The sequence below is a fragment of the Frigoriflavimonas asaccharolytica genome (genome assembly GCF_013294015.1).
Lineage (GTDB): Bacteria > Bacteroidota > Bacteroidia > Flavobacteriales > Weeksellaceae > Frigoriflavimonas > Frigoriflavimonas asaccharolytica.
Genome location: NZ_JABSNO010000001.1, coordinates 115,343 through 173,013, shown reverse-complemented (window position 1 = coordinate 173,013; position 57,671 = coordinate 115,343). Strand labels below are relative to the sequence as shown.

General features: G+C 32.6%; 58 protein-coding genes, 1 tRNA gene and 1 pseudogene (2 of these 60 running past the window's edge). 17 read left to right on the top strand and 43 right to left on the bottom strand.

Features of this window, described 5'->3' with window-relative positions; translation table 11 throughout:
• Positions 1–971, top strand: the 3' portion of a protein-coding gene (gene pepT / locus HNQ03_RS00780) for a peptidase T (protein ID WP_173777724.1). 280 nt of this gene lie to the left of the window's left edge; only the last 971 of its 1,251 coding nucleotides appear in the window; the start codon falls outside the window, past its left edge; it ends in the stop codon at positions 969–971.
• Positions 972–1,046: 75 nt separating this feature from the next.
• Here pepT and HNQ03_RS00775 read toward each other — a convergent pair whose 3' ends face one another.
• From HNQ03_RS00775 to HNQ03_RS00755, 5 genes are all read right to left on the bottom strand, one after another.
• The gene (locus HNQ03_RS00775) at positions 1,047–1,253 is read right to left on the bottom strand and encodes a hypothetical protein (protein ID WP_173777723.1); all 207 of its coding nucleotides are present in this window, start codon (positions 1,251–1,253) and stop codon (positions 1,047–1,049) included.
• Between the two features lie 184 nt (positions 1,254–1,437).
• Positions 1,438–2,034 (bottom strand): SUR7/PalI family protein, encoded by a 597-nt coding sequence (locus tag HNQ03_RS00770; protein ID WP_226927401.1) that lies wholly within the window; start codon positions 2,032–2,034, stop codon positions 1,438–1,440.
• Positions 2,035–2,122: 88 nt separating this feature from the next.
• Positions 2,123–3,175, bottom strand: a complete 1,053-nt coding sequence (gene thiL, locus HNQ03_RS00765; protein ID WP_173777722.1) for a thiamine-phosphate kinase — start codon at positions 3,173–3,175, stop codon at positions 2,123–2,125.
• 168 nt (positions 3,176–3,343) lie between these two features.
• The gene (locus HNQ03_RS00760) at positions 3,344–3,883 is read right to left on the bottom strand and encodes an acyl-CoA thioesterase (protein WP_173777721.1); all 540 of its coding nucleotides are present in this window, start codon (positions 3,881–3,883) and stop codon (positions 3,344–3,346) included.
• A 267-nt stretch (positions 3,884–4,150) separates the two neighbouring features.
• Positions 4,151–6,676: an ATP-dependent Clp protease ATP-binding subunit gene (locus HNQ03_RS00755; RefSeq protein WP_173777720.1), complete on the bottom strand. Its 2,526-nt coding sequence runs from the start codon at positions 6,674–6,676 to the stop codon at positions 4,151–4,153.
• A 158-nt stretch (positions 6,677–6,834) separates the two neighbouring features.
• Here HNQ03_RS00755 and HNQ03_RS00750 point away from each other — a divergent pair, with 158 nt between their 5' ends.
• From HNQ03_RS00750 to HNQ03_RS00740, 3 genes are read left to right on the top strand one after another with little or no spacing between them, the layout of a single operon-like run.
• The gene (locus HNQ03_RS00750; RefSeq protein WP_173777719.1) at positions 6,835–7,932 is read left to right on the top strand and encodes a glycosyltransferase; all 1,098 of its coding nucleotides are present in this window, start codon (positions 6,835–6,837) and stop codon (positions 7,930–7,932) included.
• Between the two features lie 24 nt (positions 7,933–7,956).
• Entirely contained in the window at positions 7,957–8,376 is a 420-nt protein-coding gene (locus tag HNQ03_RS00745) for a SufE family protein (RefSeq protein ID WP_173777718.1), read from the top strand.
• The gene (locus HNQ03_RS00740) at positions 8,376–9,353 is read left to right on the top strand and encodes a glycosyltransferase family 9 protein (protein WP_173777853.1); all 978 of its coding nucleotides are present in this window, start codon (positions 8,376–8,378) and stop codon (positions 9,351–9,353) included. Before HNQ03_RS00745 ends, HNQ03_RS00740 begins: the two co-directional genes overlap by 1 nt.
• Positions 9,354–9,738: 385 nt before the next feature.
• Here HNQ03_RS00740 and HNQ03_RS00735 read toward each other — a convergent pair.
• Positions 9,739–9,816: transfer RNA gene (locus HNQ03_RS00735), tRNA-Val, on the bottom strand.
• A 32-nt stretch (positions 9,817–9,848) separates the two neighbouring features.
• Positions 9,849–11,087, bottom strand: a complete 1,239-nt coding sequence (locus HNQ03_RS00730; RefSeq protein WP_173777717.1) for a bifunctional folylpolyglutamate synthase/dihydrofolate synthase — start codon at positions 11,085–11,087, stop codon at positions 9,849–9,851.
• 98 nt (positions 11,088–11,185) lie between these two features.
• On the opposite strand from HNQ03_RS00730, the gene HNQ03_RS00725 reads away from it, so the two are divergent.
• The 4 genes from HNQ03_RS00725 to HNQ03_RS00710 all read left to right on the top strand — a co-directional run bounded on the left by HNQ03_RS00725 (position 11,186) and on the right by HNQ03_RS00710 (position 15,198).
• A complete protein-coding gene (locus HNQ03_RS00725; protein WP_173777716.1) occupies positions 11,186–12,535 on the top strand; it encodes a TolC family protein in 1,350 nt (449 codons plus the stop codon).
• Positions 12,535–13,335, top strand: coding sequence for a SprT-like domain-containing protein (locus tag HNQ03_RS00720; RefSeq protein WP_173777715.1), 801 nt, complete (start codon positions 12,535–12,537; stop codon positions 13,333–13,335). Before HNQ03_RS00725 ends, HNQ03_RS00720 begins: the two co-directional genes overlap by 1 nt.
• Positions 13,335–14,420: a mannose-1-phosphate guanylyltransferase gene (locus tag HNQ03_RS00715; RefSeq protein WP_226927400.1), complete on the top strand. Its 1,086-nt coding sequence runs from the start codon at positions 13,335–13,337 to the stop codon at positions 14,418–14,420. Before HNQ03_RS00720 ends, HNQ03_RS00715 begins: the two co-directional genes overlap by 1 nt.
• A 70-nt stretch (positions 14,421–14,490) precedes the next feature.
• Positions 14,491–15,198: a hypothetical protein gene (locus tag HNQ03_RS00710; RefSeq protein WP_173777714.1), complete on the top strand. Its 708-nt coding sequence runs from the start codon at positions 14,491–14,493 to the stop codon at positions 15,196–15,198.
• Positions 15,199–15,208: 10 nt separating this feature from the next.
• On the opposite strand, the gene bcp is transcribed toward HNQ03_RS00710, so the two are convergent.
• Positions 15,209–15,655: a thioredoxin-dependent thiol peroxidase gene (gene bcp, locus HNQ03_RS00705; RefSeq protein ID WP_173777713.1), complete on the bottom strand. Its 447-nt coding sequence runs from the start codon at positions 15,653–15,655 to the stop codon at positions 15,209–15,211.
• A gap of 32 nt (positions 15,656–15,687) precedes the next feature.
• Between bcp and nth the strand changes: the two genes are divergently transcribed.
• On the top strand, positions 15,688–16,305 hold the full coding sequence (gene nth, locus HNQ03_RS00700; RefSeq protein WP_173777712.1) for an endonuclease III: 618 nt from the start codon (positions 15,688–15,690) through the stop codon (positions 16,303–16,305).
• A 34-nt stretch (positions 16,306–16,339) separates the two neighbouring features.
• Here the strand turns inward: nth and HNQ03_RS00695 are convergent, their stop codons facing one another.
• From HNQ03_RS00695 to HNQ03_RS00655, 10 genes are all read right to left on the bottom strand, one after another.
• Positions 16,340–16,900: a Crp/Fnr family transcriptional regulator gene (locus HNQ03_RS00695; protein WP_173777711.1), complete on the bottom strand. Its 561-nt coding sequence runs from the start codon at positions 16,898–16,900 to the stop codon at positions 16,340–16,342.
• Between the two features lie 228 nt (positions 16,901–17,128).
• A complete protein-coding gene (locus tag HNQ03_RS00690) occupies positions 17,129–18,346 on the bottom strand; it encodes an ABC transporter permease (protein ID WP_173777710.1) in 1,218 nt (405 codons plus the stop codon).
• A 27-nt stretch (positions 18,347–18,373) separates the two neighbouring features.
• A complete protein-coding gene (locus HNQ03_RS00685; protein WP_173777709.1) occupies positions 18,374–19,333 on the bottom strand; it encodes an HlyD family secretion protein in 960 nt (319 codons plus the stop codon).
• 87 nt (positions 19,334–19,420) lie between these two features.
• Positions 19,421–20,827: a TolC family protein gene (locus HNQ03_RS00680; protein WP_173777708.1), complete on the bottom strand. Its 1,407-nt coding sequence runs from the start codon at positions 20,825–20,827 to the stop codon at positions 19,421–19,423.
• A 236-nt stretch (positions 20,828–21,063) separates the two neighbouring features.
• Entirely contained in the window at positions 21,064–21,219 is a 156-nt protein-coding gene (locus HNQ03_RS16065; protein WP_226927399.1) for a hypothetical protein, read from the bottom strand.
• An 11-nt stretch (positions 21,220–21,230) separates the two neighbouring features.
• A complete protein-coding gene (locus tag HNQ03_RS00675; RefSeq protein WP_173777707.1) occupies positions 21,231–21,506 on the bottom strand; it encodes a hypothetical protein in 276 nt (91 codons plus the stop codon).
• Positions 21,507–21,625: 119 nt separating this feature from the next.
• Entirely contained in the window at positions 21,626–22,159 is a 534-nt protein-coding gene (locus HNQ03_RS00670) for a hypothetical protein (RefSeq protein WP_173777706.1), read from the bottom strand.
• Between the two features lie 74 nt (positions 22,160–22,233).
• Complete coding sequence (locus HNQ03_RS00665) at positions 22,234–22,530, bottom strand: type II toxin-antitoxin system RelE/ParE family toxin (protein WP_173777705.1); 297 nt, start codon at positions 22,528–22,530, stop codon at positions 22,234–22,236.
• Entirely contained in the window at positions 22,520–22,735 is a 216-nt protein-coding gene (locus tag HNQ03_RS00660) for a hypothetical protein (RefSeq protein WP_173777704.1), read from the bottom strand. The genes HNQ03_RS00665 and HNQ03_RS00660 overlap by 11 nt, the downstream gene beginning before the upstream one ends.
• A gap of 98 nt (positions 22,736–22,833) precedes the next feature.
• Positions 22,834–24,636, bottom strand: coding sequence for a DUF885 domain-containing protein (locus tag HNQ03_RS00655; protein ID WP_173777703.1), 1,803 nt, complete (start codon positions 24,634–24,636; stop codon positions 22,834–22,836).
• A 251-nt stretch (positions 24,637–24,887) separates the two neighbouring features.
• Between HNQ03_RS00655 and HNQ03_RS00650 the strand changes: the two genes are divergently transcribed.
• The 5 genes from HNQ03_RS00650 (at position 24,888) to HNQ03_RS00630 (ending at position 28,080) form a co-directional block, all read left to right on the top strand.
• Positions 24,888–25,349 carry a hypothetical protein gene (locus tag HNQ03_RS00650; protein WP_173777702.1) on the top strand — a complete coding sequence of 154 codons (462 nt, stop codon included), beginning with the start codon at positions 24,888–24,890 and terminating at the stop codon, positions 25,347–25,349.
• Positions 25,350–25,432: 83 nt separating this feature from the next.
• Positions 25,433–26,128, top strand: a complete 696-nt coding sequence (locus HNQ03_RS00645) for a MotA/TolQ/ExbB proton channel family protein (protein WP_173777701.1) — start codon at positions 25,433–25,435, stop codon at positions 26,126–26,128.
• A gap of 4 nt (positions 26,129–26,132) precedes the next feature.
• Positions 26,133–26,816, top strand: a complete 684-nt coding sequence (locus HNQ03_RS00640; protein WP_173777700.1) for a hypothetical protein — start codon at positions 26,133–26,135, stop codon at positions 26,814–26,816.
• A 44-nt stretch (positions 26,817–26,860) separates the two neighbouring features.
• Positions 26,861–27,259 carry an ExbD/TolR family protein gene (locus tag HNQ03_RS00635; RefSeq protein ID WP_173777699.1) on the top strand — a complete coding sequence of 133 codons (399 nt, stop codon included), beginning with the start codon at positions 26,861–26,863 and terminating at the stop codon, positions 27,257–27,259.
• Positions 27,259–28,080: a ferric siderophore ABC transporter substrate-binding protein gene (locus tag HNQ03_RS00630; protein ID WP_173777698.1), complete on the top strand. Its 822-nt coding sequence runs from the start codon at positions 27,259–27,261 to the stop codon at positions 28,078–28,080. The genes HNQ03_RS00635 and HNQ03_RS00630 overlap by 1 nt, the downstream gene beginning before the upstream one ends.
• A 268-nt stretch (positions 28,081–28,348) precedes the next feature.
• On the opposite strand, the gene HNQ03_RS00625 is transcribed toward HNQ03_RS00630, so the two are convergent.
• From HNQ03_RS00625 to HNQ03_RS00580, 10 genes are all read right to left on the bottom strand, one after another.
• Positions 28,349–28,741, bottom strand: coding sequence for a hypothetical protein (locus HNQ03_RS00625; protein WP_173777697.1), 393 nt, complete (start codon positions 28,739–28,741; stop codon positions 28,349–28,351).
• A 402-nt stretch (positions 28,742–29,143) separates the two neighbouring features.
• Positions 29,144–30,547, bottom strand: a complete 1,404-nt coding sequence (locus HNQ03_RS00620; RefSeq protein ID WP_173777696.1) for a nucleoside recognition domain-containing protein — start codon at positions 30,545–30,547, stop codon at positions 29,144–29,146.
• A gap of 61 nt (positions 30,548–30,608) precedes the next feature.
• Entirely contained in the window at positions 30,609–31,118 is a 510-nt protein-coding gene (locus HNQ03_RS00615) for a DUF6973 domain-containing protein (protein WP_173777695.1), read from the bottom strand.
• Between the two features lie 75 nt (positions 31,119–31,193).
• Positions 31,194–32,042 carry an acetyl-CoA carboxylase, carboxyltransferase subunit beta gene (gene accD / locus HNQ03_RS00610; protein WP_173777694.1) on the bottom strand — a complete coding sequence of 283 codons (849 nt, stop codon included), beginning with the start codon at positions 32,040–32,042 and terminating at the stop codon, positions 31,194–31,196.
• 76 nt (positions 32,043–32,118) lie between these two features.
• Positions 32,119–33,186, bottom strand: a complete 1,068-nt coding sequence (gene fbaA / locus HNQ03_RS00605) for a class II fructose-bisphosphate aldolase (RefSeq protein WP_173777693.1) — start codon at positions 33,184–33,186, stop codon at positions 32,119–32,121.
• A 133-nt stretch (positions 33,187–33,319) separates the two neighbouring features.
• Positions 33,320–33,580: a DUF3781 domain-containing protein gene (locus HNQ03_RS16240; RefSeq protein WP_382404963.1), complete on the bottom strand. Its 261-nt coding sequence runs from the start codon at positions 33,578–33,580 to the stop codon at positions 33,320–33,322.
• A 35-nt stretch (positions 33,581–33,615) separates the two neighbouring features.
• Positions 33,616–34,482 carry an NAD kinase gene (locus tag HNQ03_RS00595; RefSeq protein WP_173777850.1) on the bottom strand — a complete coding sequence of 289 codons (867 nt, stop codon included), beginning with the start codon at positions 34,480–34,482 and terminating at the stop codon, positions 33,616–33,618.
• 3 nt (positions 34,483–34,485) lie between these two features.
• On the bottom strand, positions 34,486–35,139 hold the full coding sequence (locus HNQ03_RS00590) for a CBS domain-containing protein (RefSeq protein ID WP_173777692.1): 654 nt from the start codon (positions 35,137–35,139) through the stop codon (positions 34,486–34,488).
• 70 nt (positions 35,140–35,209) lie between these two features.
• The gene (locus tag HNQ03_RS00585) at positions 35,210–35,740 is read right to left on the bottom strand and encodes an RNA methyltransferase (RefSeq protein ID WP_173777849.1); all 531 of its coding nucleotides are present in this window, start codon (positions 35,738–35,740) and stop codon (positions 35,210–35,212) included.
• Between the two features lie 4 nt (positions 35,741–35,744).
• Positions 35,745–36,626, bottom strand: a complete 882-nt coding sequence (locus HNQ03_RS00580) for a bestrophin family protein (protein ID WP_173777691.1) — start codon at positions 36,624–36,626, stop codon at positions 35,745–35,747.
• A gap of 152 nt (positions 36,627–36,778) precedes the next feature.
• Between HNQ03_RS00580 and mutS the strand changes: the two genes are divergently transcribed.
• Complete coding sequence (gene mutS / locus HNQ03_RS00575; protein ID WP_173777690.1) at positions 36,779–39,364, top strand: DNA mismatch repair protein MutS; 2,586 nt, start codon at positions 36,779–36,781, stop codon at positions 39,362–39,364.
• A 9-nt stretch (positions 39,365–39,373) separates the two neighbouring features.
• Here mutS and HNQ03_RS00570 read toward each other — a convergent pair whose 3' ends face one another.
• The 4 genes and pseudogenes from HNQ03_RS00570 to HNQ03_RS00555 form a co-directional block, all read right to left on the bottom strand.
• The gene (locus HNQ03_RS00570) at positions 39,374–39,628 is read right to left on the bottom strand and encodes a hypothetical protein (protein WP_173777689.1); all 255 of its coding nucleotides are present in this window, start codon (positions 39,626–39,628) and stop codon (positions 39,374–39,376) included.
• A gap of 131 nt (positions 39,629–39,759) precedes the next feature.
• A pseudogene (locus HNQ03_RS00565) lies at positions 39,760–39,975 on the bottom strand (Txe/YoeB family addiction module toxin); the annotation flags it as partial.
• 55 nt (positions 39,976–40,030) lie between these two features.
• Positions 40,031–40,264 carry a DUF2683 family protein gene (locus HNQ03_RS00560; RefSeq protein ID WP_173777688.1) on the bottom strand — a complete coding sequence of 78 codons (234 nt, stop codon included), beginning with the start codon at positions 40,262–40,264 and terminating at the stop codon, positions 40,031–40,033.
• 77 nt (positions 40,265–40,341) lie between these two features.
• Positions 40,342–40,680, bottom strand: a complete 339-nt coding sequence (locus HNQ03_RS00555; RefSeq protein ID WP_173777687.1) for a hypothetical protein — start codon at positions 40,678–40,680, stop codon at positions 40,342–40,344.
• Positions 40,681–40,718: 38 nt separating this feature from the next.
• Here HNQ03_RS00555 and HNQ03_RS00550 point away from each other — a divergent pair, with 38 nt between their 5' ends.
• Entirely contained in the window at positions 40,719–41,096 is a 378-nt protein-coding gene (locus tag HNQ03_RS00550; RefSeq protein ID WP_173777686.1) for a ribosomal maturation YjgA family protein, read from the top strand.
• A 23-nt stretch (positions 41,097–41,119) separates the two neighbouring features.
• The gene (locus HNQ03_RS00545) at positions 41,120–41,968 is read left to right on the top strand and encodes a GLPGLI family protein (protein ID WP_173777685.1); all 849 of its coding nucleotides are present in this window, start codon (positions 41,120–41,122) and stop codon (positions 41,966–41,968) included.
• A 55-nt stretch (positions 41,969–42,023) separates the two neighbouring features.
• Here the strand turns inward: HNQ03_RS00545 and HNQ03_RS00540 are convergent, their stop codons facing one another.
• The 11 genes from HNQ03_RS00540 to HNQ03_RS00490 form a co-directional block, all read right to left on the bottom strand.
• The gene (locus tag HNQ03_RS00540; RefSeq protein WP_173777684.1) at positions 42,024–42,458 is read right to left on the bottom strand and encodes an energy transducer TonB; all 435 of its coding nucleotides are present in this window, start codon (positions 42,456–42,458) and stop codon (positions 42,024–42,026) included.
• 67 nt (positions 42,459–42,525) lie between these two features.
• Positions 42,526–43,734, bottom strand: a complete 1,209-nt coding sequence (locus HNQ03_RS00535) for a BaiN/RdsA family NAD(P)/FAD-dependent oxidoreductase (protein ID WP_173777848.1) — start codon at positions 43,732–43,734, stop codon at positions 42,526–42,528.
• Positions 43,725–44,699: a YihY/virulence factor BrkB family protein gene (locus HNQ03_RS00530; RefSeq protein WP_173777683.1), complete on the bottom strand. Its 975-nt coding sequence runs from the start codon at positions 44,697–44,699 to the stop codon at positions 43,725–43,727. The genes HNQ03_RS00535 and HNQ03_RS00530 overlap by 10 nt, the downstream gene beginning before the upstream one ends.
• Positions 44,700–45,099: 400 nt before the next feature.
• Positions 45,100–47,430 carry a translocation and assembly module lipoprotein TamL gene (gene tamL, locus HNQ03_RS00525; RefSeq protein ID WP_173777682.1) on the bottom strand — a complete coding sequence of 777 codons (2,331 nt, stop codon included), beginning with the start codon at positions 47,428–47,430 and terminating at the stop codon, positions 45,100–45,102.
• A 14-nt stretch (positions 47,431–47,444) separates the two neighbouring features.
• The gene (locus HNQ03_RS00520) at positions 47,445–52,460 is read right to left on the bottom strand and encodes a translocation/assembly module TamB domain-containing protein (RefSeq protein ID WP_317170333.1); all 5,016 of its coding nucleotides are present in this window, start codon (positions 52,458–52,460) and stop codon (positions 47,445–47,447) included.
• A 138-nt stretch (positions 52,461–52,598) separates the two neighbouring features.
• The gene (ypfJ, locus tag HNQ03_RS00515; RefSeq protein WP_173777681.1) at positions 52,599–53,456 is read right to left on the bottom strand and encodes a KPN_02809 family neutral zinc metallopeptidase; all 858 of its coding nucleotides are present in this window, start codon (positions 53,454–53,456) and stop codon (positions 52,599–52,601) included.
• A gap of 94 nt (positions 53,457–53,550) precedes the next feature.
• Positions 53,551–55,644, bottom strand: a complete 2,094-nt coding sequence (locus HNQ03_RS00510) for an LTA synthase family protein (protein WP_173777846.1) — start codon at positions 55,642–55,644, stop codon at positions 53,551–53,553.
• Positions 55,645–55,715: 71 nt separating this feature from the next.
• Positions 55,716–56,204 (bottom strand): 6,7-dimethyl-8-ribityllumazine synthase, encoded by a 489-nt coding sequence (gene ribH, locus HNQ03_RS00505; protein WP_173777680.1) that lies wholly within the window; start codon positions 56,202–56,204, stop codon positions 55,716–55,718.
• Between the two features lie 11 nt (positions 56,205–56,215).
• Entirely contained in the window at positions 56,216–56,911 is a 696-nt protein-coding gene (locus HNQ03_RS00500) for a YfgM family protein (protein WP_173777679.1), read from the bottom strand.
• Between the two features lie 137 nt (positions 56,912–57,048).
• A complete protein-coding gene (locus HNQ03_RS00495; RefSeq protein ID WP_173777845.1) occupies positions 57,049–57,585 on the bottom strand; it encodes an adenine phosphoribosyltransferase in 537 nt (178 codons plus the stop codon).
• 2 nt (positions 57,586–57,587) lie between these two features.
• Positions 57,588–57,671, bottom strand: the end of a protein-coding gene (locus tag HNQ03_RS00490) for a hypothetical protein (RefSeq protein WP_173777678.1). Its footprint extends 1,092 nt past the window's final position; 84 of the gene's 1,176 nt are visible here — the last part of the coding sequence; its start codon lies beyond the right edge, outside the window; it ends in the stop codon at positions 57,588–57,590.

Here is a 57,671-nt window from a genome sequence, read left to right as displayed (position 1 = left end):
ATTTCTCGGGTGAAAATGTGAAACCACAAATTTGGGAAAATTATGATGGTAAAGATTTATTATTGAATAAAGAAACCGGTTTCATACTTTCTCCCAATAAATTTGAAAGTCTAAAAAATTATATCGGACAAACATTGATAACAACCGATGGAACTACGCTTCTTGGTGCAGATGATAAAGCAGGTTGTGCAGAAATTGTAACCGCAATGGAGTTTCTAATAGCACATCCAGAAATTAATCACTCTAAAATAGCCGTAGGATTTCCACCAGATGAAGAAATTGGACGTGGTGCGCATCTTTTTGATGTAAAAAAATTCGGTGCAGAATGGGCTTACACAATGGATGGCGGAACTGTAGGAGAATTGGAATATGAAAATTTCAATGCTTCTGGAGCAGTGGTACAAATTCATGGATTGAGCGTTCATCCTGGTTACGCTTTTGGGAAAATGCGTAATGCAAGTCTTTTGGCTGCAGAATTTATCCAAATGATGCCTGCAAATGAAACACCTGCAACTACAAAAGGTTTTGAAGGATTCTATCATTTAGCAGATTTGAAATCTGATGTTTCCGAAGCTAGAATTCAATACATTATCCGAGATCACGATGCAGAAAAATTCTCCAAAAGAGAAGATGTAATGCGAGAAACGGTTGCAAAATTCAATCAAAAATATGGAGAAGGCGTTGCAGAAGTAGAAATAAAGGAGCAATACAGAAACATGAAACAGCAGTTTGAAGGCAAAATGCACATTGCAGACATTGCAGAACAAGCGATGAAAGATGCGAATATAGAACCAGACATCAAAGCAATTCGTGGTGGAACAGATGGCGCACAACTTTCTTACATGGGTTTACCTTGTCCAAATATTTTCGCTGGAGGTTTAAATTTCCACGGACCTTATGAATATGTACCTTTGGAAAGTATGGTGAAAGCGATGCATGTGATTGTGAATATTGCACAGGCGAAGAAGTAGGATTTATAAAGAATCGAGAGACAAATATCAAGATTTAAAAAAAACCGTTGCGAAACTTAATTTGCAGCGGTTTTTTTATTTTAAAATAGAATCTAAAACTTCTTTTGAAGTATAAATTTTCACTCCACCAGATTTTATTTTGGAAATTCTCTCAAAAATTTCTTTCCGATATTTGTCTGCAAAAATTGACGTTTTATCAATCTTAAATCCAATAATTTCAGCTGAAACGCTTTCATCAAAAAGTTGTAAGGTTTTCACTTTCTTCAAAAGAGATTTATTCATTTAAGAATTTTCTGTATTTAAAGTTATGATGCTCATGTAATTTTTCAGCTTGGCTATGAGACTGCTAAAGAAGCCACAAACTTTCTACTACATCTGAATTTCAAAGACAGCAAAATCCTGATAGCTATCGGTATGATTTAGTACTAAACCCGGCATATTGCCAAACGATGTTAGCGATTGTTTTTTACAAGTCATATTCAAAATAATAGGCTTTTTCATTTTTTTCGTCAAACCAAAAAAGTTTGTGCAAATTTTTTCTTTCATAATCTGAATCCCAAGAATAACTTTGAAGTTTATTTATTCGTTTTTTGTCCCACCAAAAAAAATCGTGTTGCATATTATCAGGATTATTTCCAATTACACTATCTTTTTTTAATTCGTGTCTTTCAATAATTTTATTAGCTGTTAAAGAATCGCAACTAAATGCAAACATATAATCAGCATCTTGTCCAATTGCATCATCAAAACAATAAATATTTTTCACATCTGATGTAATATCTACTTTAATGAAATCCCTAAAATTCTTTTTATTTGCTTCTGTGTCTGGAGTACCACTGTCAAAAGGTGGAAAAATATTTTTTGCAATTTGAATTGTTTTTTCCTTTCCTTTTTGCAAACCAAGATATAACGTGTAAATTCCAGTTGAAAGTAAAATTACAAATGAAATAATAGAAAGTATAAATAATCTTTTAGTTTTTTTTATAAAAGCAAAAATTACAATTGTTACAAAAAGTAAAAATAGTATAATGAAAGCTATTATTAAGACAATTAATTTTATCATTTTAGCTTTAATTAATTAGTTTACTTTTGATTACGAACGATTCTTGAAAATTACCGCTAAAATTATTATATACTCAAAGATAAGAATTTTATCTATTCAAAAAAGCATCCCAACCTTGCGCTCGCAAAGTGATCAATTCTCCGCTTCCTCTTGCAACCATCATATTTCCCTGGTCCAAATCTGTTGCATGACCGATGATCGTGAAATCTGGATGGTTTTTTATTTTTTCAAAATCTTCTGGAGCAATAGTGAAAAGCAATTCGTAATCTTCGCCACCGTTTAATGCACACATTACAGGATTTAAGTTCAATTCTTCGGCTGTAGAAATCGTCAAAGAATCCATCGGTATTTTTTCTTCATACAATCTAAATCCACATTTGGATTGATCTGAAAGATGCAAAATTTCCGAAGCCAAACCATCGGAAACATCAATCATAGATGTTGGTTTTATGGCCAATTCTTCCAAAATTGCTTTGATGTCTGTTCTTGCTTCTGGTTTTAATTGACGTTCCAAAATATAATCATAACCTTCCATTTCTGGTTGCATATTTGGGTCTGCCAAAAATACGGTATGTTCTCTTTCCAAAATTTGCAAACCTGCATAAGCTCCACCCAAATCTCCGGTAACTACCAGTAAATCATTCGGTTTTGCAGTGCTTCTTTTTACTAAATTTTCAGAATTTTCTATTCCAATCGCCGTGATGGAAATCAACAAGCCACTTTGCGAACTGGTGGTATCTCCACCTACCAAATCTACTTTATATTTATCGCAAGCAAGAGCAATTCCATCATAAATTTCTTCAAAAGCTTCCACCGGAAATCTGTTGGATGCCGCAATAGAAACCAAAATTTGCGTTGGTGTTGCGTTCATGGCGGCAATATCGCTTAAATTCACGGTTACTGCTTTATATCCAAGATGTTTTAGCGGAACATAGCCCAAATTAAAATGCACACCTTCTGCTAGAATATCTGTAGAAATGACTACTTTTTTATTTTCTGGATTAATGATGGTGGCATCATCGCCAATTCCTAATTCTGTGGTAGAATTTTTAATTCCAAAATTTTGAGTGATGTGTTTTATCAAGCCAAATTCGCCAAGTTGTTCTACGGATGTTAGTTTTTGAGATTTATCTTCGAGCATTTTTTATTAAAATTTAAGATTGTTTAAAATTGAATTGTGAATTTTCAATAGTAAGGTTTTTAAGTAATTAAGGTCATTGAGCGTTTTATTAAAAATAAATTTAAATAAACTCAACCTTTTGAAAGTGAATGTTTTATTAGTTTTAATAAAATAGGGAATAAACAAAGTTTATTCTCCTTTATTCTCGTCTTTATCTTTTTTCCAGGTAAAAGTGTTTCTTTTGTGAAAGGCTTCTACATTTTCTGGTTTAAAAGGTAAATCTTTTAAATCTTGGCGCGTTAAAATTTTGGTATTTTCGTTTGAAAACTCTTGCATTACCTCCAAAATGTCATCTGGTGGAGTGGTAGATTTTCGCAGCATCATATCTATCCAAACTCCCGTAGCTTCAGCAGTAGCGCAATGAGTGCCATCTGGAAAATAAAATTTATGAATAAAGCTGTATATGCTTGCATCTTCGGACATTCCTGCGATTTCTGCCGTTACAAAAACCGTTTGATCTGCCAAAATTTCTTTAAAAAACGAATAACTCTCGTGCAAAATTACAGGGCCAATTCCCCATCTGTTTAATTCTCTTAAACCCATATGATTTTCATTCATGAAGGCCATTCTAGTTTGGGCGCAATATTCTACATAAGAGGAGTTTGCCAAATGTTTGTTGGCGTCTATATCGCTCCAACGAACATGAAATTTATAATGAAAAATAGACATAAATAATTATTTTTAGCAAAGATAAGGTTTTATAAAAGTTTTTTTTGTGCAAATATTTTCAATTTTAATTAAAATTTTTAGATTCATTATAAACTTGCGAACATTTGGAAATTTGCGAGAATTTGCGCTCTGGCTTGAGTGGAACTCTTTTTTCTTGTAAAGAAAAAAAGTGGGAACGGAAGACAGATACAAGCGCCCAAATAATTTAAAAAAAACCCTTTGCGATTGGATCGAAAGGGTTGATTTATTTCTGTTAAATTCTGAAAATTATTCTGCTTTTTCTTTTGGTTTCGTTTTTTCTACTTCACCAATCAAACCAGTTTTTTCTTCGTTCATTTTTAAAAGGATGGTTTCTCCTTCTTCAAATTCTTTATTTACGAGCATTTCTGCCAGCAAATCTTCTATATATTTTTGAATTGCACGCTTCAATGGTCTGGCTCCAAAATCTTTGTCCCAACCTTTTTCTGCGATGAAATCTTTGGCTTCATCTGTTAATTCTACAGTGTAACCTAATTTATTGAGTCTTCCGTATAATTTTGCTAGCTCTAGATCGATGATTTTCGAGATATGTTCTTTTTCTAGATTATTAAATATTACGATATCATCAATTCTGTTCAAAAATTCTGGTGCAAAAGCTTTTTTCAAGGCATTTTCTATCGTGCTTCTCGCTCTTATATCAGTATTTGTTTTCTTCGTTGCAGTTCCGAAACCTACACCGTCGCCGAAATCTTTTAAATCTCTGGTTCCAATATTGGAAGTAAGGATTATGATTGTATTTCTAAAATCTATTTTTCTGCCTAAAGAATCAGTTACAAAACCTTCGTCTAAAATCTGCAACAAAATATTGTAAACATCTGGATGCGCTTTTTCAATTTCGTCTAAAAGTACAACGGCATAAGGTTTTCTACGAACAGCTTCTGTCAATTGTCCACCTTCTTCATAGCCTACATATCCTGGAGGAGCACCAACTAACCTAGAAATTGCAAATTTTTCCATGTATTCACTCATATCAATTCTGATGAGCGATTCGTCGGAATCAAAAAGTTGTTTTGCCATTACTTTTGCAAGCTCTGTTTTTCCAACTCCGGTAGTTCCTAAGAAAATAAATGTTCCAATTGGTCTGTTTGGATCTTTCAATCCGGCACGATTTCTTTGGATGGCTTTCACCACTTTTTTCACAGCTTCTTCTTGTCCGATCACTTTTCCGTTTAGTTTCTCGTCCATGTGTGCGAGCTTATCCAATTCGTTTTTACCAACTTTGGTTACAGGAATTCCGCTCATCATAGATACTACTTCGGCAACGCTTTCTTCCGTTACTACTTCTTTTTTCTCTTTCACATCTTTGTCCCAAGTTTCTTGGTAAGAAGACAATTCTTTTTGAAAACGTTCTTCCTCATCTTTCAACTTTCTCGCTTCTAGATAATCTTGTGCTTTTACAGCTTTCTGTTTTAGAGATTTTATTTCTTCAATTTTATTTTCATAATCGATGATTTCCGTCGGAACTTTCATGTTTTTGATGTACACTCTTGCTCCAGATTCGTCCATTGCATCAATTGCTTTGTCTGGTAAAAATCGATCTGTAATGTATCTTGCTGTAAGATTTACACAAGCTAAAAGTGCTTCGTCTGTATATGTTACGTTGTGATGATCTTCGTATTTATCTTTTATTTGTTGTAGAATTTGCACTGTTTCTTCAATAGAAGTTGGTTCTACCATCACCTTTTGGAAACGTCTTTCTAGCGCGCCATCTTTTTCTATGTATTGTCTGTATTCATCCAAAGTTGTAGCACCAATACATTGTATTTCTCCACGTGCCAAAGCTGGTTTGAACATATTGGAAGCATCTAAACTTCCTGTAGAACTTCCTGCACCAACAATGGTGTGCAATTCATCTATAAATAAAATTACATCTCGGCTTTTTTCTAGTTCTGTCATGATGGCTTTCATGCGCTCTTCAAACTGTCCACGGTATTTTGTACCCGCAACCAAACTTGCAAGGTCTAGCGTTATTACTCTTTTGCCGAATAAAACTCTAGAAACTTTTTTCTGATGAATTCTTAAAGCCAAACCTTCCGCAATTGCAGATTTACCAACTCCTGGTTCTCCAATTAATAGCGGATTGTTCTTTTTTCTACGAGATAAAATTTGAGAAACTCTTTCAATTTCTTTTTCTCGTCCTATTACAGGATCTAGTTTTCCATCTTTTGCAAGAAGCGTTAAATCTCTTCCGAAATTATCTAAAGTTGGCGTTTTGCTTTTGCCACTTCCAACGTTGGATGGCGGTTTTTTCATCTGTCCAAAATCTTCTCTTTCCTCATCGTCTTCGTAGGCACTCATTGTTGGTAGTTGCCCAGAATTTTTCAGCATATTTTGGTATTCTCTAGAAATTCTTTCATAATCTACTTCGTAAGCACCTAAAATATTGGATGTAGGATCTTCGTATTTATAAAGAATTCCTAAAAGTAAATGGACAGTGTTTATTTCTGTGCCTTTGTATTGTCTGCATTCCAATTCAGAACGTTTCACTGCTTGATCTGCCATTTTTGTGAAAGAAATGCTCAATGCTTTATCATTAAATATATTTAAATTTACAGCACTAAGAGTTTCTATCTTTCTACGAATTTGTGTAAGGTCCACTTGTAAATTGACCAACATGTCTTTTGCAGAATTTTGTGTTTTTATAATGCCTAAAAGCAAATGCTCTGTATTCAGAAATTCGCTGTTTAGTTTTTTTGCTTCGCTTTTACTTTGTTTAAAAACATCGTCCAAGCCTTTTGAAAATTTATAATCCATATTAAAAAAGTCTCGTTATTAAGATAAAGGTAAGTTTTTTATCCTTATCTACAGATAATTTAACAAATACTTTACCAAAAAAGAAATAATGACGTTCTGGCAGAAAACTTTAATTGTAAATTTGTGAACAATTAAAATAATATTTTTAAATTTTATTTATGAAAGTTTTAGTAAGTGTTTTTAATAATCTATCTACGGATCAGCGTGTAGAAAAGGTTTGCAAAACATTAATGGATCATGGTTATCAAGTAGAATTGGTTGGCAACAATTGGAATGGATTGCCGTTTTTGAAGAGAGATTATCCTACGAAAAGGCTTTCCTTAAAATCTACATCTTTAAAAACAGCTTACTTAGAATTTAACGTAAAACTTTACAAATATTTATTAAAATCTGCTGATAAAAAAACGATTCTTCTGGCGAATGATCTAGATATATTAGTTCCAAATTTCCTCGTTTCCAAAAAATTAAATATTCCTTTAGTATTTGATAGCCACGAAATTTTTACGGAAATGCCAGCAATACAGGGAAGATTTACACAAAAAATTTGGCGTTTATTAGAAAGAAAATATTTGCCGAAAATTAAATATATGATGACGGAAAGCGAAAGTTATTCCGAATGGTTTCAAGAAAAGTATCAAATAAAACCAATTGTTGTTAGAAATATTCCAAAAAGAATTATTGATGATATAGTATTTCCAGAAAATAGGCCTAAAGTTATTCTTTATCAAGGTGTTATTAATCAATCACGTGGTTTGCCACAAGCTATAGAAGCGATGAAATATTTGGAGAATGTTGTTTTCAAAATAATAGGAGACGGCCCAAAACGCAAGGAATTTGAGGGTTTGGTCTTGAGTAAAAATCTAGAAAAAAAAGTTCAGTTTCTGGGGCAAATGTTACCCGAAGATATGCGAAAAGTGACTAAAACCGCAGATGTTGGTTTAAGTCTGGAAGAAAATGGAGGAGTAAGTTATCTTTATTCTCTTCCCAATAAGGTATCGGATTATATTCAGGCAAAAGTTCCTTTGGTGATGATTAATTTCCCCGAAATGATGCGCATCAAAAATGAATTTAATGTTGGAGAAATTGTAGAAAATCACGAACCAAAAAATATTGCGGAAAAAATAGAAACGGTATTGAAAAATGGCAGAAAATACTACAAACTGGATTTAGAAAATGCGGGAAAGAAATTGTGCTGGGAAGAAGAAGAATTAAAAATAAAAGAACTTTTTGAAAAAGTTGTAAAAGAAAATTCTTAGTCGGAAAATTCTTAACTTTGTGCTATGACGATTAAAGAAAAACAAGACGAAATAGTAAGCGAATTTGCATTTTTGGAAGATTGGGAGCAAAAATATGAGTACATCATAGATCTCGGCAAACAATTACCACCACTTTCTGAAGAAGTGAAAACCGATGCAAATCTTATAAAAGGTTGCCAATCTAAAGTTTGGATTGACTCTGAATTTAAAGATGGAAAACTATTTTTTGTCGCAGATTCTGATGGTATTTTACCAAAGGGCATCGTTTCGCTTCTTGTTTCTATATATAGCGGACATTCTACAGACGAAATTTTAAAATCTGATTTTGATTTTATTTCAGAAATTGGTTTGCAAGAATTTCTTTCGCCTTCTAGAGCCAATGGTTTGATGGCAATGACGAAACAAATAAAATTTTATGCTGTTGCTTATCAACTAAAATCTTGATGACCATACTTGCATATCGATTTTCGGCTTTTGGAGATGTCGCAATGTTGGCGCCCGTCTTCAGAGAGTTTCTGGAGCAGAATCCTGAGGTGAAAATTATCATCGTTTCTCGCGAGAATTTTTCAGACCTGTTTTCAGATATTGAAAATGTAGATTTCGTTGGTGTAGATTTAGATCAGTACAAAGGGTTTTTCGGGATGAGGAAGTTAGCAAATCAACTCATTGCAAAGTACCAACCGACGCATATTGCAGATTTTCATGATGTAATTCGAACTAAAATTTTGAATAAAATCTTCAAATCAAAAGGTTATTCTGTTTTTAAGATTGATAAAGATAAAGAAGAAAAGGCTGTACTTACTGATGTTTGGAATTTAGATAAAAAACAGTTAAAACGTACTGTAGAAAGATATGCAGATGTTTTTCGGAGCATGGGCCTTAATCTTGAGTTATCGCATTTGTTAAGACCGAAAAGTGCTCAAAAAGCTGGAATTGGTATTGCCCCATTTGCTCAACATTTTGGTAAAATGCTTCCGCTAGAAAAATCTTTTGAACTTGCCCAAAAACTATCAGAAAATCATGCTCTCTATTTCTTTGGAGGAGGAGAAAGCGAAGTTGAAATATTGAAAGATTGGGAAGAACTGATTCCTAATTCTCAAAGTGTTGCAGGTAAACTTTCTTTAAAAGCAGAACTGGAGTTAATTTCTGAATTAAAATTAATGATTTCTATGGATTCTGCAAATATGCATCTCGCCAGTTTGATGGGAACAAGATGCGTTTCAATTTGGGGCTCTACACATCCATTTGCGGGGTTTCTCGGTTACGGACAAAAACTGGAAGATGTTGTGCAGGTAAAAGATTTAACGTGCAGACCATGCTCTGTTTTTGGCGATAAGGAATGCTATCGTGGAGATTGGGCTTGTTTGCATGAAATAAGAATACAAGAGATTTTAGAGAAAGTTGAAAAAGCACTTTCTTAAAAGTTTTATAACAAATAAAAATCTCGAATTGCTCTCAAATTTTAGAAGATTGTGGGTGTTGAGAAATTAAAACCACAGCACTTCCCATTTTACACCAGGTTGCTCTTGATCTAACCAACCTGAAGCCAATTTAATATTTGTTTCTAGTTTTACTTCACCAATTTTTTTTTCTCATGAATAAGCGCTTAAATTAAAGCGTCTAATTCTTCTTAAACTTATATTTCTCAATCCATCGCTTTTGCAATTGACTTTCTACAAATTCCTTTAATTAGGGATTACTTCCAATTACAAATTTTTCAAAATTCTTGAGCGTAAAAAAAGAATGAAAAGTGTAAAACTGGGTAAACAAAAAAAATCTCACATTGCTGTGAGATTTTGTAAAAAATGGTGGGTCTTGAGGGATTCGAACCCCCGACCCTCTCGGTGTAAACGAGATGCTCTGAACCAACTGAGCTAAAAACCCCTTTTTTCGTGGTGCAAATATACAGCAATATTTCACATCTCCAAAATATTTTGCAAAATTTCTCCAACAATAAAATTGCTTCCACCAAAAAAAAGCATTTCATCTTTTTTAAGAGATTGTTTTACAGATAGATATCCTTCTGTTGCAGATTTAAAAAATTTGTAATTTATTTTATATTTTTTTAAATCTACTTCATATTCTTCAGGATTTCTGCCGCGTTCCACGTTTGGTTTCACGAAATAGTAGAAATATTCCTTCGGTAGAATTCTTAATAGACCATCTAATTCTTTGTCTTCTACGAAACCCAAAAGCAAATGTTTTGGTCTGTCAATTTCTTTTAATTGAGATAGCACAATCTCCATACCTGCTAAATTGTGAGCTGTGTCGCAAATTATCAGTGGGTTTTCAGAAATTTGTTGCCATCTTCCCATGAAATTGGTGTTGTTCTGAACATTCAATAGACCAGTCTCTATATTTTCATTTGATATTGCAAAATTTAAAATTTGCAATTGTTGTACTAGACCCAAAACAACTTTTAGATTTTTTTTCTGATAATTTCCTTTCAGATCCGTGCTTAACTTTATATCAAAAATTGTGGCGTCTAAAAAAGGAGCGTCAATTTCTTTTGCTTTGTTTATAAAAATGTTTTTCACCAATGGTTTTTCTTCACCAGAAACAACGGTTATATTATTTTTTATAATACCTGCTTTTTCAAAAGAAATTTCTTCCAAGGTATTTCCTAAAATGTTTTGATGATCCAAATCTACATTGGTGATAGCGCTAATTATTGGATTAATGATATTCGTGGAATCTAATCTGCCGCCCAAACCAACCTCTATGATGGCAATATCAACTTTATTTTGATAAAAATATTCAAATGCCATAATGGTGGTAAATTCGAAAAAAGAGGGGCGAATATTCTCAGGTAAATTTTTTAATTTTGAAATGAAATTATATACAAAGTCTTCATCAGCGTTTTTGCCATTTATTTTTATCCTTTCTGTGAAGTCTATAAGATGCGGAGATGTATATAAGCCAACTTTAAGCCCAGATTCTTGCAGAATAGAAGCAAGCATATTGCATGTAGATCCTTTTCCATTTGTGCCTCCAATATGGATAGTTTTGATTTTATCCTGTGGATTTCCAAAATATTTGCAAAGCGCTGTTATATTATCTAGTCCCGGTTTATAAGCTTTTAAACCTTGTACCTGATAATTTGGATTTTGTACAAACAACCATTCCACAGCTTTTTTATATCTCTCTTTTGTCATAAAGCAAAATTCTGTAAAACTTTTATATTTTCCATTAAATAAATCAGATTTTTGTAACTTTTAATAAAATTAATCGTCTAATATTTCTAAACGTTCCAATGAAAAAACTACTGATTCTTCTATCAGGATTTTTATTAATTCAGATTCAAGCTCAAAAACAATGGACTTTGCGAGAAGCCGTGGATTATGCTGTACAGAATAACTTGCAAATTATTAGCTCACAATACAATACCAAAACTCAACAAAATAATCTTGAAATTGCTAAGCGAGAATATCTTCCTTCCGTTGTGGGAAATTTTAATACCAATTCCTCTTTTGGTCAAGGTTTAGATGTATTTGGTACAGCAAGAAGAAATGATAATTTCAGTAATAATGCCAATATTGGAGCAAACATGTTGCTTTTTAATTATGGGAGATTAGATAAAACCATCAAAAGAAGTAATTTTGATTTGCAAGCCAATGAACAAGATTTGGAACAAATAAAAAATGATATTTCTTTACAAGTTGCACAGCAATATCTACAAATATTATTGAACAAAGAAATACAGATTATAGCTAATAGTGCTTTGGATAATGCCCAAAAACAATATAACAGAGCGAAAATAACCACAACCGTTGGTACAACAGCCCGCACAATTTTAGCAGAAGCAGAAGCAACTGTTGCTAGAGAAAAGCAAAATGTAACCAATGCCAAAATAAATACAGATAGAAGCATCTTCACTTTAGCTCAATTGTTACGTTTAGAAGATTACAAAACTTTTGATGTGGTTGCTGTGCAAGTAGATTCGGAAATTACACCACCGTTGCAATCTGCGGAAGATATTTTGGAAACAGTGTTCGCGTTTCAACCAGTTTTGAAAGCTGCAGAATATAGAATTCACGCTGCAGAAGCGCAAACCGAAATCACTAAAACTGCATTTTGGCCTTCTATTTCTGCGACTGCTGGTTTTGGCACAAATTATTTCAACTCTTTAACTACAAATTTCGGTGGAGTAGACGCCTTTGGAAATGGAACAAGTGAAAGAGGATTTTTTACACAATATAAAGACAATTTTGGACAGCAAGTAGGCTTAACAGCAAGTATTCCTATTTTTAATAAGGGTATTACGAGATTGCAAGTGCAGCAATCTAAAATAAACGAAGATGTAGCTAAAAATAATTTAGAAATACAAAAGCAAACTGTTCTACAAAATGTACAACGAGCGCAATTTGATGCAGAAAGCAATTATCAAAATTATACAACAGCGCTAGAAGTAGAAAATAGCAGTAGACTATCCCTAGATTTTGCAGAAAAAAGCTACGCAGCTGGTAGAAGTACAATTTACGAAGTGAATATTGCCCGAAATAATTTAGCGAATGCGCAAGGTTCTGTAGCGCAAACTAAATACAACTATCTTTTTAGTTTAAAATTGATGAATTTCTACGCAGGCATACCTTTTAGTTTGTAATGCAGTTAGATATATTAGAAAAATACCTTCCAGAAAACGCTCTGCCACCAATAAAAACTTGGTTTGGAAAGTACGTCATTCATATAAAAATTACTAGGGATAGAAGTTCAAAGTTAGGTGATTATCAAAAAGTTGGGGATAATAAATTCATTATCACCATTAATTATAATTTGCAACCAGAACTTTTCTTTTTCGTTTTCACGCATGAAATGGCTCATCTTTTAGCATTTGAAAGATTTGGAAGGAGAATAGCGCCACACGGTAAAGAATGGAAAGATACATTTCGGAAGCTTTTGCTAGAAACTATTTCTATCTATTCTGAAAACGTACAACATTTAATTTTGGAGTATGCTATAAATCCAAAAGCAAACTTTGCGGCAAGTACAGGATTAAAGAGGCATTTTTATCCTGATTTTTTATCAGAAAATGAAACATTTATAGAGAACTTGCAGATAGGTGAGGTTTTTCATTTCAGAGAAATTCAATATAAATTGCAAAGTAAAAGACGAAAAAACTTTCTTTGCTCCAAAATATTAACGGGGCAAGAATATATTTTTCGTCCGTTGGTAAAAGTTGAAAAGGTAATACAAAGTGAATTTTCATCCATTGGAGAATCAGGTAATTTGCAAAAAAGTGAATTGGCTTTTGTACAAGATTTGGTAATTGGAGATAAATTTTCACATGATAATATCAACTACAAATTAGAAAAGAAGAGAAGAATTAATTATCTTTGTCTTAGTGAGCAAAATGGAAAATCTTATATATTTCCACCATTAATAAAAGTAAAAAAAATAAGTTAATGATTACAAAATCAAAAAATTACTGCGTAATAATGGCAGGTGGAATTGGAAGTAGATTTTGGCCAATGAGCACGCAAAAATTCCCAAAACAATTTCAGGATATTCTAGGTACTGGTAGAACGATGATACGGCAAACCTATGATAGAATAAGCAAATTGATTCCAGATAGCCAAATATTTGTAATCACAAATGTTGAGTATATACAACTATCTCAAGAACAATTGCCAAATATACCGGCAGGAAACATCGTTGGAGAACCGATGATGAAAAATACTGCTGCTTGTATTTTGTATATGACTAATAAAATTGCAAATCTAGATGCAAATGCAAATGTCGTTATTTTGCCAGCAGATCATTTGATAATGAAGGAAGAAGCGTTTTTGAGTAAAGTAGATTTTGGGTTCCAATTGGCCGCGGAAAATGATTATTTGATTACGCTTGGCATAGAACCAACCAGACCAGATACGGGATATGGTTATATTCAATATATTAACAAAGAAGATACAGAAATTTTTCAAGTAAAAACTTTCACCGAGAAACCTAGTTTAGAAATTGCGCAAACTTTTTTAGATAGTGGAGATTTTCTTTGGAACGCTGGAATTTTTATCTGGAATTTAAAAACTGTACAAAAAGCTTTCTCAAAATTTTTGCCAGATATGCACAAAGAATTTGAAGAATGTACCTACAACGAAGAGGGAGAAACATCTTGTATTGCCCGCATCTATCCGAAAGTTGCGAAAATTTCTATAGATAATGGAATTTTAGAAAAAGCAAAAAATGTATTCGTAATTCCTGCAGATTTGGGTTGGAGCGATCTTGGAACTTGGACTTCCGTATATGAAAATGCTGAAAAGGACGATAATGCAAACGCAATAAAGTCTAAATACGTAATGCAATACAATTCTACTGGTACAATTGTAAGAGTTCAAAACAAACATAAAGCAATTGTAATAGATGGGCTGCAAGATTATATAGTGGTAGATACGGACAATGCTCTGCTTATTTGTCCGAAAGAAAATGATCAATTAATCAAAGAATATATCCAAGATCTGAAAGTTCAAAAGAACGGAGATCAATTTATGTAGATCTTTTAGAATTATATTTTTCTTGAATGGCGGAATTTTTGCAACCCCTATAAAAATCATTAAAAATTTTATGAAAAATATATTGCTTTTTCTAAGCCTAATTTTCTTTGCGAATGCTATTGGACAACAAAAAACTACTTTTGCAGATAGCGAATCTCTTTTAAAAGAAATAAAACCTGAGAAAAATATCACTTCATGGATGTTGATTTCTAACGAATATGGAAGATCTTCCACAGTAAAATCTTACGGAAAAAAAATTGATTTTGAACCGCAAGAGTTTGGCTTTCAGCTAATAAAAAATGAAGATCAATTTTATTACATCGCTTATCTAGCCGGGAATTCTACGAAATACATTAAGGATTCTAGAGAGTTAAAATCTTTTTTAGGAACGATAAATACTCCCGAAGAAGCTGCTATTGTTGGAATTTTGGGTGGTTATTTTATGGATTTAGAATTTAAAAATTTAGCTGGAAATTACATCATCAATAAAGATAATTATATTGTAGAATTGGCAAAAATAACAACTACAAATTGCCCGCTCGCGAAAAATCATTATGAACTGATTATTGATAAAAAAACTGGAAATATAATTTCTACTAAAGATAATGGTGCTTATAATGAAATCTATGATAAGACCTGCACAAACAATCCGCACAATGCCGTTATAGAAAAGCAAATGAAAGATGCCGAAGCAAAAAAAGTTCAAGATGCGATAGATAGCAAGGATGCTAGGGAACAAGCGAAAAAAAAATTGCAAAAGAGCATGAATAGAAGATAATCTTCTACTCCTATTCGAGGATTTGCGCCGCAGCTTCTTTAGTTTTCACTTTTTCTATTACTCTGGTGCAAATTCCTTTTTCATCAAAGATAAAAGTGGATCTCACAATTCCCATATATTCTTTTCCCATAAATTTCTTCAATTGCCAAACGTTAAATTTCTCCAAAATGTCATGGTTTTCGTCTGCTAGTAAATCATATTTGAAAGAAAATTTTTCATGAAATTTCTTTTGCTTTTCTACAGAATCTGCAGATATTCCTAAAATTTCAAAACCTGCCTTATTCAATTCACTTATGTTATTATTGATGTCACAAGCTTCTGCGGTACAACCAGGTGTATTCGCTTTTGGATAAAAGAAAATCACCAATTTCTTTCCTTGGAAATCCTTGGAAGAAACAGAAATTCCATCTTGGTTTAAACTATCAAATTTTGGTAAAGAATCGCCTACGTTTAGCATAATGTTTATTTTTGTATAAATTTAATCATAAAATGACGAAAAAGCAAAGAGCGAAAATAGTTTTTGAAGAATTAGAAAAATGCTATCCAACTGTAGGAATTCCCTTGGATCATCAAAATCCATTTCAACTTTTGGTGGCAGTTGCGCTTTCTGCACAAACAACAGATAAGAAAGTGAATGAAATTTCTCCAGAATTATTTGCAAAAGCTCCAAGTGCTTTTCTTATGGCAAAATTGGAAGATTTTGAAATAAAAGAACTCATCAAACAGATTGGACTATCCAACGTCAAATCTAAAAATTTAAAGAAAATGGCGGAGCTTTTGGTTGAAAATCATAACGGAATTGTACCCCAAACCTTTGAAGAATTGGAAGCACTTCCCGGAGTTGGGCACAAAACTGCGTCTGTAGTGATGAGCCAAGCATTTGGAGTTCCCGCTTTTCCTGTAGATACGCACATTCACAGATTGATGAAGCAGTGGAAACTAACGAAAGGAAAAAACGTAGAAGAAACTGAAAAAGACGCCAAAAATCTGTTCCCAAAAGAATCTTGGAACAAATTGCATTTGCAAATTATCTATTATGGAAGAGAATATTCTCCTGCGAGAGGAAATCAAGATGGAGATTATATCACGGGGATGTTGTTTGGGTAAATTTTCTAAAAAAGAGCTAAATTTTTTTTTTGAATTAAATTTCACTCCGAATTCTGCTCAAAGTTTCTTGTGAAATTCCGAGATAGGTAGCAATCATTCCTAAAGGTGCGCGAAGAATAATATTGGGATTTTCTTCTAAAAGCTGAATGTATTTTTCTTTTGCCGTCATGTGTTGCAGAGAATTGATGCGTTTCGTCATTTGCGTCATCAAATTCCCAAGTAGAAATCTGCTAAAGTTGGCCGATGGTAAAGAAATAGAACATAATTCTTCCAATTTTTTGTAATCGCAAAAGGTAACAATGCTTTCTTCCAAAGTTTCTATATTGTAATAAGAAGGAACATTATTAAATACTGTATCAATATTGGCAAAAGATTTCTCTTCCGAATAAAAATTGGTGGTGATGTCTTTGCCTTTTTCAAAATAGAAAGTGCGCGCCAAACCCTTTTCCATATAGTATACATTTCGGTTGTAGGTATTTTGCTGACTTAGCAATTCGCCTTTCTGAAAAGTTTTTGTTTGGGTTTCGTTGCGAAAAAAGTCTTCCGTTACTTCGTCTATGATGCTGTATTTAGAAATTTTTTCGAGGAGTTTCACACTTTTGTTTTTACAAAAATACTTAAAGAAACTGGAATTTTAAAAAGCAATTCAAATTATAAAATCTCGGAGCGGCAAACCTCTTTACAGCAGGTTCTACATGAATCTATATTAAAAAAGAGGACTAAACGGAAAACCTGAATTTATGCCAAAAACATACGAAAGCGTCTTTAATTTAATATAAAGACGCTTCCATCATTTGAAAGATTTTTCAAAAAAATTAATTTCTTATTCTTCCGAAGAGATTATTTTAGCCAATTCTATTTCCTCTATGTCTTGTGAAATTTTAAATTTTTTGAAAAGAAAATGAATTTTAATCTTTAAAGCAATCCAAGCTAAAATAAAGTAGATAAAGCCTAAAATGAGCAGATGCACAAAATATTTTTTGGTTAAAAGATCGGAACCATTTTGTACAACCATAATTTTTAATGCTTCCAAATAGGGTGTTAATGGGATAATAGACGTAAAACTTTTAATAAATGCTGGCATTGCATAAGTAGGCCACGTAAATCCACTAATGATGAATGCAGGTGAAGCAATGACCATCAAAACTTGCGTTGCCTTTAGAGCATCTGGAATTAAAATACTTACCAAAACCCCTAAGTTGGTAGCTGCAACTACAAATGCTGCAGTGATAAGAAAGAAATTCCAAACATTATCTGGAACGGGAATTTTGAAGTAAAGGCTGCAAAAATAGAAAAATAATATATTCAAATTTGCAAAAACCCAAATTGGCAAACATTTGATAGCCATCACAAAAACGGCATATTTTTCTTTGCCCGCAAAATCTTTTAAGAAAGATTTTCGTTTAAATTCTTCCGAAAATGAAACTGCCATTGCCAGAAGAATTACCTGTTGCAGAACAACCGCCATCATTGCAGGCCACATAAAAACAAGGTAATTACTGGTAGTATTAAAAAGCGTGATGTAATTAGCTTTAAATGGTTCATATTGAGTTTTCGCAATATCCAAGCTCAATCCTTTCTTTTGCAAAGCTTTAATTTCTGCACCTGCAGAAAATGTTCCTAAAGTTTGCTGAATGGCTTTTGTTGCAAAATTTGCCGTCAAAACATTAGAAGTATTCACATAAACATTTACTTCTGGATATTTTTTTTGCAGCATCATCGCTTCAAAACGTTCTGGAATTATAATTACTGCAGCCGCTTCTGTTTTGATGGTTTCATCTTTTAAATTAGCAGGTTCGTGGATGTAGCTCAACACCTTCAAAGATTTGCTATCTTGCAGCATCTCCAAAACCTGGTTAGATAGAGGTGTGTTATCATGGTTTACTACAATCACGGGAATATGCTCTACTTTCCCAGCTTGGTAGGTAAACCCAATAAGCAATGCATAGAAAATAGGCGCCACAAAGAAAACCGATAATAAAGTTCTGTTGGTTAAAAACAGCTTAAACTCCCTTTTTAATAAATATCTAATTTGTTTCATTTTGTAAATTTGTAGTTATGCTTTCTGCTATTTTAAAGTCACATTAGAATTCACCAAAATATCTTTTGCTAAATTTTGATTTTCCGGAACTACTTTTATTTCATAAATCGCTTCTTCTGGTTCATAATCCGGGAATGCAGAGGTGATATCTGCGTATTTTGCTAGTTGTTTTATAGCCACAATTTTTCCTTTAATTTCCTTTTTACTGTAGTTTACAACCAATGTTACTTGCATTCCTTTTTGGTATTTTCCTATTTTTGTTTCTGGAATTGTGAAACGGAAATAAGACGAAGCAGGAATATATCCTGAAAAAAGCGGATAACCTGCAGTTGCCAATTCTCCTTTATTTAAAGCAATTGTCTCTATTTCCATGTCATTTGTAGCGATAATGTATCTCTCGGAAAAGGCAACATTTGCTTCTTGCAATACTCCTCTCGCCTGATTTTCTTGACCTTGAGCCATTTCAATTTTTTCTACACGAGTTCCCATTTGCACTTCACGAAGTTCTGCATTCACAGCATCTAATTGTGCTTTTGCACCTTGGTATTTTGCAAAATATTCATCATAATTTTGCGGTGAAAGCAATTGGTCATTGTACATATTTTTGGCTCTATTGAAAGATTTTTGAGCAAAATTAAATTGCTCTTGCAAACCTTTTTGTTTGGCTTTCAGTTGATTGAGTTGGTTTCCTGTTGCGCCGTTTTTTGCCATTTCTACTTGTGCAATTGCAGAAGATGTTGCGCCTTTTGCCTGTGCTATTTTTGCAGAAACTTCGGGAATATCTAGAACGGCTAAAGTATCTCCTGTTTTCACGGTTTGACCTTCTTCTACATAAATATTTAAAATTCTACCAGATAATTTGGGTGAAAACGAAACGATTTCCTTCTTGGTTTTTCCACCAATTGCAGATTCTGTTTCAGACTTTTTGCAACTGAAAAACGTAAATGCAAGAAGTATTGCTAAAAATTTAATTATTGAATTTTTCATTTTGTTTGTTTTTTTGTGTGAAACGAAGCAGAATTTTACTTTTATCTCCGGTTCTTATGTCTATTATAAAATAATTTTTTTATTTATTTAAAGTCTTTCCACTTGCAAATCTTGTGTAGATTTCATCAGTTCGATGGCGCTTCTTCTTTGGTTAAAAACAGCGGTTTGATATTCTAATTCTGCATTTTGCAAATCATTTTCTGCTTCTATCAAAGCGGCGGAAGTTTTGGTGCCATATCTAAATTCATTTTCCACTTGGCCCAAACCTTCTTTTGCAATATCCAGCGCTTTTTTCTTTAAGGCTATTTGGGAATTTGCAATGGTATAATTGGTTTGATTGTTGGCTAGATTGAGGTTCAATTTCTTAGAAGCATCGCTTTTTTTATTTTCTAAAATTTCTTTTTCAATTTTTGCCGTTTCTACTTTATGTTTCCCTTCATTTCCATCGAAAACATCCCATTTAAAACCAACTCCCGCTTGAAAAAGTGGAAAAATATTGATGCTGGAAGGATTTAAATCTAATTTTTTTCCAGAATTGGGAATTATATCTTTGGATGTACTAATGCTATTGTTAAAAAGACCGAAATAACTCAATGAAGTTTGCGCCTGAACTTTGGGAATCCACCATCTTTCTTCGGCTTTAATTTTAAAATCTGTGGCATAAATTCCATGATTCAATGCTTGTATTTCCACACGATTTTCTATATTTTGATCTAAAACTTCATAAGAAATAGTTTCTAGTTGAGGTTTAATCAAAGCAATTCTATCCCGATCTATTTCCGTTAAAAGATGAATTTGAGTAATGAGCAATTCCTTTTTTCCTTCATACTCTACGATTTTGGAATCTAAAATAGCTTGTGCTAGTTCAATCTTTTTTCTATCATAAGGCGTTATCAATCCATAACCCAAAGCTTTATCCGCGGTTTTTTTATTAATGTCTAATCGTTTTTTTGCTTCATCTAATACTTTTTTAGATTCTTGCACCAAAGCCATTTGATCATACGCTTTAGAAATTTCTGTGATGATTTCGTCGCGCGTTTTTTGCATTAATAAATTTTCTGAAATGTTTTTTTCGCGGTTGGCTTCCTTCAGATATTTTACTTTTCCACCGGAATAAAGCAAAATACTTGCTTCCGCTTTCGCAGATGTGGAAAGCCCAGAAATATTTAGCGTATTAGAGAATGAACCTTCGGGAATTGTAATTCCTGCAAATAAAGATGGAATTGCTGGTAAGGTGATTTCTGGTGATGTGAGATGCGCAGAAGTATATAAATACCCAGCTTTACCTGAAATATCTACTTTTGGAAGAAAAATATCTTTCAATTTTTCATCATCCAATTTGGTAAATTTATTTTCTAGATTTTGTTGAGTTAAAGTTCCATCATTTTGCATTGCGGCATTAATTAATTCTTGCAAACTTGGTGCTTGTTGCGCTGAAAAAACCAATGGTAAAAAGATCATTAATCTGACAAGGTAATTTCTAAAAGTTTTCATTTTATTACTTATTTGTAGCTACAAAGGTAAAATATGTGAAAATAGAATCCTTTGATATTTGTCAAAAAGTGAAGGTAAATTTAGATGTAATGGATTAATGGTAATTATTTAAGAAACAGTGCAATTTTTTTAAATAGAGGAAGCCAAGATGGGATTTTGTTTGGCTAAAATATTTTACAAAATTCCTTTTCTTTGAAATGGTAGATTTTTTCTGAAGTAAAAAAGGTGGGATCGTTTTACAATCCAAATGCAAACTTTTGAATAATAAAATCCTCCAAATTCTGCATCACTGAATCTAAATTTATTTTTACATCTAAATCAGAAATACGAAAAAAGATGATGCCTAAACTTTCAAGATAATTTTGTCTAATTAAATCTTCGGCTTCTTTCAATTCATTAAAACTTATTCAATTAAAATATTTGGATCGAAAATTTCATTTCGATTTTTCAGAATTGTATTAAATTCGATGTTTTTTGGAGAATTGTGTTCAAAATATTCTTCTTTACTATTATAAATTTCCAATATTTTAAGTTTAATTTCTTGGTCAGGTTTTTCAAGATACTTTTCACTTAAACACAATGCTAATTTGCGATTTGCAGATTCAATTTCCCATTTGTTTGAAATCGAATGGCCGGCATAAAGTTCTTTTTCACCGCTTCCATAGCTTGGATATTCCACTACACAATCTTTAAATTCTAGTGTTTTGGTTTCGTCTTTTTTGCAGGAAACCAAAAATGAAAATAGAATTAGAAAATAAATAGCTCTATTCATAACTTTGATAACAAATTAAAATTCAATCACATTTTTTTTGAATTTATAGAAAAATTTGCATTAAAATGTTGCATTAATTCTTTTAAAATTCTAACCAATTTTGGATGAGATTTCTGATTCGGCGATTCTATTGCAAATCTTTTTTCCTTTAAATTAAAATATGTAATTAAAGATATTGTAGAGCCATCTAAAATCAATCTGTTTCGTAACTTTTCTTTTTTCCTCGAATTTTCGTATTTATATTTTATGAACGAATTGAAAAGCTCTACAAATTCTTGATTTTTAGTTTTATCTAATTCCAACTCGAAAGTATCCCATTGATAATGTTTCGAACATAAATCATTAAGTTCTTTAGCAGCATTTAAATATGGTATATTATTCTTTGCTGAAATTATCATTTTATCAAGAATCAGTTCTACTTTATCATCATATTCTTCATAATTAACTATTTTATCAAGTGTTTTTAGTTGTAATTTCAATACATTATTTAAGTCCTCAATTGCAAAGTCCATATCTATTGAAAAAATACTACTAATTTTTAAAATAATTTTATCTGCCATTTTCTAATATTATGTAATGTAAAATTTTCTACTCCATACTCGTCGCCCAAAGTTCTATTTTTTTTTTTTAAATCTTAAAGATTGGGATATTTTTCAGGATCTTGGTAAGTATTAAAAACTGAATAAATGTACACCATTTTTTCTTGTTCGTCAATGTCAAAAAATGCCATGTAAGGAAAAGATTTAAATGGTAGTGCTCTTAAATTTTTGTAACGAAATTGGAAAAATGGATTTGTTTCTAAAGCATTGTAAACTACTTCTAATTGACCATCGAAAGTTTGCATTACAGATTGGGAAATCTTTTCATAATATTCATAAGCTTCATCTATTTCTTCTTGTGCTCTAGCAAGAATAACGAGTTTATAACTCATATTTTTGGCGAAGTTTATTAAGTGCTTCTCTTGCAGGGATAAAATCTTTTTTATCTGCTTTTAGTCTTTCGTCAAGAATTTGTTTTTGTTGATTTGATAATTCAAAAATTTCATTTTTTTCTTCGTAATCTGCCCCTAAAAGATTTAAAAACTCTTTAAAAAAAGGAATTTTATTTTCTGGTATGCTCACATTAAAAGTAGTCATATTGTTAATTTATTAAATTAAGATAAAAATCATAGAACAAAGCTACAAAATTTTTAGAACGAGATTGCTTTCTTCCAACTTCCAACTTCCAACTTTTTCTACTCCTTACTTTTCGCCCAAAGCGTCATTTTTCTTTCTAAAACTGAAAGTGGAAGACAACCCTGACTCAATATTTCATCATGAAATTCTGCAAGATTAAATTTTTTGCCTAAATCTTTAGAATATTTTTCGCGCAATTCACGTATTTTTAATGCTCCAATTTTATATCCCAAAGCTTGTCCTGGCATTGCCATGTATCTTTCAACTTCTGCAGTTGCACCCGCTTCATCGTAGGCAACATTGTTTAAGAAATATTTTATCGCTTCTTCTCTGTTCATCGTTCCGGTATGCAAACCAGTATCTATTACCAAACGTACTGCACGAAGCATTTGATCGCTCAAATAGCCCATTTTTTGGTAAGGATCTGTGTACAATCCCAATTCTGGACCCAAAGTTTCGCAATAGTGCGCCCAACCTTCTCCATATGCTCCAAACCAACCAAAGCGCATGAATTTCGGAATTTTTGTGTTCTCTTGTTGCAAAGAAACTTGATAATGATGTCCCGGAATTGCCTCGTGCAAAAAGAGAGATTCCATTCCGCTGGTTACATTTATTTTCGTAGGATCTGGGATTGGAATGTAGAAAATACCTTTGCGTTTTCCATCTGGTGTTCCTGGAATGTACTCTGCACTTGCTGTAGCTTCCCGAAATTTTTCTGTTTGTCGAATTTCAAATCCTGTTTTTGGCGTCACGCTAAACATGGTTTTTAATTTTGGATCTATTGTTTTCAAAATTCCATTAAAAGAATCTATCACCTCTTTTGCAGTTTTGTAAGGCATCGCTTTTGGGTTGGTTTTTACATCCGTTAGAAATTCTTCCAAAGTACCTTTAAAACCGACAGTTTCTTTCACTTTTTCCATTTCTGCACGCAACATATTCACCTGCTGCACACCAATTTTGTTGATGTCTTCTACATTTGTATTGGTAGTTGTCCAACTTTTCGCATAGTAATTGTAGGCATCCTTTCCATTTGGTAAAGCTCCGATTCCATCTGTGTCTCTTGCGTTTGGTAAATATTCTTTTTCAAGAAATTCCGCCATTTTAGTATAAGATGGTATAATTTTATTGTTGATGGCGTCTTTGTACAATGTTCTGTAATTTTCTTTTTGAGCTACAGTAAGATTGCTAGATAAATTTCTAATTGGGCCGTAGAAAATATTTTTAGATAGATTTTTATTAATGATTTCTTCGCCTTTCATTTGTGCAATCATTTTCACCACCAGTTTTTTTGGAAGCACCTGCTTATTTTGAATTCCAATTTTAAAGTTTGCAATCGCAGTATCCATCCAGTCTGGGAATTTCTCCATTCTTCGCAACCAATTGTCGTAATCTTTATCATTTTTAAAAGGTTGATTGCCATCTCCACTTCCCAAAAGTGGAAAATCTAGAGGCAAACCACCAAATTGCGTGAACGGAATATATTCTGGATGGAAGGTGTATCTTTCAATTTTATCCTTCAAAGTATAATCTAAAACATCATAAACCACTTTATCATCTTCTGGTAATTGGTTGTAATTCAAATTTTTCAATTCTTCTTGAATACTCTTGTAGAAGGAAATTTCTTTAGAAATGAAGTTTGAATCAATAGTATTCGTAAGCAAATCATTATACTTATTTTCACCTTGTGCAGTTGCTTCTAGGGGATAAAACTGCAAATATTGATTATAATATTTAGACGCAATACTATCCAGGACTGCAGAAGATTTTATTTCTTCAATATTAACGGTACTCTCTTTTTTACAAGAGAATATTAGAAATAATAATGATATTATTACTGAAAAGGGAATGAATTTATTTTTCATATGTTTAAGTATTCTCACAAAAATACGGAATAAATTGTGATGAAAGTTGATGTTATCTCTATGAATTAAATAGTTTTAAATTATTTTTTAAAAATTTTCTACAATCAATCTATTTTTTATCTTTGTAGGGACAGTTTTAAATTTTAATATTTAACAATTTTAAATAAAATGAATCTCACCAATTGTGAAAATAATCTTATTCATCATGAATCTAGAATTTTCTATAATTTAATATTTACAAAATTCTCATCATGAAAGGCATCTTAAAAATATATCATCCAGAGGAGACTTTGAAATACCAAATTCAACATTCTTATTGCAAATCCGTATACTTGAACGAGGAATATCTGCTCGAATTAGAAATTGATACCGATGAAAACCTAGATCATATAGATGATGATTCTTTGCACTACAATTTTCCGCAATTATCTTTTCACATAGTAGATTTTCCCGTAGATTCTGCGGAATTAGCAGGAAAAACATTTATTATTAATGATTCTAGCGAAACAGAATATACAGAAATAGATGTGCATGATGATGAAGATGCTTATCTTCATCATAATAAATTAACATTCTCCCAAGACGAAAAAGGAGAGTTAGAACTAATATGGGAGGGCGAAGTTGACGATTTTTATACTCACAATGAAGAGCCAATTCGTTTTAAGTTGAAGTGCCATTTTCAACCCGACGAAATTGAAATTGACGAGGATTAATTTTCAATATAAAAATATCTAAAAATTGCAAAAAGCCATACTAAAAATGGTCTTTTTGCGTTATACACTATTAATAAAATACTATGCAAGACAGTCTTCAAACTGCACAAAGTGCTATAAATTCCACAAAAATTGTCCCAGAAAAACAAATATTCTCACTTTGGGAAATTCTCTTTGGTGGTGGTTTGGTAAGCAATATCATTATGGTTGCCATTTTTCTACTCGGTATTTTGGCGCTTTATATTTTTTTAGAAAGATATTTTTTCATTAAAAGAGCCTCTAAATTGACGCCTAATTTTTTAGAAAACATAAAAGATTTTGTGCAAGATGGCAAAATAGATACAGGGATAGACTATTGTAAAACCATAGATTCTCCGGAAGCAAGGATGATAGAAAAAGGATTGGCAAGAATTGGAAGGCCAATTTCTGATATATCTAATGCAATGCAAAATCAAGGTCAATTAGAAGTTTCAAAACTAGAAAAAAATCTAAATTTATTGGCATCTGCTTCTGGAGCTGCACCAATGTTGGGCTTTTTAGGAACTGTAATCGGTATGATCATGGCATTTTTTGAAATATCCAACGTGACAGGTGCCGTTAGTCCGAAACTTTTGGCTTCTGGAATTTATACAGCAATGGCAACAACTGCAGCTGGTTTGTTTGTAGGAATTCCTGCTTATTTCTTTTATAATATTATCGTAACAAAAGTAGATCGCCTAGTTTTGAAAATACAAACGCATACCAACGAATTTTTGGATGCATTGAATAAGCCAGTATAGAACATTGAAAAAGACTTCCCAAAATGAAAACTTCAAGTATTTTGCAAAATTATCTGGCAGTGCATTTGCGAGTTTTGTAAAAATAAATATTCTGGCATCAGTTTCTACTGTGTTGGTTTTCATTATTGAATTTTTTCTATTGTCAAAAGATATAGATGCAGGAAGCTCTGGACACGCAAGTGCAAGTCCGTTTTTAGTAACGATGTTTTTGTCAAGACCAATAGGCTCTATTTTGTGGTATATAAGCGCAATCGTAAGTCCTATATTGTTTTTTTCGCTTGGAAATAAGTATATTATTTCGAAAATTGCGAACAAATTAATAACCGATAAATCTGAAAAATTATTAAATCCACTTTTGGATAGAATATTGGCAAAGTTTCAAGAAAAGCAAACAGAAACCGTGAGAAACTCTGGTGATTTTGCGCTAGCTCAATTAAGAATAATTCATGGATTAAAAAATGCAAAGAACGAAAACAAATGGTTGAGAAGAGTTCTTGTGTTTGGACTGAAAAAAATAAAGCTAGACGATGTAGATTTTAGTGATCAAAATCAGAATTTTGCTGAAATTATTAAAGTAAAAACGCACCTAGGTTTACAAGATATTTCGGCACCAGATAGAAAAATAATTTTAATTCCAATTGCTTGTCAATGGATAATTTTGCTTTTCATTTGGTTCACAAATTTTTGATTTTAAAGTATATAAATAAATAGTTGAGTATAATCTAACATAATATGGAACTGAAAAGAAGAAATAAAGTAAGCGCAGAATTTAGCATGTCTTCTATGACGGACATTATTTTCTTGTTGCTTATATTTTTTATGATCACGAGTTCGGCAATCAGCCAAAGCGCGATCGAAGTGAAATTGCCTCAATCTGCAGCTGGAGATCCGAATGTGCAAGATCCTACTTCTGTAAGCATTACCGAAGATGGCAAATATTTTGTTAACGATAAAGAAATTGCAAAGGAAAACCTTGAAAATTACTTAGTAAATGAATTGAAAGGCGTTCAAAATCCTACATTTACCATCCGAGCAGATGAGAATACAAAACATAAAGATGTAATTTTTGCAATGGGAATTGCAGAAACACACAAATTTAATCTTGCAATAGCAACAACAGAACAAGAATAATGAATTACGCTGTAGAAAATAATCAAAAAGAAACGGAAGATCAAAGAAAAAGCGCCATCATTACGGCATTGGTTTCTTTGCTGGTATTTTTGTTGATCTATTTTTACACTTTTTCAAAAACACCAGATGTAGAACCAGAAGCAGTAACTACAATGCTTATTAATTTTGGAGATAATAGGAATGGAAACCAAGTGGAAGAACCAGCTAACCAAGAAGGTAGTATTGCTGCTAGTGAAATGGTTACACCGCAAGAACAATTTTCTCAGCCGGCAAATTCTTCTACTGAGAAACTAATTTCTGGAAATAACACCAAAATTTCTACTCCAAAAAGCATAGAAAAAAAGACAAATTCTAAAGCTGAAACTTCAAAAAATTCTCAAAAATCTGCAACTGCTACCAAATCTACAACTACCAAAAAATCTGGTGATGGAAAAGGAAATGCGGCCATTGGAAATTTACTAAAAGGTAGAGGTCAAAATCCTGGTTCACAAGGTACAAACGGAACTGTAGGTAATGATGGAGATCCACTTGGTGGCGATGGCAATGGCGATAGTAAAATAGGTATTGACAGAAAGTTGGTAGATTTTATCCCTGGTACAATGGGTAGAGGTGGGAATCAACCAGCTAATAATTGCACTGCAAGTGGAACTATTAATATTTCTTTTACAGTAGACAAAGCCGGAAACGTAGTTTCTGCAAGACGATCTAGCGGAATTTCTGATGCTTGCGTAGCTTCAACTTCTGTGGCTTGGGTAAAAAAATACGTGAAAGCGGAACGTGCAAACACCAGTTCTACAGGAAGTTATAAAATTACGTTCTAATGAATTTTCAACTTTGAATCTAAAATTATTAACGACGAATCTTATTTATTCTCGCATATAATTTGCGATGAATGGGTTTATTCATTTTTTACATTAAATTTCAATCGGCTTTTGCCAAATTATTCTTTTAGCTAAAGTTAATTAATCTAGAAAAACTTGATCTGGATGCCTTTTTTATTCTGTTGAGAATTAGCTAAATTAGCTTATAAATTTTCTAAATTAAGAGAGCTGTTTTTACATAGTTTTTGCAATTCCAATTGCAGGAAATTTATGTCAACTTTTCTTTTAATTCTGCGATTCTCGCATTTACAGGAATTGAATAGATTTGAGCTTTTGCAATCCAAATTTCGTAGAAATAAATGGAATATTTAGCCAACTTTTCGCTAAAATTTTCTTTGTTTTTAAAATAGAAAAGATGTCCGAGCATTTCGTATAATTCTGGTTGTTGATGAGGTTTGAAAACTTCTACCTTTTCTACAATTTCTTCTAAAGATAGTTGCAGCAAATCTGGAAATGTGGTTTTGAAAATATCTTTCAACTGGGTTTCTATTACCAATTCTATCTCTTCTGGTTTGCCTTCGTTTTTTCCTAGCAATAATTTTGAAAGTAAGGCTGTAAACTGCTGTATTTGACGGATGAGAAAATCTTTGTCTTGGATCATTGGGGGAATTTTTGTTTAAACTTGTTAAAGAGGGTTTTGTTTTGTTTCAAAAAAAATTTGGTTTTGCAGCCTTGTTAAAGCTTACAGCTCTATCAGTGCTTTAAACATTAAGGCTTTTAAGTATGTATTAATTGCAGTTTTTTAATAAATAAACGACGTTTGTTTTTATCAAGGATATTGAATTTTTTTTATCATCTTATCATCTTTAACATCGTTTTCCATTGATAAATAAATTTAATATAAAGCGAAACTTTGCAGCCCGACTTGAGTGGAAATCCTTTTTATTGGTGGTTGAGCTTGTCGAAACCTCCAATAAAAAGATTGAGAACGGAAGGTGGAAATGTCTGCCAAAAAAAGTAAAAAATAGATATTCGACAAAGTCATATTGCTGCCCAAAAAATTCTACCCAAAAAATAAATACGCCAAAGTAACCGCAGTGATTATGCCAACCAAATCTGCCATCAACATTGCGCCAACAGTATATCTGGTGTTTTTAATACCCACAGCTCCAAAATAAACGGCGATCACATAGAAAGTAGTATCTGAACTTCCTTGTAATACACCAGAAAGTTTGCCGGCGAAACTATCTGCGCCAAAAGTTGTCATCGTATCTACCATCATTCCACGCGCGCCAGAACCAGAAAGTGGTTTGATGAGCGCAGTTGGTAGTCCATCTACAAAACGAGTGTCCATGTTGAGCGTTATCGCAAGCCATTTCATTCCGTCTATCAAAACATCAAAAACTCCTGATGTTCTTAGCAATGAAATCGCAATAAGCATACCCACCAAATAAGGAATAATTTTCACAGAAACATTAAATCCTTCTTTTGCTCCTTCTATAAATGACCCAAAAATGTCTATTTTTTTATAAATCGCGCCTAGAATAATGGCTAAAAAGATAAAAAGTATCATTCCGTTGCTCAGTACTTTGGAAAAAACTTCTAATTCGCCACGACTTAATTGAACGAGATAAACAACTAATAAGGCGATAATGGCTGAAATACCACCGACGTAAGCAAGAATGATTGGTTGAAAAAGATTTATTTTTTGTTTGATGGAAACGATCGTCATGGATGCAATTGTTGCGGTAAAAGTAGCAATCATACAAGGCAAGAAAATATCCGTAGGATTGCTCGCATTTAATGAAGCACGAATGGCGATGATGGAAACGGGAATCAGCGTGAGACCACTTGCATGCAAACAGAGAAACATAATTTGGGAATTGCTAGCTTCATCTTTGGAAGGATTTAAGGTTTGCAAACTATCCATCGCTTTCAAGCCAAAAGGCGTAGCAGCATTGTCTAATCCGAGAAGATTTGCGGAGAAATTGAGCATCATGTGACCAAATGCGGGATGGTTTTTTGGAATTTCTGGAAATAATTTTGAGAAAAATGGTTGAATTAATCTCGATAATAAATTGATGCCTCCAGCTTTTTCGGCGATGCTCATGAAACCCATAAAGAGCGTCATAATACCAATTAAACCGATACAAATTTTCACTGCTGTATTGCTGGTTCCTATTACGCCATCTGTTTCTTGTATTCTGTATACTGCAACTTCTTTCTTTTTCGCGTCTGCTTTGTATTGTATTCTATCTGCTTTATAATCAGAACTTAAAGCTAAATTTTTCTGAATTTCTGGAGATAGATTTCCTATTGGTTTTGTAGCAATTTGCACTGTATCTCCGCCACTTCCTACCACCATATCATTGTAGATATCCTGATAGTTTGGGAAAAACAAAAACTTGATGCTTGCTACCAATATAGCTACCAAAATAAAAGACGCCCAGATTCTGCTTAATGCCATTTTTAAAAATTTTGTTAAATGTAATTAAAAAATAGGACGTTGTAGATTTTTAAAGAAAAAATTACTTCAAATAAACTAATTCAGCTTCAGCAATGATTGTATTTTTAGTAAGAATTTTTGCCGTTTTTACTTTTTTAAATAGTTCATCTATTAAAAAACTACTTTCAAAAAACTGTCGGTGAATTCCTGGTACCATCTCCATGAAAAGATCCATGCCTACCTTGTTGTTGTGCAGATCCATTTGCTTTTGGAGCGCTTCATTTGGGAATAATTCTTCGTGTAAATCTGTAATTTTTTTACACCATTTTAAGGCTTTTTTTGGGGAGGATATTTTACAATAGTACATGAGAATTAAACTCGTCCAAAGTGCATGGCGAAAAGCATTGCCTATTCCGTCGGAAGAATTGGTTTTTGGGAAATATTTTTTTGCCAATACAAATGCTTTCAGAGTAGCATAAAAACTTATTGCAGTAAATAAAGGATTTGGAATTGTTGTACCTAAAAGTAGACCTAACTTTTTAAAAGTAAGGGTTCTAATGGTGTTTACAAATATGGTAAATGCTTTTTTCATAAAGAAAATCTCATCCAAAGATGAGATTTGTTATACTAATATTAAGTGTATTAAGCTTCTAGCTCAGATCACAATTTATGCCATCAACATTTCAACCGTTTTGGATACCTTGTCTTTTATTTCTGTACGCTTTACGATAAAATCTAAAAAGCCTTTTTCTTGCAAAAATTCCGATGTTTGAAAACCTTCTGGTAAATCTCTACCTATTGTTTCACGGATTACACGCGGTCCTGCAAAACCTATCAAAGCACTTGGTTCTGCCATGATGATGTCTGCCGTCATTGCAAAAGATGCAGTAATACCCCCAAAAGTAGGATCGCACAAGTATGCGATGTAAGGTAATTTAGCTTCTGAAAGCTGAGCCAACTTACTTTGCACCTTCGCCAATTGCATTAAGGAAAACGTAGCTTCTTGCATTCTTGCTCCACCAGATTGACAAATAATCATATAAGGCAATTTATGTTTAATGCAATAGTCTACAGCTCTTTTTATTTTCTCTCCCATTACAGAACCCAAAGATCCGCCGATGAATGAGAAATCCATACATGAGATTACCATCTCGGTGCCGTTCACTTTTCCAACAGCATTTCTGATAGAATCCGTCAATTTAGTTTTTGCTTTTACTTCTTTCAAACGATCTACGTAAGGTTTGGTATCTACAAAATTTAGCATATCTACACTTTCTACTTTTGCATCTAATTCTTTGAATTTAGAATCATCAAAAAGCATATTGTAAAATTCTGCACTTCCTATTCTTACATGAAAACCATCTTCTGGAGAAACATAATTGTTTTTTTTAAGTTCATCATGCTCTACAACTTTTCCTGATGGAGTTTGATGCCAAAGCCCTTTTGGTACATCTTTTTTATCGTCTGTACTCGTTGTAATATTTTGAGCCTTTCTTTTAAACCATTCGAATGCCATATATTATAATTGATAAATGATTATTGATAAATGATGAGAGAGAAAATCAATTTTCTCTCATCAATTATTATTTATATTAAAGTGTATTTATATTGTTCAGATCTTCAAACGCTTTTTCTAATCTTGCGCTGAAAGTTTCCTCGCCTTTTCTTATCCAACCTCTTGGGTCGTAATATTTTTTGTTTGGTTTCTCTGCTCCATCAGGATTTCCTATTTGAGATTTCAGATAGTCTAAATTTTCATTCATGTAATCTCTAATTCCTTCTGTATAAGCGAATTGTAAATCAGTATCAATATTCATTTTAATTACACCATATCCGATTGCTTCTTTTATTTCTGCTTCTGTAGAACCAGAACCGCCGTGGAAAACGAAATTAATTGGTTTTGCTCCAAGACCAAATTTTTCTTCTACAAATTTTTGAGAATTATCAAGAATTTTTGGTGTTAGTTTTACGTTTCCTGGTTTGTATACACCATGAACGTTACCAAAAGCGGCAGCAATTGTGAAGTTTGGCGAAATTGCTTTTAGTTTTTCGTAAGCGTAAGCAACTTCATCTGGTTGTGTATATAATTTGGAAGAATCTACATCAGAATTATCTACGCCATCTTCTTCACCACCAGTAATTCCTAGTTCTATTTCTAAAGTCATTCCAATTTTTGCCATTCTTTCGAAATATCTTGCAGAAATTTCCATGTTTTCTTCTATTGGCTCTTCAGAAAGATCCAGCATGTGAGAAGAATAAAGAGATTTTCCGTATTGTTTGTGGTAAGCTTCGTTGGCATCCATCAATCCGTCAATCCATGGTAGCAATTTTTTTGCGCAATGATCTGTGTGAAGAATAACGGTTGCTCCATAAGCTTCAGCTAAAGTATGAATATGTTTTGCACCAGCAATTCCTCCAAGAATTGCGGCTTTTTGGCCATCATTGCTTAAGCCTTTTCCAGCGTTGAAAGCTGCACCACCATTAGAAAACTGTATTATAACTGGAGCATTTAATTTTGCAGCAGTTTCCATAGTTGCGTTCACGTTGCTAGATCCGATCACATTTACTGCGGGAAGTGCAAATTTATTTTCTTTTGCGAAATCAAAAATATCGGTTACCATTTGTCCTGTGGCAACACCAGCTGGAAATTTTCTGCTCATAATGTATGTATTTAATTAAAAGTTTAATGTCGTAAAGTTAGGGAATTTTATATAGTAAATAGAATGTTTAATGTCTATCCTAGAATTTTCAGTTTGAATATCAAAAATAAATAGGGAATCAAATATTTTAAATTTAAATATTAATAGTGGTTGCGGTTATTATTCTATTGGTATTTATATTAATTGTCAAAACTATATTCTTTTCATGATTTGTGATATAAATATTTTTTCCTTTTTTCACAAAATGGCTTTCATGAGTTTCAAAAACTATCTTTGAAATCAATTCTTGAATTTTTTCTTTAGAATAATTTAAATTTAATTTTTTATTTATTCTTCCATACACAAGTTCAGTGTACGTTATTTTATCTAAAACTTTATACTTGTAATTCTCCACAATTATATTTACTTTAGATACTGTATTATCATCAATTAATTCCTTTTATCTTTTCCCCACAATAATTTTTGTCGAATGGTTTCATAAAAGTTAATATTGTTCGGTTGTACCAAAGAAATTTTGAAATCTGCTTTTTTAATTACAATTTCTACATCGGTATTCATGTGTATCAACCTGGAATCTAAAGATAATGTGTATTGTGGATGTCTGCTTTCTACTTTTAAGCGAAATTCTACAGAATCACAAACGACTAATGGTCGCACATTTAAATTGTGGGGCGCAATTGGGGTAACTCCAAAATTGTTGCTTTCTGGCGAAATTATAGGTCCTCCACAGCTTAAAGCATATGCTGTAGAACCAGTTGGGGTAGAAATAATAACACCATCTCCCCAGAAAACATTTAGAAACTCGTTGTTGATATACGATTCTACGGTTATCATTGATGTTGTTTCTTTTCGGGAAATCGTAACATCATTTAAAGCATAGGGGAAAAACACGCCAAATTTGGGAGAAACTATCTGCATTACCGTTCGCTCCGATATTGTAGTGTTCCCATTTAAAATATCATCTAATTCTAAAAAAACTTCTTCTTTTGTGAAGCTAGAAAGAAAACCTAATCTTCCAGTATTTACTCCTACAATGGGAATATTTGTATTTTGAACATATAATAACGACGTTACAATAGTGCCATCACCTCCAAAAGTAAAAAATAATTCCACCTTTTTTTCTTGAAGATCTTGTTTATTGGAAAAGGTTTCAAATTCTGAAGAAAACTTCATCGTTTGGATCATTTCTCCATAGAGAATGCAGCGGATATTTCTGCGCTCCATTTCTGTTATAAATTTGCTTAAATACAAAAATGTATCTAAATCTTTTTTTTGAGTATAAATAGCAACTGTCATCATCTAAACTTCTAAATATTTTTGAAAAAATCCAAATCTGTCTTTCATAAGTTCTTCTTTTTCGTCTGCATAATGTTTGTGCACAATTGTATAGCCATATCTTTCTAAAGTTTCATCTATTGATGTAAGATTTTCATGGCTGATTTTCATCGTAATTTCTACGTTGTCTTTATTGATGGTACTCACATAAATTCCATAAATCTTGGAATTATTACTTTCTATCAATCGTGTGATTTCTGATAAGGAATAATGCAAATCTTGCGTTTGAATTGTCAAAACTGCCCCACTTTCGCTAAAAAGCGGATATTTATTAAACTCACTAAAAACATCTTCGCAAGAAATATAACCGAGATAATTTTCATTTAAATTAATAATTGGGACAATGTTCGCATTAAAGGTGTAGAATAATTTAATACTATCCAACACATTTCCATCGTCTAAGATGGCAAATCTTTCAAAATGAATCTCCAGGCTTTCTAAATTTCCCGCCGGACTTTCTTCTAAAAATTCTTGACTTAATGCTCCCATCAATTCTCCATTTTTAGTTATAAAAACGTGGGAATAACCAAATTCTTTGGCCATTTCTGAAGCGTCGTCTATAGAATCTTCGATATTAAAAGCAGGGTAATCTTTGGAAATGTAGTCTCGGATAAACATGATGCTAATTTAGGAAATAAATTATACTAATGATAACCTACGGATAAATAAGTTTTTAAAAAAGCTGATATTAAGATAAATTTTTAAAAAATTCCCACATCACAATGCCACCACAAACGGAAACATTGAGAGAGTGTTTGGTTCCCAATTGTGGAATTTCTAGAAATTCATCGTACAAATTGAGGGCATTTTCGCTCAAGCCATCAACTTCATTTCCTAAAACTAAAGCGTATTTATAATGATTTTCAATTGTGAAATCGTTTAATTTTTTGCTGTTCGTAGTTTGTTCAATTCCAATTATTTGAAAATTTTCTTTGCTCAATTTAATCAGAGCATCGTCTATATTTTTCTCATAAATCCACTCTACACTTTCCGTTGCGCCAAGAGCTGCTTTGTGTATTTCGCGATGCGGTGGAATAGGAGTGATGCCACATAGCACTATTTTTTCTATTAAAAATGCATCTCCAGTGCGGAAAATTGCGCCCACATTATGCATGCTTCTTACATTATCCAAAACGATAACTAAAGGGATTTTCTCCGTTTTTTTAAAGGTAGGAATGTCTATTCGTCCTAATTCTTCGAGTTTTAATTTTTTCATCAGTTTACTATTTTTTAAAAATTAGCTCTATGTTCTTTTCAATATTTTGTGCAATAGATTCCATCGGAATATCATTTTCTTCATTATTAAATGGATCTTCAATTTCCTCTGCAATAATTTCTAAACTCATAAGAACATAGTAGATAAAAACCGTTAATGGAATCATAAAGTATCCAATGCTAACAACATAAGCAATTGGCAAAGCGAGAACGTATAATACAATAAATTTTTTGATAAAAGAAGAATAGGAATATGGAATTGGTGTGTTTTTTATGCGCTCGCATCCACCACAAACATCTAATAAACCAGACAATTCTTTATCTAAATAAATGACATCAAAATCTGAAATAGCACCAGATTGCCTTAATTTAATAATCTTTCTATTTAATAAAAATACTAATTCTGACGGAGAATGGTGCTTCAAAGAAGCTTCTAAATCTACAAAATCCGCATCCAAAGATAATCTGGTAGATTCTTTAGAAAGATGTTTTGCCAAAAAATGAGGAAAAAACTTCAAATATTTCTCCAATTGATTTCTTTCATTTTCGTAAGTTTCTTTAGATAGTAAATTTACAATTTTAATGGAAATATTTCGGCTGTCATTTACGAGTTTGCCCCATAACTTTCTGCCTTCCCACCATCGATCATAGGCAGAATTCGTACGAAAAACCAGCAATAAAGACAAAACGAAACCTAGTAAAGAATGAAGCAAACTCACGCTTCCAACTCCAGATTTTGAAGTAAGATGCAAATATTCTACTTCCAAAAAATAGATACCATAAGAATAAACACCTACTAAAACCATTGTTGGAAACAAAACCTTCAACGTATCGCTTTTATGTAAACTAAAAAGTATCTTGATGAAGTTTCTTGTGTTATAAACGCGCATAAATTCTAAAAATATTTTGCAAATATACCGATTTGAAACAAAAATTATTTTTTATTCTCAAGATGCAGCATATTGCATGAGTTTGTAATCTTTTTCCTGAAACAACAATCATTTTCGTAATTTTGGCCTTTATCATTTTTACTAAAAATTCTATGGCAAAATCTACTTCGGAAACTCCTTTAATGAAACAATACAACACCATCAAGGCGAAATATCCGGATGCACTTTTGCTGTTTCGTGTGGGAGATTTTTACGAAACTTTTGGGACAGATGCCATCAGAACTTCCCAAATTTTGGGAATTGTGCTCACCAAAAGAAGAAATGGCGAAGGTTTTATAGAATTGGCAGGTTTTCCGCATCATTCTGTAGATTCCTATTTGCCAAAATTGGTAAGAGCTGGACTTCGAGTTGCCATTTGCGACCAATTGGAAGATCCAAAATCTGTGAAAGGTATTGTAAAACGGGGCGTTACAGAATTGATAACTCCTGGAGTTACGTTTAACGATCAAGTTTTAAATTCAAAAAAGAACAATTTTCTACTTTCCATTCACAAAGAAAAAGAAAAATACGGATTGGCTTTGGTAGATATTTCCACTGGAGAACTGTTGGTTTGCGAAGGAAATTTGCAGAAATTACTGCACGTTGTGAATACTTTTGATCCCAGCGAAATCATTTATCAAAGAAATAAAGAACTTCCTACACAATTAAAAAATAAAAACGCATTTAAACTAGAAGATTGGGCTTACCAATTTACTTATGCGCAAGAAAAATTGCAAAATCACTTTAACACCAATTCTCTGAAAGGTTTTGGAATTGAAGATTTGCAACTGGCAATTACAGCTGCAGGAGCAATTTTTGCCTATTTGGTAGAAGATACGCATCACGCTTTGCTGAAACACATCACCAAAATTTCTAAAATTCCACAAGAAGATTACTTGATGATGGACCAATTCACATTGAGAAATCTAGAAATAGTATATCCAAGTTCGGCTGGCGGAAAATCTCTGTTGGATATTATCGATAAAACTTCTACCGCAATGGGAGGAAGATTGATGAGACGTAGAATTATTTTACCCTTAAAATCAGTTGCCGAAATAAACCGAAGATTGGCCTTGGTAGAATTTTTTAATAAAGAAGAAACGCTAAAATTTTCATTAATAAATCATCTAAAATCCATCTCAGATTTAGACCGATTGATGGGAAAACTCGCCTCCGAAAAAATCTCACCGAAAGAACTCGGTTACCTTCGGGAAAGTTTGAAAAGCATCAAAGAAATTAAAACCGAACTCGCAAAATACCACGATGTTCTCACTTGGATAGAACCTTTGAATGACCTTTCTGAACTCATAGAATTTCTAGAAAACCATCTAAACGAGGAACTTCCCGTAAACATCAGTAAGGGAAATGTAATCAAAGCTGAAATATCTAAAGAACTAGATCAACTTCGAAATATACAAAATACAGGAAAAGGTTTTCTAGACGAAATGTGCGAAAGAGAAACAGAACGCACCGGAATTTCTAGTTTGAAAATTAGTTTTAATGGTGTTTTTGGATATTATATTGAGGTAAGAAATTCTCATAAAGACAAGGTTCCACCAGAATGGATTCGCAAGCAAACTTTGGTGAATGCAGAACGCTACATCACGGCAGAATTGAAGGAATATGAAGATCAAATTTTTGGCGCAGAAGATAAAATTTCCGTTTTAGAACATCAATTATACAGAAATTGCTGCGACAATGTGATGAATTATATCGATTTAATTCAAGAAAATGCCGCAATTATTGCGCAAATAGATGTCGCTGTTGGTCTTTCTGAACTTTCTGTAGCAGAATCTTACACCAAACCAATTTTGAACGATGGTTTTGCTATAGATTTAAAAGAAGCGCGGCATCCCATCATAGAAAAAGCCTTAAATTTAGGCGAAAAGTACATTCCAAATGATTTGTATTTGGACAAAGATTCTCAGCAAGTCATCATGATTACGGGGCCAAACATGGCGGGAAAATCTGCCATACTTCGGCAAACTGCATTGGTTTGTTTGCTCGCTCAAATAGGAAGTTTTGTGCCCGCAAAACATGCAGAAATTGGGATTTTAGATAAGATTTTCACCAGAGTTGGCGCATCAGACAATATTTCTACGGGAGAATCTACTTTCATGGTAGAAATGAATGAAGCGGCAAGTATTTTAAATAATATTTCGGATAGAAGTTTGATTCTTTTGGACGAAATTGGTCGCGGAACTTCCACGTATGACGGTGTTTCTATAGCTTGGGCAATTGGCGAATATCTGCACGCACATCCTACAAAAGCGAAAACACTTTTCGCAACGCATTATCATGAATTGAATGAAATGACTTTGTCTTTCGATAGAATCAAGAATTTTCATGTGGCGATACAGGAAAATAAAGACAACATTATTTTTTTAAGAAAATTAATAACTGGCGGAAGTGAACACAGTTTTGGAATTCACGTTGCGAAATTGGCGGGAATGCCTGCTGCAGTATTAAACCGAGCCAAAGAAATTCTAAAAACTTTGGAAGATAGCCGACCAAATAACAGTTCTAAAAAAGGGGTGAAAAAAGTGACCGAAGAAAGCATGCAACTCTCTTTCTTCCAATTAGATGATCCAGTTTTGGAAAATATCCGCGAAGAATTAACCAAAATAGACATCAATACTTTGACTCCAATTGAAGCTTTGATGAAGTTGAATTCTATTAAGAAGATGATTGGGAAATAATAACTAATTCTATCTTAAAAACATAGTCAAGGGACATATAAAAAGATATTTAACGATTCTTCCATCTTTTTGTGCTGGAATCCATTTTACGTTAATGCCTTTAATCGTTCTAATTATTTCACGATTAAAACTTTCATTTTTCCCTATAGATTTGACATCTGTGAAAATTCCGTCTTTTTCAATTACAAATGAAAATTGACAAGATATTTTTCCTAATTCCTTAACATTTTTAGAATTAAAATTCTTAGATATTGAATCTCTCAATGCGACTAATCCATTTGGAAATGTTGCAACCTTATCAACTCTCTCTCGAAAACTTCGTTTTGATTAATTTGTGCTGAAAAAAGACAACCTAAGATTAGAAAATATAATAAAATAAATTTCTTCATAAATACTTATTTATCATCGTAATGCCCTTTTGCAGAAAGGATGAAAATGATGATTTCAACATCATTAATTCTATAAATTAACCGATCTTTTTTGTTAATTCTCCGAGACCAATATCCCGATAAACTACCTTTTAATTGCTCTGGTTCTCCTGTCCCAAATTCAGGATTTTCACTTATTTCATCTAAAAGAATCAAAACCTTCTTATAACTTTGAGCGTCAGACTTTTGTAAACGTGTATCTGTTTGGTTGCTTTTTTAGAGAATTCTAATTCAAATTTCATAATGATGCAAGAAATGATTTTAATTCTTCCTTACTTTTTACGCGAATAGAATCACCTCTTTTTAATTCTCCCTCCGCTTCCTCGATTTCTTGGATAATATCTTCGCTGTATTCTTGATGAGAGTCTTTTTTTAATTCAAATTTCAATTCTATAAGTTCAAGAGCTTTCTTAAATTTATCAAAATGTGCTTTAGATTTTGGATGTATTGCAACATTGATTGTTGTCATCATTTAATTTAAAGAGATTTAGCTTTTATGAAGGTAATTCTACTTAGAAAATAATTAGTGCGTAAAGTCTTTTACATCGTTTATTCTGAAATTCCTTGTGTTAATATTATAATTGCTGTAGTTGCTAATACTGCATAACCTATAATTGGATAGGCAAGAGTTTTCCCAACTGAATATTTTTTTGCTTTTTGAATTTGGCTAATTTCTACGACTTCTTTTGGGTTACTTTTGTAAGATAGATAGACCTTTTCTTGAGATATGGAATCTATTTTTCCGTAATATTCTTTATTTTCAGTTTTGAATTGATGGTATTTTCCTATTTTAAAGTTTTCTTTTTGAAAAGGTTTTCTTTGGGAAACCAAAGTTGTAGTACAAGAAAATAAAGAAAGTAAGACCAAAAAAGAAAAAATTTTTTTCATTGTTTATTTGTTATTTTTGTCAAATGTAATTTAATTAAATGAAATTTAATATTAAATATTTCATCGTCACAATCATAATTTTCATCGTAGAGTTTTTGATTGCAACCGTTTTCAAAGAAATATTTTGGTTGCGGGCTTATTTTGGAGATGTTTTGGTGGTGGCTTTTATCTATACTTTTATCCTCAGTTTTTTTGATGTTGATAAAACGAAAACCATTAGCGGAGTTTTAATCTTCTCTTTTGTGATAGAATTTCTGCAATATTTTCATTTTGCCGAGGTTTTAGGTTTCGGGAAAAATAAAATTGCGATGATTGTTTTGGGCAATTCTTTCAGCTGGATAGATATTTTGTGCTATGTAATTGGCGCTGCAATTGTTTGGTTGATAGATATTAAACTACAGAAAAAGATAAAATGAATTTCAAAAATTTATAATAAGTTATGGTTAAAACCTTCACGTTAATAATCTTTTTAGCCTCAATATTTTTATTTTCTCAAAATCACAGATTTATGTATTCGTACAAATATTTACCAGATTCTACAAAAATAGATAGTATTCTAACGGAAGAAACGATATTAGAAATTTTCAAAGATCATTCTGAGTTTGTAAGTAATTCAACAGTGAAGTATGATTCTGCCATGATATCCGCTGCCAAAAATAACAAAGGCCCAGAAACGGTGACTCTTACAAAAGGTAATTTTAAAAATAATGTTTATAAAAGTAGGAACTTGCAATATTCTATAGAGTTTGTGGGAATTCAACCTTATAAAGTTGTTCAAAAGCCAATCGTAAATTGGAAACTTACTAATGAAACCAAAACAATTCAAAAATATATCTGTCAGAAAGCAACTTTAGAATTTGGCGGGCGAATTTGGGAAGCGTGGTTTACTCAGGAAATTCCGTTTCAAGATGGTCCCTACATTTTTTCTAATCTGCCGGGATTAATTATTGAGATGAACGATTCTAAGAAGCATTATTCATTTATTTTAACAGAAAATTTTAAAACTGATAATACAGAAAGCTACATTTCTGATAAGCAATTTTTTAAGTCTTATGAAGTAAGTGCTGATCAATTTAACAAAAAGTGGAAGGAATTTTATAAAAATCCAATTGGAGCTATGGAACAATTTATGAATATGAATCCTGGGGTTTTTAGTGGTCAGAGATTTGACCTAAATGGGAAAGAAATTGATTATTCGCAAAGCAAAAGAGAAGAGAAAATTAACGCACAAAAACAATTAGTGCAAAATAATAATCCTATTAATTTAAACCTGTACAAAGTTGATTAAAAATAGAGTAGAAGAGGTTCTGTTTTATTTTTAGAAGCAGCTCATTTTGGCTCAACTAGGACTCAAACATCATTATTACTGGGATTGTATACTTATATTTTACTTTCTTTCCTTTCATTTCTGCGGGTATCCATTTTCCATTAATTCTTAATACAGCTTTTTGAATCTCTGCATTAAAACTGGTGTTTTGCCCATTTACTTTTATATCTGCAATTTCTCCCTCAGTGTCTACATCAAAAACCAATACTGCTCTTAATTTACCACTACCAATAATTTTATTGGGATCAATTTTTTCTGCTAGCTTATCCCGGAATTTCATTACTCCTCCTGGAAATATCGGCAACTTCTCTGCAGAATTACTTTCATTAATTTCAATTGCTTTAGGTTCCACTGCAGCTTGTTTTGGTGGAAAATCTGTGGTTTTCTTTTTTTCTTGACTAAGGGCAAAACTGCTGTGAATGGCAAACAGTACAATCAATAATTTTTTCATAATCAATTTATTTTTTTCGAGGAGTTATGATAATGTCTCATTATACTCAAAAATTTTATTTCCATCTTTACAAGCTATTCAAATCCTGTGCAATTAACCATGCTTCGCTCCAGCAGGCTTGAAAATTATAACCTCCAGTTACCGCATCAATATTTAAAACTTCTCCTGCCAAATAAAAATTAGGAAGAATTTTACTTTGCATATTTTTAAAATTTATTTCTTTCAAATTTACACCACCTGCAGTCACAAATTCATCTTTATAGGTAGATTTCCCAGTCACTTTTAGTTTTCTATTGCATAGATTTTCTAATAAGTTTTGAATTTCGGATTTGGTAAGTTGAGATATGTTTTTTTCTAAATCTATCTTGCTCAACCATAAAATACGGTGCCAAAATCTATTGGTAATGTCAAAAATTCTAGAACTTCCGATTGTTTTTTTTGTGTTTACATTTTTGTAATCATTAAACAAATCTTCTGCATCTTCTTTATCAATGCCAAGAAAATTCACCTTGATTTCAAATTGATATTTTAAGTCGGCTAATTCTCGGGCTTTCCATGCGGAAATTTTGAGAATCGCAGGTCCAGAAAGTCCCCAATGTGTGATTAATAATGGTCCGCTTTCGTCGGTTTTTAATTTTGGTATGGCAACTTCTGCATTTAAAAATGAAGTTCCGGGCAGATCTGAAATCAATTCATCTTTAATATTGAATGTGAACAAAGAAGGAACTGCAGGAATGGTGGAATGTCCCAATTCTTCAATAATTTTTAAAGTTTTTGGCGAACTTCCTGGGGTAAAAACTACAAAATCTGCATCAAACTCTCCCTCTTTTGTGATGATTTTGTAGCCATTTTCAGTTGTTATAATCTGCTTTACTACAGATTGCGTTTTCACCTCTATATTTTTTGCAGAAATTTCTTTTTGCATACAATCTATGATGGATTGGGACGAATTGGATTCTGGAAAAATTCTGCCATCTTCTTCAATTTTCAAGGGTACATTTCTACTTTCAAACCATTCCATCGTATCTCCAGGTTGAAATTTTGTAAATACACTCAGCAATTCTCGGCTTCCTCTTGGATAAAATTGCACCAATTCTTTTGGATTAAAACAAGCGTGAGAAACGTTGCATCTACCGCCGCCAGAAATTTTTACTTTTTGCAAAACATCTGCATTTTGCTCTAAAATGATAATTTTGTATTTTGTATCATCCAAATTTGCGGCGCAAAAGAAAGCTGATGCTCCACCACCTACGAATATTATTTTTTTCAAATCAATGTGTCTTTTGGTTTTTTAGATTTGTTTTCATCTAAAGTTAATTCTCCTTTTTCCTCCGCTACTTTGTTCTTATACAATTCTACAACTCTCCATTTTGAGTGATTGGCAAGTTTTACGGGTAGACCTTTCTTGTAGGTGTAAACTTTCGTTAGTTCTGCGCCAAAAAATATAAGAGAACAGGTATAATTGATCCAAAGCATAATTAAAATTATTGTTCCGGCCTGTCCAAATGCAGATGTGGGTTTGAATTGTGCAAAATAAAATGAAAGCAAAAATTTACCTAAAGTAAATAATATTGAAGTAAAAAGGGCACCCATCCAAACGGATTTCCACGTAATTTTTATATCTGGCAATACTTTAAACATTAATGCAAATAGCAAAACCACCATCCCAAAACCGATTACATAATTGAGGACATCTACTAAAACGTAGGTTCCAAATCCTAATTGTTTTGTAATATAATCATTAAAAAGGGAGATTATTGTAGACATCAGCATTGTGGAAATCATTAAAAATCCTATTACTAAGATCATTCCTAGTGAATTTGCGCGGTCTAATATAAATTTAAGCCATGCTTTTTTTGGTGCTGCTTCTACATCCCAAAGTTGATTTAAAGATTGTTGCAATTGAAAAAATAGGGTAGTAGCTGCAAATAACAAAGAACCGACTCCAACTGCTTTCATGATGAAATTTTCTTTATCTATCAACGCGCTTGCAATTAAATCTTGTACACTTTTTGCAGTGTCTTTTCCCATCATTCCACCAATTTGGGAGGTTATCTGTCCGCGAATTGCTTCTTCGCCGAAGAAATTTCCGGCAACCCAAATAATGATGATCAACAAACCTGGAATTGAGAAAATTGAATAGTAGGAGATGGCCGCAGAATCTTTTATTGCTGCAGATCTATTGAACTCTCCAAATGCTTCTTTGATGACTTCCCAGGAAAATTTTAATTTTTTGATCATTTTGGTAGTTTTTGAACGCAGAATTTTTTAATTTTCTTTGTGTAAATTGTTTCGCAGAGCCACTTCGTTTTGCAGAGGAATGCGTTTTTATTTTTTCTGTTTTTTCTTTTCGAACGCAGAGTTTATTTATTTTCTTTGCGTAAATTGTTTCGCAGAGCCACTTCGTTTTGCAGAGGATCATCAATGATAATTAATTTTTTCATGCAAAGCTCGCAAAATTTTTTTATCTTATTTTGAATATTTTATGTTTCTCAATATCACTTCGTTTCGTAGAGAAACTTGCTATTTTGCAGCCCGACTTGAGTGGAATTCCTTTTTTGCAAAAAAAGAATGGGAACGGAAGGCGGATTAAGCTGCCCAAAAAAAATTTATTGTTTTATTATTTTTATCAATTTTTGTTTTAGAAAGGATATCCGATTGCGATATTTAAGATTAAATTATCTTGCCTCCATTCTTTACTGCCAAAATCTATTTGGTTTAACCTCCATCTTTCGCCTTCTTCATAATACGGAACTCTGAGTGGCATTGCAAGATCTAATCTTAATAATAAAATATTAAAATCTAAACGCAAACCAACTCCTGCTCCAACGGCAATTTCTTTCACCCAATCTTTAGAAAATTTTCCACCTGGTCTTTGAGCATCTTCATTTACTAGCCAAATATTTCCGGCATCAGCAAAAACTGCGGCGTTTAAAAATTTATAAATATTGGCTCTATATTCAAGATTTGCCTCTAGTTTTATATCTGCGGCTTGATCAAAAAAGAAATCTGTATCTTCTGTTCTTGGGTCATAACTTCCTGGTCCTAAATTTCTGGCTCGGAAAGCACGAATGCTATTCCCACCTCCCACAGAAAATTGACGAGAGAATGGAATTAATTCAGAATTACCATATGGTATCGCAACTCCACCAATTAATCTGGTTGCGATAGAACTATTTTCTCCAATTTTTCTATAGTATCTAAGGTCATGTTCCGTTTTCAAAAATTGGCTGAAAGGAATTCCACCTATTAATTTTTCATTGCCGTTTTTTACATCCGCTCCAGTTACCAATCCGGTTACATTTCCTGCCAAATCTAGAAAACCTTTGTAGTAGTAAGTGTTGGTTTTTTGAGAAGCAGTATTGGTGTATGTGTAGGAATAGGTAGGTCCGAAGATTAATTGTTTTTCTGTAACTCTGCCCAAACTTGGGTTTTTATCTATTTGTTCTTGGTATTTTTCTGTAATATTTGCAGGTGCAACATAAGTAATATCCATCACTTTTAGCTCGTGCTCTTTGCGCTCATTTTCTTTCCAAAGGTAGCCGAAACTAGCATTCAAATTTTGTAAAGTGTAGAGTTGCGTCCTGTTTTGAAATTCATAACTAAGAGATGCATTGGTTCTTGGTACAAATGCGCTAGAAGTATTGAACTGAAACGGAGCAATAATTCTAGGGATAGAAAGTTCTGCTTTTGCACCTACTCTTATGATGTTGTTGGCATCTCTTTGTCCGCCAACTGCTACATCAAAAGCTCCATAAACGGACATTTTAAATTGTTCTGCACCTTTGAAAGCGTTTCTATGAATCCAATTTAAATTCACTTCGCTTCCTGCATAATTTGCAGAGTTTTGCTTTGCTAGAGCTTCCAATCTTAGTGATTTGAAAGGTCTTGGCGTAAGTAAATAATAGGTGTCGAATTTATTGTTGGCAGAATCTGAAATTTTGAATTCATTTTTCACAAATTTAAATACTCCTAGACTTATGAGTCTATTTAGCGATAAATTGTGATCTGTTCTATTGTATAAATCTCCACGGTTGAAATACAATGCTCTATCAAATATTTTGGGATTAAATCTATTTTTAGGATCTACGATGTAAAGATTATCAACAATTTCCAAAGAATCTGTGTTGTATGGAATGTTGTATTTTCCGCCTTTCACATCTTCGATATTATAATCTGGAAAAACGACAACTTTATCTATTGTAAATTGTTGTTTAGATAGATTTGGCGTATTGTCTTTCAATTTCACAAACATTTCTACCTTATTTTTATTGGTAACTGTGCTGTCTGCTTGTACGATGATATTATCTGGACTAAAGTAATAAAATCCGTTTTCTTTTAAATGATTATTAATCCTTTCTCGCTCAAATTTTATCACGTCCAAATCAAAAGGTCTGCCTTTTTTTAGAACAGATTTAGATGCAATATTTTGCACATAATCGCTAATTGCGGTGGAATCTGGTACAAAATGAACATCGCTCATCAAATATCTGCTTCCAGTTTTCACTTCATATTCTACCTCTGCTTTTTTATTTTTTACAATGGTATCATAAGAAGTTTTTGTGTTGAAATAGCCTTTATTTTCGGAATAATTCTTTAAAATTTTTGCATTAAATTCTCTATCAACATCGCTTAAAAGAACTGGTTCTTCTCCAATTTTATATTTCAACCAATTCCTCAAACCTTTGCCTTTCACTTTTGGTTCTTTGGTGATATTGTAGATGTACAATCTCGGTCTTAAACCAAGAAAAGAAGAATTTGGTTTTGGCGTTAAGTTTTCTTCTAATCTACCTTTTAAAGTAGAACTTTCCTTTTTAGAAATTGTGTCGTTCGCAATTTTAATATCTGCACCTGTATATAGATATTCTCCCTCTTTTAAATATTTCATATTACTACAGGAGTTGATACCTGACAGTAGAAATACGCCACAAATGATGGACAGGGAAGTTTTTTTTATTGATTTAATACTCATAATTAATCTAGAAATTATTTAGAAGATGAGGTTTTTTCTATTTTTTTATTTTCTTTTTCTACTTTCGATCTTTGAAAAATTTCGCGAAATTTATTGTAATCTATAGTTAGAATAAAACCAACTCCAGTTTCTATAACTTGACCTTGCAAAGAAACCTGGTATTGATTTTTTCTGTATGCACGCAATTTATACCTTCCATCTTTTGATAAAGCATAATCTATCGTTACATCTCCCGCGATACTTGAAGTTTTTTCATTTGCGCGTGCTTCTCCTTCTACACCAAAATTACTACCAACAGACACTGTTAATCTATCATTTAATAATCTTTTGCTGATGCCAACATTTAAATCTGTTCTTTCATTTCTAGTTCCAGTAGAATAATCTTCGCTGGATTCCAGATCGAAATTCAATTCTACTCCGCCTATTAAATCGGATGCTAAATTGTTTAATTGTTCCGACAAAATTCTACTTACACTTTGCTTGGCTAGTGTAGCTCCAGAAAGACCAGTACTACTGCTAAAAGGATCTTCGCCAATAAATCTATTCAATAAAAGCAGCGCAAATACCTGTTTGTTTAATTCTGATGGCTCTGTTCGCAATTGCGCCAATTTTGCCTCCGTGTTTTCTAATACTTGGCTAGAGACGGAACTATTTGTTTTGTTGGTAGTGATATCAAAACTAATTTCTGGTTTCAAAAGTTCACCTTTTAAAATTAATAAAGTTTCAAATGGAATTCTTTGTTTATATTGATTCAAATCTCCCTCAGAAAGTTGCTGTTGTAGCAAATCTAAAGGTGCAGCATCGGTTTTATATATCGCGGTTATATCCATTTGTGCAGAAGTTGGTTCTCCTGTCCAAGTAATGGTACTACCTTTTTGAATATCGAATTTTCTTTTTAATAAACTTACAGACATTTCGTACGATCCTTTTTCAACTTCATATACTCCGGTTAAAGTTGTTTTTCCACTTGGATCTATTCCACCGTTTAAATTTGCGGTACCTTGTAGTGCTACAAAATCTCCGTTGGCTTTATCTATAATGATAGACATTTTTGCTTCTTTGCTCACGGCAATATTCACATTCACATCCAAACCTTTCAAACCTGTATCTGCGTTGATGGAATCTTGCTTTATCGTACCATTCAAGGCAACTTGATCTTGATCTATAAATTCTACAACGCCATCTCTATCTTGCAAAGAAGGTGAAGAGCTTGGCAAAATGAAGGTAAAATCTGTATTATCAACCACGCTTAAGTCTCCATTTACCTTTGGCAAATTCATATCTCCGCGTATTTTTAAAGCTGCATCTATCGCAAGCTTTCCATACATAATGTTGTCTTTATTTTCTTCGGAATCTACCACGTTGAAATCTTTCGCGTTCAAATCTAAATCAAATGCATAATCTTTATAATTGGTGGTCAGGATATTACCATCAAAAACGAGTGAGTTTCCAGAAGGATCATTTACTTTAAAATCATTGAATTTTATTCCTTTATTCGTAAACAAAATAGGATCGTTTAAATTTCTAAAATTGCTGCCAATTTTTACGATTTCTAAACCAACATTATTGAATTTTATTTGCCCCAAAATATTTGGCGCATCCGCAGTTCCATTTATTTTTAAATTTCCATTTAGATAACCTTCCGTATTTTCTATCGCATTTGCTGTGAATCCTTGCAAAGTTTGCATTTCTAAACGGTTCATCACCAAATCTGCATCAATTCTAGATGTTGCAGTATTGTAATCCCCAATAATTTTCACATCATTATTAAATCCTGTCAAAGCAATATTTGTATTGATGACGTCTGCAGTTTTGTTGTTGGCTTTAAGATTTAAATTTCCTGCGGGATTTCCAAATACTTCTAAATCTGCAACGTCGATATTGGCATCAAAATTTAATTTTTTGGTGATATTTCGCAATTGTGCAGTTCCATTCACAGTTCCTTTTGCCAAAAGAGAATCTTTTTTCAGCATTTCTGTGATGGTTTCTATCTTGAAATCTTTGATGCTCACATTCATCGGGCTGTTTGCTTGCGTGCTTTCCGATTGCAAACTGATTTCGCTACCTGCATTAGACAAAGTAAATTGATCTGCATAAAAACCTTTGCTGCTTATTTGTAATTTGTTGTTTGGTGAAACTGCCCAATTATCATAATTTAATTTTAAACCATCTGGATTCAGAGAAATTTCTGTAATATCATTAAAGGTTTTCGCAGTTCCTGCTATTAAAAATTGTTCTACATCTTTTTGATCTTGAGTAGTCAAATTATAAGAAATAACATCTTCTGCCAAATTTCCGTTGAGTTTTACCTTATTTAAAGCCAAACTTTCAGTGGCAAATTTGCCCAAAGTAACATCATATTGCAAAGCATTATTTTCATTATTAATGTTGAGCGTTCCATTTTCAATCGTGTTTCCACCATACACAACTTTTGGAATGGTACCATTAACGATGAGTTTTTGAGAATCGGCATCGTAATTTGCGGTTAAATCTATATTGTCGAAACTTGTTAATTCTGGTACAAATTTTCTTAATAAATCATCGTCTTTTATTTGCGCTTGAACGGTGAAAAATTGTCCTGCAGTTATTTTCGCTTTTTTACCCGCTTTTTGAAAATGGTAATATTCATTAATGGTATTAGAAAGCGAGCCAAAAATTTCTGAAAGTTTAAATTTTCCGTTCATTTCTAAATCTGCAATTTGAGATTGAAGGGAAATACTGTTTGAACTTTCTGTAGAAACGGCTTTTAAATAGACCTCTTGAACAGGAAATACCGTTTTTGTATCCGAAATTGCAAAATTTTGCAACGTTAATTCGCCATTCAATGCATCTGGATTTAGACTTTGAAAATCACCATCTAATTTCCCCGCAAGTATCATTGGTTCTGCATAAAAACCTAATTTATTAAGGTCTAATTTAATAATATTTCCCGCAACTTTTACCGATGGATCTTTATCCGTCAATCTTCCAGAAGCATTTATAGCAAGGTTGGCGTTTGGATCTTTGGAATCTAAATTGATGATATAATTTCCACGATTCACCTTTGCTTTTAGGTTCATATTTCTGTAGCGGTATTTATTATAATCTACCGCTGCAATATTTCCTTTTACGTCTGCAATACCTTTATTTGGATCAAAACCAGTTCCGTTTGCAACTATTTTCCCTGTGATAATTCCTAAATCTTTATTCTGAATTATTTTTCCGATTTGAAGATTTTGAAGATCAGCGATCACATTATATTGCTCTGCGTTTTTTTTGCGCATATCCAATTTCGCATCAATTTTTGCATTTCCAAGCGTGGAAGTGAGTTTCATATTGGTATTCACAACTTGTGTAGTTCCTTTTGCAACACCATTCAAACTAATGGAAGAAGGCAAAGCAATATTTGTTGGAATTGTTCCTTTTGGCACTACATTAAAAATCGTTCTTGCAGAAGTAGAAAATTCTCTAATATTTAAATTGTAGAATAATTTGCTGGGATCTGTAGCATTTTTTATCTTTCCAGATAGTGCTAATTTCATTTTATCCAGACCAGAAACTTGCAGATTATCGATGGTTAAATCATTAATAAAACCTTTCAAACGAGCATCCACATTCAAAATTCCGTTGGGATATTTATTAAAAGGCGCTTGCTTTCTTAAATCTGGCGCAAACAAAAGAATATCTTTGAAACCAATTTTTGAATTGGCGATGTTTGCCATTATTTCTACTTTCCCAGGTTTTGCAGAAAGTTGCTCGATGGAATTATAATTCAAAACCAATTCATCTTTTAATACGGTTTGCGGTGTTTGCAGATAGAGATCTTTTAAATAAGCTTGTTTATCCTCATACACAAAATCTGTATTAAATTTTTGAATATTCAAACCACGAGATTCTTGAATTTCTGCGCTATTTACAGTTCCTGCAAAAGTTCCCTCAATCATTTTGAAATTGCGAACTTCTACATTCATTTTAGAAAAATTGAGATGATTGAAATCCATTCCAGCAGGTGCAATTGGCTCTGCAGTATTGTTGTATACTAATTTCACATCCTCAAAAAGCAATTTCCTTAAGCTTATTTGCATAGGTTTGCTTTCGGTTTTAGGTGAAGAAATATTTTCTGTATTGGCTTTTTTGGTGGCTGCTAAAAATAATTTAGCATCAATATTTGCACCTTTTAGCAATACATTGTCTACATTAAATTGGCTATTTTCTAAATCTAATTGATTTATTTTTGTACTTAATTCTTGAAATTTAATAGTAGAGTAGGTTTTAGAAATATCATCTCCATAATCTATATCGAAGTTGGTTAATTTTATTCTATTCAACGCGATTTTAAACGGATTTTCGGCGGCCATAGAATCCACTGTCTTTTCAGTTTTTTTGGCTATTTCTTCTACCAAGTCCTGCTTTAGTTTTAATTTTAGCCCGTCTACATTAATATTGTTTACCGCGAAATTATTTTTATCTAGATCAAATTTTTGTACACGCGTATCAAAAGATTTCACGTAGAATTTAATATCATTTCTAGCTTGATTGTCGGTGAAATTAACTCCTAAATCTTTAATTTTTATTTTGTCTAAAGAAATTATGAAAGGTTTGGAAGTGCTTTCCTCCTCATCTTTGGTCGCAAAAGCATCTAGAATATAATCAAAATTAAATTTTCCGCTTTTATCTCGAACCACATTTGCTCTCACAGTTTCTAAATCTATAGAGGTAATATCTGCTTTACTATTAACTAATTGAAGTAAATCTATACCTACATCTAATTTTTTTACATAAAGAAGAGTATCTTGTTTTTGCCCTTTCAAATACAATTTTTCCATCACCAAGCTGGATGGAAAATCAATATAAATTCTTTCTAAACTAACGTCCGTTTTTATTTTATCTTCTAGATAATTAACCAATTTTCCTTTTGCAAAATTTTGCACTGCAGGAATTTGGAGACTTAATACGAGTAAAATAAGCAAAACAATAATGCTTGCTACCGCGATGCCCGTAATTTTCGCTATTTTTTTTCCGTTTATTTTCAAATGAAGTTTATTTGGCACAAAGATAATAAGTTTACATTTATTTTCTTTATATAATTAATTCTTAAAATTATAACGAAGATTTTGTAAAATTTCCCAAAAAAAATCGCATAAAATTTAATTTACGCGAAATTTAGTTTAAATGGATTTATTTTTGAATTATTTCAGCAGAGCATTAAAAGTATCTCCCTGTCTTATATCTCCAGTATTGTAGCCTTTCATGAACCATTCTTGCCTTTGCGCAGAACTTCCGTGTGTGAAACCTTCTTGGTTTACGTAACCTTGCGAACGTTTCTGAATATTATCATCTCCAACTGCAGCCGCTGCTTCCATAGCACTTTGGATATCTCCTGGCTCGAGAAAATTTTCTCGCTGATCTGTTTTTTTTGCCCAAACTCCGGCGTAGAAATCTGCTTGCAATTCTGTAGCTACAGATACTCTGTTCATCTTTGCCTCAGAATATTTGCCACTTCTTCTCAATTGATCTACTTTTCCCGAGGTTCCTAATACGGTTTGTACATGATGACCAACCTCGTGAGCAAGCACATAAGCGATGGAAAATTCTGTAACTTTTGCACCAAATTTACGTTGAAGTTCGCCAAAAAAACTCATGTCCATATAGATGGTTTCGTCTGCTGGGCAATAAAATGGTCCCATAGAAGACGCTGCTGGTCCGCATCCAGATTGCGTTCCGTTTTCAAAAATGACTACTTTTGGTTCTCGGTATTGCATTCCCATTTTTTGAAATTCTGCAGTCCAAGTTTCTATATTTTCTTTGGCAAGCATGTCCACAAATTTATAAATTTGCTGCTCTTCTGAAGTTAAATCTCTTTGTTCTGTCTGTGCAGACTGTTGTTGCATTCCACTAGAAATTAAAGCAGAAGGATCTCCGCCAAGAAAAAATATGATGGCTGCAACTATTAAAGTTCCCAATCCGCCACCAACAAGCTTTCCGCCTCCGCTTCCAGTTCCTCTTCTATCTTCCACGTTTCCGCCAGAATCATTTGTCCATTTCATATCTAGTTTTTTATTTTTTGAATTTTAAAAGTACAAAATTAAATTAAAAGCTAATTAAATTAATTTCGTAGAGATTTTATAATATTTAATAGCCTTATTTCTTTTGATTCAATTTATTATTTTCTAGCCAATAAGAAACACTTTGATAGGTTGCAACCGTTTTTTGAACTAAATTTTCATTTTTATCTTTTAATAAAGTTTCATCATAAATCAGTTTAAAATCTTGCGGAAGATTAGAATCTTTTAATGATAATTGGTATTGTTTTATTTTTCTGGTAGGCGAAATAATTGTCAATCTATCGTCTTTTATTAAACCAAGATCTTGATAGGTTGCGATATATGCACGCGGTTTGTAATTTATGTCAAATACATTTTGGCCTAAAAATTTTGTGGTGTAATTAAAATTTAACAAAGAAAATAGAGTAGGCATCACATCTATTTGAGACATCAAAGTAGAAAATTTTTGAGGTTTTACAAAACCTTCGGAAAAAACCATCGCAGGTATTCTGTATTTATCCATCGGAAGTTCTGTACTACCTGCACTAGAAGCGCAATGATCTGAAATAATTACGAAAACTGTATTGCTATACCAAGGCTGTTTTTTTGCCATTTCAAAAAATTTCCGCAAAGCATAATCAGTATATTTCACACCACCTCCTCTGCTTTTTGTGGAAGGCGGGATGTCTATTTTCCCTTCCGGATAAGTGTATGGTCTATGATTAGAAACCGTCATCCAATGGTTGAAAAATGGTTTCCCAGTTTTGGCTTCTTCATTCATCGTTTGTATAGCTTTATTCGCCATATCTTCATCACAAACACCCCATACATTTGCAAAAGTGATTTCTTCTTCTTTAAAATTGTCTCTATCTACAATATCATAACCATTTCCTTGGAAAAAGTCCTTCATATTATCAAAATAACTATAACCACCGTAAAGGAATTTTGTAGAATATCCTTTTTCTTTAAAAATACTTCCTGTGGTAAATTTATTTTTATTGTTTTTCCTTTTCACGATGCTTTCTCCCGCAGTTGGTGGAATACAAAGCGTCAAAGCTTCCAAACCTCGCACTGTTCTGTTTCCGGTTGCATACAGATTGGTAAACATCAAAGATTTATCTGCAAGACTATCTAAAAATGGGGTTATTTTCTGGTCATTTCCATAATGCTCTAGAAATTCTGCGGAAAGACTTTCTATAGAAATTAAGACTACATTTTTCTTTATTTCTGTAGAATCAGAGACAATGTTTCTTTGCAAAGTAGAAGGTTGAAAATCCTCAAGAAAAGTTGATTCTGCTAACTTTTGATCAATAACTGGATAGAATTGAAAAAAATCTAATTGATTGTTCGTGAATGCGTTGTAAAATTTTGGCAATCCATTTGCCTGAATTTCTGTAGCGAAATTGTTTGTTGTTTTTATAGTTGCAAATTTTGGAATAACAAATAAACTGATTATAAATAATGCTGTATAAGAAACCAAAAGTATTATTTTCTGTGGTATGCTTGGTAGATTTTCTAATTGTTCTACTGTTTTTTTATAGATGAAAATTGTAATTGCAATGGTGAAAATACCAATAATTGAAAATAGAGGAATCACAGGATAACTCTCCATTATGTTTCCGATGACTTCATTGGTGTAAATTAAATAATCTACCGCTATGAAATTGTATCGAACTCCGAATTCATTCCAAAAAAAATATTCGCTTACCGCATTTTGTGTTATTACGAATACGCATAGAAACAGTGTGATAAAGTATAGGATGTTTCTAATTTTTGTGCGATGGTTTTTAGCGAAATACATCAAACCAAAAAGAAAGGTTTTCAACCCAATAAATGCCATTGCTATTTCCCAAATGGAGCCTCCATATTGCCTAAAAATATTATTTGGGACCAACCAAACGTAAAGAAATATAGATAAAAATACTGCAAAAACAATCGCTCCAAGCGGATTTTTGTATTTTCCATTTGATAAGAAAAGCATATATAGTGCAAGAATCACACTTCCTATCGCGAAAACAAAAACATCACTCAATAAGCCTACAAAAAGAATTTGCAAAGTTTCTAACACACTAAAATTTGCAGAAGTAATAGGATGGAATATGAAGACAATTCTTAAAATAAAAGAAAGAATTAGATAAAAAACTCCGAGATAGAGGAAAGGTTTTGTTTTTTGTAGGAATAAATTTTTCATCATGATTTTCTTTAAAAATTAAAAATTAGACACTCGAAAATTATTGAAAAATTTGAAAAGAATACAAGCTGTTACTTTGTTAATTTTCTTTTAAAATCTATCATATGCAAAGCAGTTACGGCAGCTTCTACACCTTTGTTGCCCAAATCGCCGCCACTTCTTGCAATAGAATGTTCTTTTTTATCATCTGTAAGCACACAAAAAATTGCGGGAATATCTGTAAGAATATTACAATCTTTGATGCCTTGTGCAACTGCAGAGCAAACAAATTCAAAATGAGGTGTTTCGCCACGAATGACGCAACCGATTGCAATTACAGCATCGTATTTTTTAGATTTGCAAAGTTGCATGCTTGCAAAACACAATTCAAAAGCGCCAGGAACTGCATGTACTGTTATGTTTTTAGAATTTACGCCTTCTTTTTCTAAAATTTCTAAAGCGGCATCTCGAAGGTTGTTGGTAACGAAACCATTCCATTCTGAAACCACAATGCCGATGGTAAAATCATCGGCATTGGAAATTTTTAAAGGGCGATAATCGGATAGATTAACTGTAGCCATTTTTATTTTATTTAATAATATTTTACCATTTCTACGTAAGCATCAGAAGTGCCATTGTCATATTCCTGATATTTTTCTCCAATACTTGAGAAATACTTTTTGGCAACATCTTTTTTGTTCAACGCTAAAGCGAGTATTCCACCTTTTCTGCTGAAATAATATTGGGTGTACATATCATCTGAAGCAGAAACAGCTTTATCAATAAGAGACATTGCCTCTTCGCTTTTGTTTAAATTGGATTGTGCATCTGCCATTGCTCCATATTTTAAAGCCATAAGAATTCCATTTCCAGAAGAAAATTTATCTAAGAGATCATAAGATTCTTGAAATTTTCCTTCTTTAAATTTTAATAAGCCAGCATTATATGCAGATAATTTTCCCACGTTTGTGCCAGAATATTTTTCATAAGTACCAAGAAATCCTGGGTTTGCAGCAGATTTACCACCTAAAGCTAAAGTGTCTTTTCCAGCCGTAAGATTCTTCTGTGCAGAGAAATAACTTTTCATCGCCTCTTCATTTTTAGGAGCTACAACATACTGTTGATAAACGAAATAGCCTAAAACACCAAGCACCAAAGCACCGAATATAATACCTAAAAGTTTGGCATTTCTTTCTACAAATTTTTCGGTTTTTAGCGCGTCTTTGTCCAATTCTTGAAAAAACTCTACCGTTTCCTTTCCTTCTATTTCTTTATTTTTCTTGCTCATAATCTTTTATAAATGATTTTGCAAATTTAATGGTTTCTTTGGTATATACAAAACATTATTTTTGGTACTAGATAATTCATTGGAATCCTCCTTTCTTTATTTAAATGTGTGTATATACTATTTAGAAATTTTAAATTTTAAAATTGTAAAACTTCGTAAATTTCGGCTCCAAATTGCTCTAGTTTTTTCTGACCTTCTAAATCTTTTAAACCAATAAGAAAACTAAATTGACTCACAATTGCGCCTTGTTTCTCTACTAATCTTGAGGCAGCTTCTGTAGTGCCGCCAGTTGCAAGAAGATCATCATGTATTAGAATTTTTTGACCAGGTTTTATTTGGCCTTCTCGCATTTCTATTTCGGAGGTACCATATTCTAGATCATATTTTTCGGATACAAATGGTGGTGGAAGTTTGCCTTTTTTTCTTATTAATATGAATGGAACGTCTAAAGCGATTGCAATACCAATTCCGAAAAGGTAGCCTCTACTTTCAATGCCTACCACTGCATCTACTTTCCCACGACTGAAATTTGCTAAATCTTCGATTACCTCCTCGTACAATTTTGGATTTAAAAATATAGGCGTAATGTCTTTAAATTGAATTCCCTCAATAGGAAAATCTGGAACATTGATGATTGTCTCTTTTAATTTTGAAATTAATGTTGTTTTTTCCATATTTAATTGATCTTGTAGCTGGATATTTTCCATTCGCCATTCACGTTTTTTAGCCCGAAGGTTACTTGTAGTGCTGTAGTTTTTCC

What these genes read in the sequence shown, in the direction of transcription:
- HNQ03_RS00775 (WP_173777723.1), bottom strand. Translation starts at nt 1,253, where the DNA reads ATGAATAAATCTCTTTTGAAGAAAGTGAAAACCTTACAACTTTTTGAT.
- HNQ03_RS00770 (WP_226927401.1), bottom strand. Translation starts at nt 2,034, where the DNA reads ATGATAAAATTAATTGTCTTAATAATAGCTTTCATTATACTATTTTTA.
- thiL (WP_173777722.1), bottom strand. Translation starts at nt 3,175, where the DNA reads ATGCTCGAAGATAAATCTCAAAAACTAACATCCGTAGAACAACTTGGC.
- HNQ03_RS00760 (WP_173777721.1), bottom strand. Translation starts at nt 3,883, where the DNA reads ATGTCTATTTTTCATTATAAATTTCATGTTCGTTGGAGCGATATAGAC.
- HNQ03_RS00755 (WP_173777720.1), bottom strand. Translation starts at nt 6,676, where the DNA reads ATGGATTATAAATTTTCAAAAGGCTTGGACGATGTTTTTAAACAAAGT.
- HNQ03_RS00750 (WP_173777719.1), top strand. Translation starts at nt 6,835, where the DNA reads ATGAAAGTTTTAGTAAGTGTTTTTAATAATCTATCTACGGATCAGCGT.
- HNQ03_RS00745 (WP_173777718.1), top strand. Translation starts at nt 7,957, where the DNA reads ATGACGATTAAAGAAAAACAAGACGAAATAGTAAGCGAATTTGCATTT.
- HNQ03_RS00740 (WP_173777853.1), top strand. Translation starts at nt 8,376, where the DNA reads ATGACCATACTTGCATATCGATTTTCGGCTTTTGGAGATGTCGCAATG.
- HNQ03_RS00730 (WP_173777717.1), bottom strand. Translation starts at nt 11,087, where the DNA reads ATGACAAAAGAGAGATATAAAAAAGCTGTGGAATGGTTGTTTGTACAA.
- HNQ03_RS00725 (WP_173777716.1), top strand. Translation starts at nt 11,186, where the DNA reads ATGAAAAAACTACTGATTCTTCTATCAGGATTTTTATTAATTCAGATT.
- HNQ03_RS00720 (WP_173777715.1), top strand. Translation starts at nt 12,535, where the DNA reads ATGCAGTTAGATATATTAGAAAAATACCTTCCAGAAAACGCTCTGCCA.
- HNQ03_RS00715 (WP_226927400.1), top strand. Translation starts at nt 13,335, where the DNA reads ATGATTACAAAATCAAAAAATTACTGCGTAATAATGGCAGGTGGAATT.
- HNQ03_RS00710 (WP_173777714.1), top strand. Translation starts at nt 14,491, where the DNA reads ATGAAAAATATATTGCTTTTTCTAAGCCTAATTTTCTTTGCGAATGCT.
- bcp (WP_173777713.1), bottom strand. Translation starts at nt 15,655, where the DNA reads ATGCTAAACGTAGGCGATTCTTTACCAAAATTTGATAGTTTAAACCAA.
- nth (WP_173777712.1), top strand. Translation starts at nt 15,688, where the DNA reads ATGACGAAAAAGCAAAGAGCGAAAATAGTTTTTGAAGAATTAGAAAAA.
- HNQ03_RS00690 (WP_173777710.1), bottom strand. Translation starts at nt 18,346, where the DNA reads ATGAAACAAATTAGATATTTATTAAAAAGGGAGTTTAAGCTGTTTTTA.
- HNQ03_RS00685 (WP_173777709.1), bottom strand. Translation starts at nt 19,333, where the DNA reads ATGAAAAATTCAATAATTAAATTTTTAGCAATACTTCTTGCATTTACG.
- HNQ03_RS00680 (WP_173777708.1), bottom strand. Translation starts at nt 20,827, where the DNA reads ATGAAAACTTTTAGAAATTACCTTGTCAGATTAATGATCTTTTTACCA.
- HNQ03_RS00670 (WP_173777706.1), bottom strand. Translation starts at nt 22,159, where the DNA reads ATGGCAGATAAAATTATTTTAAAAATTAGTAGTATTTTTTCAATAGAT.
- HNQ03_RS00665 (WP_173777705.1), bottom strand. Translation starts at nt 22,530, where the DNA reads ATGAGTTATAAACTCGTTATTCTTGCTAGAGCACAAGAAGAAATAGAT.
- HNQ03_RS00660 (WP_173777704.1), bottom strand. Translation starts at nt 22,735, where the DNA reads ATGACTACTTTTAATGTGAGCATACCAGAAAATAAAATTCCTTTTTTT.
- HNQ03_RS00655 (WP_173777703.1), bottom strand. Translation starts at nt 24,636, where the DNA reads ATGAAAAATAAATTCATTCCCTTTTCAGTAATAATATCATTATTATTT.
- HNQ03_RS00650 (WP_173777702.1), top strand. Translation starts at nt 24,888, where the DNA reads ATGAAAGGCATCTTAAAAATATATCATCCAGAGGAGACTTTGAAATAC.
- HNQ03_RS00645 (WP_173777701.1), top strand. Translation starts at nt 25,433, where the DNA reads ATGCAAGACAGTCTTCAAACTGCACAAAGTGCTATAAATTCCACAAAA.
- HNQ03_RS00635 (WP_173777699.1), top strand. Translation starts at nt 26,861, where the DNA reads ATGGAACTGAAAAGAAGAAATAAAGTAAGCGCAGAATTTAGCATGTCT.
- HNQ03_RS00630 (WP_173777698.1), top strand. Translation starts at nt 27,259, where the DNA reads ATGAATTACGCTGTAGAAAATAATCAAAAAGAAACGGAAGATCAAAGA.
- HNQ03_RS00625 (WP_173777697.1), bottom strand. Translation starts at nt 28,741, where the DNA reads ATGATCCAAGACAAAGATTTTCTCATCCGTCAAATACAGCAGTTTACA.
- HNQ03_RS00620 (WP_173777696.1), bottom strand. Translation starts at nt 30,547, where the DNA reads ATGGCATTAAGCAGAATCTGGGCGTCTTTTATTTTGGTAGCTATATTG.
- HNQ03_RS00615 (WP_173777695.1), bottom strand. Translation starts at nt 31,118, where the DNA reads ATGAAAAAAGCATTTACCATATTTGTAAACACCATTAGAACCCTTACT.
- accD (WP_173777694.1), bottom strand. Translation starts at nt 32,042, where the DNA reads ATGGCATTCGAATGGTTTAAAAGAAAGGCTCAAAATATTACAACGAGT.
- fbaA (WP_173777693.1), bottom strand. Translation starts at nt 33,186, where the DNA reads ATGAGCAGAAAATTTCCAGCTGGTGTTGCCACAGGACAAATGGTAACC.
- HNQ03_RS00595 (WP_173777850.1), bottom strand. Translation starts at nt 34,482, where the DNA reads ATGACAGTTGCTATTTATACTCAAAAAAAAGATTTAGATACATTTTTG.
- HNQ03_RS00590 (WP_173777692.1), bottom strand. Translation starts at nt 35,139, where the DNA reads ATGTTTATCCGAGACTACATTTCCAAAGATTACCCTGCTTTTAATATC.
- HNQ03_RS00580 (WP_173777691.1), bottom strand. Translation starts at nt 36,626, where the DNA reads ATGCGCGTTTATAACACAAGAAACTTCATCAAGATACTTTTTAGTTTA.
- mutS (WP_173777690.1), top strand. Translation starts at nt 36,779, where the DNA reads ATGGCAAAATCTACTTCGGAAACTCCTTTAATGAAACAATACAACACC.
- HNQ03_RS00560 (WP_173777688.1), bottom strand. Translation starts at nt 40,264, where the DNA reads ATGATGACAACAATCAATGTTGCAATACATCCAAAATCTAAAGCACAT.
- HNQ03_RS00555 (WP_173777687.1), bottom strand. Translation starts at nt 40,680, where the DNA reads ATGAAAAAAATTTTTTCTTTTTTGGTCTTACTTTCTTTATTTTCTTGT.
- HNQ03_RS00550 (WP_173777686.1), top strand. Translation starts at nt 40,719, where the DNA reads ATGAAATTTAATATTAAATATTTCATCGTCACAATCATAATTTTCATC.
- HNQ03_RS00545 (WP_173777685.1), top strand. Translation starts at nt 41,120, where the DNA reads ATGGTTAAAACCTTCACGTTAATAATCTTTTTAGCCTCAATATTTTTA.
- HNQ03_RS00540 (WP_173777684.1), bottom strand. Translation starts at nt 42,458, where the DNA reads ATGAAAAAATTATTGATTGTACTGTTTGCCATTCACAGCAGTTTTGCC.
- HNQ03_RS00530 (WP_173777683.1), bottom strand. Translation starts at nt 44,699, where the DNA reads ATGATCAAAAAATTAAAATTTTCCTGGGAAGTCATCAAAGAAGCATTT.
- tamL (WP_173777682.1), bottom strand. Translation starts at nt 47,430, where the DNA reads ATGAGTATTAAATCAATAAAAAAAACTTCCCTGTCCATCATTTGTGGC.
- ypfJ (WP_173777681.1), bottom strand. Translation starts at nt 53,456, where the DNA reads ATGAAATGGACAAATGATTCTGGCGGAAACGTGGAAGATAGAAGAGGA.
- HNQ03_RS00510 (WP_173777846.1), bottom strand. Translation starts at nt 55,644, where the DNA reads ATGAAAAATTTATTCCTACAAAAAACAAAACCTTTCCTCTATCTCGGA.
- ribH (WP_173777680.1), bottom strand. Translation starts at nt 56,204, where the DNA reads ATGGCTACAGTTAATCTATCCGATTATCGCCCTTTAAAAATTTCCAAT.
- HNQ03_RS00500 (WP_173777679.1), bottom strand. Translation starts at nt 56,911, where the DNA reads ATGAGCAAGAAAAATAAAGAAATAGAAGGAAAGGAAACGGTAGAGTTT.
- HNQ03_RS00495 (WP_173777845.1), bottom strand. Translation starts at nt 57,585, where the DNA reads ATGGAAAAAACAACATTAATTTCAAAATTAAAAGAGACAATCATCAAT.